The organism is Rhodothermales bacterium, from assembly GCA_039944855.1.
Taxonomy (GTDB): domain Bacteria; phylum Bacteroidota; class Rhodothermia; order Rhodothermales; family JANQRZ01; genus JBBSMX01.
In genome coordinates, this window is record JBDUXZ010000021.1 from 1 (window position 1) to 57,671 (window position 57,671).

General features: G+C 67.1%; 34 protein-coding genes and 1 tRNA gene (1 of these 35 running past the window's edge). 15 read left to right on the forward strand and 20 right to left on the reverse strand.

Translation table 11 applies throughout. The annotated features are described in order from the left end of the window. The first annotated feature begins 1,046 nt into the window (after positions 1 to 1,046). The 6 genes from ABJF88_11125 to ABJF88_11150 all read left to right on the forward strand — a co-directional run bounded on the left by ABJF88_11125 (position 1,047) and on the right by ABJF88_11150 (position 5,147). Positions 1,047 to 1,538 (forward strand): hypothetical protein, encoded by a 492-nt coding sequence (locus ABJF88_11125; GenBank protein MEP0547475.1) that lies wholly within the window; start codon positions 1,047 to 1,049, stop codon positions 1,536 to 1,538. Next, positions 1,535 to 1,993, forward strand: coding sequence for a hypothetical protein (locus ABJF88_11130; GenBank protein MEP0547476.1), 459 nt, complete (start codon positions 1,535 to 1,537; stop codon positions 1,991 to 1,993). The genes ABJF88_11125 and ABJF88_11130 overlap by 4 nt, the downstream gene beginning before the upstream one ends. A 38-nt stretch (positions 1,994 to 2,031) precedes the next feature. Further along, positions 2,032 to 2,313, forward strand: a complete 282-nt coding sequence (locus tag ABJF88_11135) for an RNase H1/viroplasmin domain-containing protein (protein ID MEP0547477.1) — start codon at positions 2,032 to 2,034, stop codon at positions 2,311 to 2,313. Between the two features lie 71 nt (positions 2,314 to 2,384). After that, positions 2,385 to 3,749, forward strand: coding sequence for a hypothetical protein (locus ABJF88_11140; GenBank protein MEP0547478.1), 1,365 nt, complete (start codon positions 2,385 to 2,387; stop codon positions 3,747 to 3,749). Between the two features lie 33 nt (positions 3,750 to 3,782). Next, positions 3,783 to 4,625, forward strand: coding sequence for a DUF5131 family protein (locus ABJF88_11145; GenBank protein ID MEP0547479.1), 843 nt, complete (start codon positions 3,783 to 3,785; stop codon positions 4,623 to 4,625). 87 nt (positions 4,626 to 4,712) lie between these two features. Further along, positions 4,713 to 5,147: a hypothetical protein gene (locus ABJF88_11150; GenBank protein ID MEP0547480.1), complete on the forward strand. Its 435-nt coding sequence runs from the start codon at positions 4,713 to 4,715 to the stop codon at positions 5,145 to 5,147. A gap of 106 nt (positions 5,148 to 5,253) precedes the next feature. Here the strand turns inward: ABJF88_11150 and ABJF88_11155 are convergent, their stop codons facing one another. The 7 genes from ABJF88_11155 to ABJF88_11185 form a co-directional block, all read right to left on the reverse strand. Beyond that, complete coding sequence (locus ABJF88_11155; protein MEP0547481.1) at positions 5,254 to 7,071, reverse strand: protein kinase; 1,818 nt, start codon at positions 7,069 to 7,071, stop codon at positions 5,254 to 5,256. A 66-nt stretch (positions 7,072 to 7,137) separates the two neighbouring features. Then, positions 7,138 to 8,322: an adenylate/guanylate cyclase domain-containing protein gene (locus ABJF88_11160; protein ID MEP0547482.1), complete on the reverse strand. Its 1,185-nt coding sequence runs from the start codon at positions 8,320 to 8,322 to the stop codon at positions 7,138 to 7,140. A gap of 126 nt (positions 8,323 to 8,448) precedes the next feature. Beyond that, positions 8,449 to 9,564 (reverse strand): hypothetical protein, encoded by a 1,116-nt coding sequence (locus ABJF88_11165; protein MEP0547483.1) that lies wholly within the window; start codon positions 9,562 to 9,564, stop codon positions 8,449 to 8,451. A gap of 56 nt (positions 9,565 to 9,620) precedes the next feature. Beyond that, positions 9,621 to 15,215 (reverse strand): Ig-like domain-containing protein, encoded by a 5,595-nt coding sequence (locus ABJF88_11170; protein MEP0547484.1) that lies wholly within the window; start codon positions 15,213 to 15,215, stop codon positions 9,621 to 9,623. Between the two features lie 267 nt (positions 15,216 to 15,482). Then, positions 15,483 to 16,769 (reverse strand): CsgG/HfaB family protein, encoded by a 1,287-nt coding sequence (locus ABJF88_11175; protein ID MEP0547485.1) that lies wholly within the window; start codon positions 16,767 to 16,769, stop codon positions 15,483 to 15,485. Positions 16,770 to 16,785: 16 nt separating this feature from the next. After that, entirely contained in the window at positions 16,786 to 17,814 is a 1,029-nt protein-coding gene (locus tag ABJF88_11180; protein MEP0547486.1) for a hypothetical protein, read from the reverse strand. A gap of 1 nt (position 17,815) precedes the next feature. After that, positions 17,816 to 18,364 carry a cyclic nucleotide-binding domain-containing protein gene (locus ABJF88_11185; protein MEP0547487.1) on the reverse strand — a complete coding sequence of 183 codons (549 nt, stop codon included), beginning with the start codon at positions 18,362 to 18,364 and terminating at the stop codon, positions 17,816 to 17,818. Positions 18,365 to 18,564: 200 nt separating this feature from the next. Between ABJF88_11185 and ABJF88_11190 the strand changes: the two genes are divergently transcribed. The 6 genes from ABJF88_11190 (at position 18,565) to ABJF88_11215 (ending at position 25,337) form a co-directional block, all read left to right on the forward strand. Continuing rightward, the gene (locus ABJF88_11190; GenBank protein ID MEP0547488.1) at positions 18,565 to 19,416 is read left to right on the forward strand and encodes an alpha/beta fold hydrolase; all 852 of its coding nucleotides are present in this window, start codon (positions 18,565 to 18,567) and stop codon (positions 19,414 to 19,416) included. Between the two features lie 15 nt (positions 19,417 to 19,431). Further along, the gene (locus tag ABJF88_11195) at positions 19,432 to 20,595 is read left to right on the forward strand and encodes a helix-turn-helix transcriptional regulator (GenBank protein ID MEP0547489.1); all 1,164 of its coding nucleotides are present in this window, start codon (positions 19,432 to 19,434) and stop codon (positions 20,593 to 20,595) included. A 24-nt stretch (positions 20,596 to 20,619) separates the two neighbouring features. Beyond that, positions 20,620 to 21,729 (forward strand): helix-turn-helix transcriptional regulator, encoded by a 1,110-nt coding sequence (locus tag ABJF88_11200; protein MEP0547490.1) that lies wholly within the window; start codon positions 20,620 to 20,622, stop codon positions 21,727 to 21,729. A 1,180-nt stretch (positions 21,730 to 22,909) separates the two neighbouring features. Next, a complete protein-coding gene (locus ABJF88_11205; protein ID MEP0547491.1) occupies positions 22,910 to 23,656 on the forward strand; it encodes a DUF6166 domain-containing protein in 747 nt (248 codons plus the stop codon). 141 nt (positions 23,657 to 23,797) lie between these two features. Continuing rightward, the gene (locus ABJF88_11210) at positions 23,798 to 24,460 is read left to right on the forward strand and encodes a JAB domain-containing protein (GenBank protein MEP0547492.1); all 663 of its coding nucleotides are present in this window, start codon (positions 23,798 to 23,800) and stop codon (positions 24,458 to 24,460) included. 154 nt (positions 24,461 to 24,614) lie between these two features. Further along, the gene (locus ABJF88_11215; GenBank protein ID MEP0547493.1) at positions 24,615 to 25,337 is read left to right on the forward strand and encodes a SprT-like domain-containing protein; all 723 of its coding nucleotides are present in this window, start codon (positions 24,615 to 24,617) and stop codon (positions 25,335 to 25,337) included. 329 nt (positions 25,338 to 25,666) lie between these two features. Here the strand turns inward: ABJF88_11215 and ABJF88_11220 are convergent, their stop codons facing one another. The 11 genes from ABJF88_11220 to ABJF88_11270 all read right to left on the reverse strand — a co-directional run bounded on the left by ABJF88_11220 (position 25,667) and on the right by ABJF88_11270 (position 52,246). Beyond that, on the reverse strand, positions 25,667 to 26,746 hold the full coding sequence (locus tag ABJF88_11220) for a hypothetical protein (protein ID MEP0547494.1): 1,080 nt from the start codon (positions 26,744 to 26,746) through the stop codon (positions 25,667 to 25,669). After that, positions 26,746 to 29,883: an AAA family ATPase gene (locus ABJF88_11225; protein MEP0547495.1), complete on the reverse strand. Its 3,138-nt coding sequence runs from the start codon at positions 29,881 to 29,883 to the stop codon at positions 26,746 to 26,748. The genes ABJF88_11220 and ABJF88_11225 overlap by 1 nt, the downstream gene beginning before the upstream one ends. A 48-nt stretch (positions 29,884 to 29,931) precedes the next feature. Beyond that, positions 29,932 to 31,128: an STAS-like domain-containing protein gene (locus ABJF88_11230; GenBank protein MEP0547496.1), complete on the reverse strand. Its 1,197-nt coding sequence runs from the start codon at positions 31,126 to 31,128 to the stop codon at positions 29,932 to 29,934. 16 nt (positions 31,129 to 31,144) lie between these two features. Then, positions 31,145 to 33,838: an AAA domain-containing protein gene (locus tag ABJF88_11235; GenBank protein MEP0547497.1), complete on the reverse strand. Its 2,694-nt coding sequence runs from the start codon at positions 33,836 to 33,838 to the stop codon at positions 31,145 to 31,147. Beyond that, a complete protein-coding gene (locus ABJF88_11240) occupies positions 33,835 to 35,127 on the reverse strand; it encodes a hypothetical protein (protein ID MEP0547498.1) in 1,293 nt (430 codons plus the stop codon). The genes ABJF88_11235 and ABJF88_11240 overlap by 4 nt, the downstream gene beginning before the upstream one ends. Positions 35,128 to 35,133: 6 nt before the next feature. Continuing rightward, complete coding sequence (locus tag ABJF88_11245) at positions 35,134 to 35,709, reverse strand: hypothetical protein (GenBank protein ID MEP0547499.1); 576 nt, start codon at positions 35,707 to 35,709, stop codon at positions 35,134 to 35,136. 126 nt (positions 35,710 to 35,835) lie between these two features. Then, positions 35,836 to 37,797 (reverse strand): ATP-binding protein, encoded by a 1,962-nt coding sequence (locus tag ABJF88_11250; GenBank protein ID MEP0547500.1) that lies wholly within the window; start codon positions 37,795 to 37,797, stop codon positions 35,836 to 35,838. A 38-nt stretch (positions 37,798 to 37,835) separates the two neighbouring features. Then, the gene (locus ABJF88_11255) at positions 37,836 to 41,930 is read right to left on the reverse strand and encodes an N-6 DNA methylase (GenBank protein ID MEP0547501.1); all 4,095 of its coding nucleotides are present in this window, start codon (positions 41,928 to 41,930) and stop codon (positions 37,836 to 37,838) included. A 60-nt stretch (positions 41,931 to 41,990) separates the two neighbouring features. Next, entirely contained in the window at positions 41,991 to 44,186 is a 2,196-nt protein-coding gene (locus tag ABJF88_11260; GenBank protein ID MEP0547502.1) for a hypothetical protein, read from the reverse strand. 69 nt (positions 44,187 to 44,255) lie between these two features. After that, positions 44,256 to 47,075, reverse strand: coding sequence for a helicase-related protein (locus ABJF88_11265; protein ID MEP0547503.1), 2,820 nt, complete (start codon positions 47,073 to 47,075; stop codon positions 44,256 to 44,258). An 11-nt stretch (positions 47,076 to 47,086) separates the two neighbouring features. Next, positions 47,087 to 52,246: a DEAD/DEAH box helicase gene (locus ABJF88_11270; GenBank protein MEP0547504.1), complete on the reverse strand. Its 5,160-nt coding sequence runs from the start codon at positions 52,244 to 52,246 to the stop codon at positions 47,087 to 47,089. A gap of 295 nt (positions 52,247 to 52,541) precedes the next feature. Here ABJF88_11270 and ABJF88_11275 point away from each other — a divergent pair, with 295 nt between their 5' ends. Further along, complete coding sequence (locus ABJF88_11275) at positions 52,542 to 53,549, forward strand: HNH endonuclease (GenBank protein MEP0547505.1); 1,008 nt, start codon at positions 52,542 to 52,544, stop codon at positions 53,547 to 53,549. 308 nt (positions 53,550 to 53,857) lie between these two features. Here the strand turns inward: ABJF88_11275 and ABJF88_11280 are convergent. Continuing rightward, positions 53,858 to 53,930: transfer RNA gene (locus ABJF88_11280), tRNA-Ala, on the reverse strand. Between the two features lie 77 nt (positions 53,931 to 54,007). Continuing rightward, the gene (locus ABJF88_11285; GenBank protein MEP0547506.1) at positions 54,008 to 55,012 is read right to left on the reverse strand and encodes a deoxyhypusine synthase family protein; all 1,005 of its coding nucleotides are present in this window, start codon (positions 55,010 to 55,012) and stop codon (positions 54,008 to 54,010) included. A gap of 327 nt (positions 55,013 to 55,339) precedes the next feature. On the opposite strand from ABJF88_11285, the gene speA reads away from it, so the two are divergent. After that, entirely contained in the window at positions 55,340 to 57,337 is a 1,998-nt protein-coding gene (speA, locus tag ABJF88_11290; GenBank protein ID MEP0547507.1) for a biosynthetic arginine decarboxylase, read from the forward strand. Positions 57,338 to 57,376: 39 nt separating this feature from the next. Further along, positions 57,377 to 57,671, forward strand: the 5' end (the start) of a protein-coding gene (locus ABJF88_11295; GenBank protein ID MEP0547508.1) for a carbon-nitrogen hydrolase. 608 nt of this gene lie beyond the right edge of the window; only the first 295 of its 903 coding nucleotides appear in the window; the start codon lies at positions 57,377 to 57,379; its stop codon lies off the right edge, out of view.

Sequence of the window (57,671 nt, forward strand, 5' to 3'; positions counted from 1 at the left end):
CCCACTGGGCGTCCGTCAGGTCGGAGCCGTAGCGTTGCGAGCGCATGGGTCCGGGCGTCTGGTGAGCGAATCAGGGCTCTTCCAGACGCCGACGGGCGCCCATAGGCTTCCACTGAGCCGTTCCCCAAACAGTCTCTTAGAGGAGGTCGGAGTCCTTGTCCCCGGCACTCAGGGCGCGACGGGTCGCGCACTAGAGGACCGTGTCATCCGCCTCCTCGACTTGGTTGCAGAGGGAAATCCTGAACTTCATGCCGAGGTGGAGAACGCTAAGAACGTAGTTCTTGGGCACATTAGGGGGGATTCGTAAATAGGGGTCACATCCGAGCAGCGGCTGACTGCAACCGCTCGCTCGCCCCTACTACCGCCCTGGTCGAAGCCCAAACTTGGGGTCCACATCGGACCTCCTACGGGTAGCCGCGCCAGAGCAAAAACCCGTCCCTGTATGGAGTGCCGGCCTGCTCCCTCCGATCTGAGCACCGAAGCCCTCGCTTCCGACGTGGCACGCTTGGTTATTGACGAATTCGAGAAACGCTTGGGTTGTGTTCCAGTGCAGCCCCTGCTGGACCTCGACGGCGCCGCGACCCGGCTCAACGTATCGCCGCGGACCGTAGAGAGCCTCGTCGCTCTCGGCGAGATCCCAGTCGTTCGGATCGGCACCGGCCGCGGAGTCCGTCGCTTCGAGCTGACAGCGCTTGATGCGTTCATCCGCCGGAGCACGCGGGCTCTGTAGCCTCACCCAGGTCGCGGTCACGAAATGAGTATGCCCTCGTCTTGGACACGGGCTTAAATGGGCCCACCCCCTACGCGCCGCTTTCCTCTTAAAGCCAAACGACTCCGCATTGAGCATCTGGCCACCCACATCCCCACCTAGATCGTCCGCAGTTGCGCGACAGCCCACGTGGCCGCAGCGATCCAGTAATGCAGACTGTCTTCCGAGTGACGGCCCCCCAAGGCCCCACCGCCCGCTGCTAGACGCTGAGATGCCAGCTTAGTCCCTGTAACAACGAGGAATCCACCCCACTAACTGCAACACCCCAGCTATAGCTATGCACAAACCTCATCCCTGCAACGACATCGACACCGTTTCGCTCAACACGCCGGTGTTGCCCGTCTTGGACGCGCTCTACGACCCCGACCGCTACACGCTGGTGTCCAAGAACGGAGAGTCCGCCTACTACACCGCGAAGCACGGCGGCATGAAGGTGCTCGTCACGCCGCACTACGCCCGCGTGACGGGGAGCATCGCCAAGTACGTCGCTGGCTCGAACCTCCACGGTTTCGACCCCGCCGCTGTCGGGCCGGCGCTCTCAGAGATCGAGGAGGCGCTCGGCTTCCCGGAGGGTGAGCTCCTCCTCGCCAAAGTGACGCGGCTCGACGTCGGTGCCAACCTCGTCCTCGACCGCCCCGTCTCCGAGTACCTCGACGCTATGTGCACGGCGGGGCGCCTCCACCCGGTGAGGTACCGGCCCGAAACCCTCTACTTCCAGAACACCATGCGGGAGCTCGCGCTCTACGACAAGATCGCGGAGGCCCGATGAGCGTCCCCGACCAACTCGCGGGCGGCTCCATCCTCCGTGCAGAGCTCCGCATCAAGAAGAAGCTCACGCAGCAGGTAGGCCAGCCTGTCGTCGGTGGACACCTCGGCGACCCCGCCTTCTATCGGCGCCTCGGTGACCTCTGGCTCAAGCACGTCGAGCAGGTCGAGTTCGACCGCCTCCTCCGCATCACCCACCCAGCAACGATCCCCGAGCTCCGCGACAGCCTGGCCCTCCAACTGATGGAGTCGTACGGAGGGGCAGAGGCCCTGGTCCGCGCGATCAACGTCGCGCGGGAGGCCGGTCACATCGACCGCGTGCAGGCGTCCCGTCAGCGAGCGTGGGTCCAGAAGCTCGCCACGCATCCGCGTCTCACAGCGGAGGTCGATGTCGCCACGGAGTTCCGCGCCGCCATAGCCGCCGTGCACCAGGCCACGCAGGCCTACCGGTCAAACTAGCTAATCATCCCCCAACCCCTTTAAAACCCACTCTACCCATGGCAAAGACCCCCAAGTGGTACGTCGTGTTCGTCGGTCGGCGGACGGGCATCTTCACCTCGTGGTACGGCCCAGGAGGTGCGCAGGCGCAGATCCACCGCTTCTCCGGCGCCGCCCACGAGTCTTACGAGTCGGCGGCCGCCGCTCGCGAGGCGTGGCAGCGCTGGAAGCATGGGGAGCCCGCCGACTGCGTCCGCGTCGTCCGCGACGGCCAGGAGGTCGAGTTCCCGCTCGAAGGCCCGCTCTATCAGTTTCTCCGCGCCAACGGCTTCCTGCCGTAGCCCTGATCCCAGGGCCTTTCCCAACAATTGTTGGAGCGCACTCCGCGCTACACACCCTAAACGCATCACCTGTGAACGGCACCTATCCCATCTCCTCATCCACGCTCCCGGAGGGCGAGCGGTCGCAGCTCATCGAGGCGGCGCACGACGCCATACGCCGCGGCAACCAGGCCCAGGTCGAGTTCGGATACTGCCTCCGTAGTCTCAAGCTTGGCCCGCCCCCCCTCAGCGAGTCCGAGTTCCGCCGCCTGATGCGCATAGAGTTCGACCGCAGCGGCGAGCGCGGCAACCAGCTCATCGACCTCGCCGAGCTCCACGCCGCCTTCACCGAGGCTGGCGTGGAGCCGCTCGTCGCCGAGGGGCACGCCCGCGCCGTGAAGTCGCTCGAGTCGCTCGAGCTCCAGGTGCGCGTCGTCATGCGGGGGCGCGAGCTCGCCGCCGCCGAGGGCAAGAGGCTCTTCGCCCGCCACCTCGACGCCGCCGTCGCCGAGGTGCTCGCGGGGGTTGAGGTCGACCTGGACGACGCCCCGGGGAACACGGAGGAAGCGCGCGAGCCCGTGCACGCCCGGGGCGGCCTCCACGTCGTCTTACCCAAGGACGCTGCCCCGGGCGACGCCGTGCCATACCTCCCGGGCCGTGTCGTCGCGCCGTGGGAGGGCGGGGCGGCGCTCCCGGAGCCGAGCCGCCGCGGCCTCGCCCGCGTCGACCTCGACGAGGCCGCCGAGCTCGTCTGGCCCGTCGTCGGACCGGACCCGTGGACCACGGCGGTGGACTGGGAGGCCCCGGCTGGGCCGTTCGCCGCCACGCTCTTCCCCGACCGGCTCGGCGCGCCCTCGGAGGCGCCGTCTCCCGACGGCGGCGGCCGCGCCCGCACCGTGCTCGTCGCGCCGGGCGTCGACCTCCTCCACCCCGCGCTCCCCGAGGACGTTGCACAGAAGGTGATCGGCGTGGCGGGCGCGGACCGGCATCGCCTCTACGTCTTCCTCACCGCCCACCCCGATCGCGTCGCCCTGTTCGCGTGGCCCGACAACGCCGCCGTCTGCCTCGAAGCCTGCGACGCCGCGTCGGCCAAGGCCGCTGCGCTCGCCGCGACCCCGGCGAGTGGCGCCCACGACGGAGCGCCGTCCGGCTCGGCGCCCCACTTCGTGCTCCTCCTCCGGGACTGCGCCGAGCCCGTCGCACCGGAGGCGCTCCGCCCCTTTGCGTGGGTGCTCCTCCGCGGGAAGCGGACGAAGCAGGCCGCCTACGACAGCGTGCTCCGCGCCTTGGCGGCCAACCGCCTCCACGTCGGCCGCGAGGTCCGCGCCAACCTCAAGGGGAACCCGCTCGTCGCGCCCGTCCTGGCCGAGCCGCGCCCTGAGCGCCGCGCCGTCGCCGTCGTCGCCGTGGGCGACCGCGCGAAGGGCCCGCTCCGCCCCCCGGCTCGCCAGCAGTAACGCGAACCGACCACCACCAACCAACGAACAACGATGTCAAACCTCTCCGCCATCGAGTGGACGGACAAGACGCTCAACCCCATCCGTGGCTGCAGCCGCGTCAGCCCCGGGTGTCTGAACTGCTACATGTTCGACGCGGTCGAGACCCGCCTCCGCCACAACCCCTCCGGCGCCTACGCCAACGGCACCGCCGTAACGCTCCACCTCGACGTCCTCGACCACCTCGGACGCGACCGCGAACCGAGCCGGTACTTCATCTGCTCGATGTCGGACTGGCTGCACGAGGACGTCCCCGACGAGGCCGTCGTCGCCCTCGTCGACGCGCTCCGCCGCCACGACCACCACTGGTACTTCCTCCTCACGAAGCGCGCCGAGCGCCTGGCGGAGCTCGGACCCTATCTCGCTTGGCCCGACCACGTCATAGCCTGCGTCTCGGTCGAGAGCGAGGAGCAGGTCCACCGGATCGACCTCCTCCGCGCGTGCGGGGCGAAGCGGATCGGGGTCTCGGCCGAGCCCCTCATCGGGCGGCTCCCCCTCGGCACCGAGGCCGCGCGCGCCCGCTACATCCGCGGCCTCGACTACGTGATCGTGGGCGGCGAGACGGCGCCCGAGGGCAAGGTCCGCCCGATGGCGAAGGCGTGGGCGACGGGGGTCCGCGACGCGTGCCTCGCCGAGGGCGTCCCGTTCCACTTCAAGCAGTGGGGTGACGTCGACGAGCACGGTGACTACGTCGGGCACAAGAAGGCAGGCCGCCTCCTCGGTGGCCGGACGCACGACGACCTCGCGCGGGGGTGCGCCGAGCACCTCGAGCGCGCCCGGCTCCTCGCCGCAGCCGGGTCCACACGGCGGTCTGCCTCCCGCTCCGCACGCCCCTAGGCAGGCGTCGCAGACGTCCGCCGCATGGGCGCTCATCCTACAACCATCCCCTAGCGATACACCCTCATCCCCCAAATCAACACTCCCATGACTGACCCCAATACGCCCCGAAGCATGTTCGTCGCCGAGAACGGCAACGTGACCCACGTCGGTTGGCTCGCCAACCTCTATACGGACGTGGAGGACTACGACGACGCATCCGGACGCGTGGACTACGTCATCCGCGTCGACTTCGTGGAGGAGCGGGCCCGGCGTCCGGTCTTGACGGGCACGGCCACCGTCGAGGAGCTCGCCGACCTCACGATCGACCTCCTCTCCGCGATCGTACTGTACCTACGTCGGCTCGAGTGGGGGCGCCCGGCGCCCAACCTCCACGCCGTCGACGTCCGCGATGACTGGGCGAAGGCGCTCCGCCCCCTGGGCCTCGACGAGCACAGCCCCGAGGTCCGCGAGTTGATGGACGAGATGGCTCCGGAGCGAGCCCGGGCCCAGGAGGAACTGCGGGAGTGGATCGACGAGTAAGGCCCCGCTCGGGATGACAATGTGGAGAGCGTTTCGACAGAGCAATGGCGTTTAAGCCGAGGCACGACAGGCGACAGGCGGTAGCTGATTGGGTTATCTAGAGGAACTACTCGGCTCGGACGATCCTGAAGACGACGCTTTCTGACACCTGCTCGAAGGACGCCGCGACATCGATGACCTGCACTGGGTCCAGCACGTTATAGCCTTCGCGTTGGACGCTGATACGATGCCGGCCCGGCCCCAGTGTGATCACCGTAGGTGTAAACGCGTCGACTGGTCGGCCGTTGACGACGACCGTGGCGAATGGAGCGGGGCCTCCACCGCCTTCGAGCATAGTGCCTACACTGATAGTTGCCTCGAAGTAGCAGGTGAGCTCTCTCGATTCGCCGGCCACGAGCCGTACGTCGGTGCGCTCGGTGCCGTAGGTAGGATGGGTGAAGCTCACCTCGTACTTTCCCGGGGGTAGGGTGAATCGCCCGGACTCCAATCGCCGCTCTCCACGAACCGCGACGGTCCCCACCGGTACCGCTTTGGCTACGAGTATAGCCGCAGGGGGCGCCTCAGCATTCGTCTGGGAAGACGCGGTCTGCTCGCTGGACGTGGTGCTGGAGGGCGCTATCGCCTGGTCGCGGTCCGGCGAGCTGCTCTCGACCTTCAGCCCTGCGTCGCTCCTGTCCGGAGAGGCCGCCGAAGCGGCACCTTGGGGGTTTGGGTCGCGATGGGAATCCTCGAGACCTGCCGGCTCATGGGCTGTGGTGCCGATGGCGCTCGGCTCCTTGAATACGGTCCCGATCGTGTCTCCTTGCAGCGGCCCGTCGTCCTGGGAGCCGAGTGGCCCTTCCGAGCGGGAAGGCTCGGCAGCACGAAGGACGAGGCCTCCGACGAGAACGACGGCAACGAGGACGGCCGCGACCGATCCGTATCGTTTCAACCGTGAAGGAGCCGCCGCACCGGGAGCAGCGAGAGGGGAGAGCCGGTGCCCCACCGATCGCGGGCCGATGTTGCTCCCCTCTTGCTTCCCATGTGGAACCCGGAGGGGGGCAGCACGCAGCGGGGCTTCCTCTGCATCCTTCGGAATGCCTCTTGCGTTCACCGGAGGCTCTGATCGGCGCGCTTCAGGAGTCTTCTCGAGGTCGGCCAGCATTCCCTCAACGTCGTCATAGCGGTCCTCGGGGCTCTTCGCCAAACAACGCCCTATGACCCGCGCCATGTCAGGTGACGCCACGCCCTCGATCGCGCCGAGTTCAGGTTCGCCGTAGAGGATGTCGAAGAGGAGGGCCCCTTCGTAGGGGCCATCGAACGGACGCCGCCCCGAGATCATCTCGAAGAGCACGATGCCGAGCGACCACAGATCGCTCCGGGCGGTCGCCTCCCCCCGCACTTGCTCCGGGGCCATGTAGGCCGTCGTGCCGAGGGTAGCCCCCGTCTTCGTCAGCGTGCTCCCCGGCATCTTAGCGATCCCGAAATCTACGAGCTTGACCTGTCCCTCCCGCGTCACGATGACGTTCGAGGGCTTTACGTCGCGGTGCGTCACGTCCCTGGCATGAGCTGCAGCCAGCCCGCAACCGATCTGGAGCGCGATACCGACGGCTTCCTCCGGTGTGAACACCCCTTCTGAGAGCATGGCGCGGAGCGAGTGCCCGTCGTAGCAGCCCATGGCGATGAAGACGCGGCCGTCCTCGGTCTCCCCGATCTCGTATATCGTACAGATGTTGGGGTGGTCGAGCCGGGAAGCGGCGCGTGCTTCCGCTAGCAGGCGCTCCCGGGCATGCGGGTCCTCGCTGAGGCGGGTCGGGAGGAATTTGAGAGCGGCGTCGCGCTCGAGCTTGGTGTCGCGCGCCTTAAACACGATGCCCATGCCGCCCTCGCCGAGCGGTTCGAGGAGGCGGTACTGATTGATGACGGTGCCCGGCGCGAGGATCATCGGGGGAGCATGAGAACGGCTAGCAGGGAAGGCTGCGGGTGGGCCGAGCGACAGGTGTCGGGAGAGTCAGGCGAGTTCGACGAGGTGGAGGGGCTCCGTACGTCCGCGGATCTCGACGTCGCCGTGCTCGTGCAGATGGATGCGGGGGTCGCCCGGGTGCAGAGCACTCTTGACCCACACTTCGCCAGAGACGAGGAGGCGGGAGCCGTACGTCTTGTTGAGCTGCTCGATTCGGGCGGCCGTATTGACGACGTCGCCGGTCACCTGGTACTCCTTGTGGACGTGGGACCCGATGGTGCCGGCGACGACCTCGCCGGCGTGGAGTCCAATCCCGAGGCGGGTGGGGGGGAGCTCTCCAGAGTCGATGCGCTCGTCGAGCTGGGCGAGGATGTCGAGGGAGGCTTCGATAGCGCTCCGGCAGTCGTTCCCGTGAGAGACAGGAGCACCAAAGATCGCCATGAACCCGTCGCCGAGGAAGTTGTGGAGGATCCCCTTTGCCTCCGACACCGCCTCGATCATAAACCCGAAGAGGGCGTTGAGGTAGTCGACGACCTCTTCGGGCTCGGCGTGTTCGGAGTACGTGGTGAACCCACGGAGGTCGAGGAACATGATGCACGCGTATACCCGGCGGCTCGGGGGCTCAGTGTCGTGGCGTAGGAGCTCCTCAACAACGGCAGGCGCGGTGTGGCGACCGAACACGTTCCTGATCCGGTCTCGCTCCTCCTGGGCCCGCTGCCGCGCCTCGTCTGCCCGCGCTGCTTCAACGATCTGGGCCGACTGACCGGCAATGATCGTGAGGAGCCGGGCATCCTCGTCCGAAAAGCGATCCCCGTTCGTTTTGTTGTAGAGCGTGATGACGCCTTGGAGCCGGCCGTGTGCTTCGAGCGGCACACAGAGTACGGACTCCACAGCTCCATCCCAGTCGAACTCATGAAAGACGGCGTGCTTCCGCACGTCATCGATGACGAGGGGTCTTCGGTTCGCGTACATCCAAGCTAGGAGGGCCTCGTCAGGCCGGAATGTGGCCGTCGAGGCACCGCTGGCGGCTGTGCGAACGAGGGTGACGGCGGGTGCGTCGGCGGCGTCGTCGAGGAGCGTGATGACGCCCTGTTCCGCTCCGAGGGCTCCGAGCGACCGGCGGACGAGGGTGCGAACGATGGTGTCTACATCGCGCGCTCGGCCGATCGCGAGGGCGAGTTCGTTGAGGAGCGTGAGCTCGGTGATGTGCCTGCTGGGCCGCTCCTTCCGCATCGCGCGCTCCGGGCTGTTAGGGGTCGGATGATCACGAGCTATAGGATAGGAGTTGAGCCGCAGTGAATCCAGTGGCATACGCCGCCGAGTGGGAGGGCCCGGTGCGTAGCTCGCCATGCGGAGGCATCATAGCGACCACCCCACGCCGCCGCCGACGGCGAACCCCGATACGTCGCCGACGCTCAGCCGAGCGCGGCCGACGAGCGAGAGGTGGGGCGAGAGACGGACCTCGGGACCGATGCCGAGGTCGGCGATCGTTTTGGCCTCATCGAAGAACTCGCTCGCGTCGTAGTACCGAGCCTGGATCAAGGCCGAGGCGCGGAGGCGGTCCGTGATGCGGAGGCGGGCGTGGAGGAGGGCGCGGGCCTGGGCGGGAATCGTCGTGTCGGCACCGAAGGCCGTTCCCGCCACTACGGGACGTTCGCTCTCGCCTTTGCTGCGGAGCCGGCCGAGGAGGTGGAACTCGTGGAGGCGCCACTCGGTCCGGGCTTGCGCCGTGACGGCCACGACATCGCCTGATTCGTAGGCGATGTCGCCCCACGCGTCGGTGCCGAGGGCGACGTACGTGACGTCGAACGAGAGCCGCGTCGCTGAGCCCAAGAGGTAATCGAGCCCTCCGGTGAAGGTGACTTCGTCGCCGGGGTCGTAGTCGTCGGCGATATCGTTGCGGGGCTGGAAGGGGCCGCGGTACTGGTAGCTCACGCCGGCCCCGAGTGCGGCGCGCTCGCCGATGGGGAGGGCGTACGTGAGGCCGGGCGAGGCGCTGAACCCCTGGCCGAGGGTGGGGAGGCTGAACCCGTAGAACCCCTGGCCTAGGAGGAACGCCGTCTCGGCCTCTTCGACCGAAAACGCCCGCTGCCCGCTGGGAACGTTCACGCCGAGCGTGACGACAGCACTCCCCGCTCCAAGGGCACGGTAGTAGCTCAGCCCGAGTTGGGTATCCGCTAGGCCGTCGATTCCAGCGAGTGAGTCGCCCTCGGTCGAGACGTACTGTGTGTGGATGGTGAGGCCGAGGTTGCGCGCGAGGGGGAGTGTGACCACGAGGGGGAGCGTGAGCTGACTGAGCTTCCCGTGGTCGTTGTCGTACTGCTCGTAGGCGGCCGTGGCCCGCACCTGGACCGGCATACGCTGGCTGCCGATGTAGAGCGGGCCGTCCGAGGCGGGGAGGGGGGACTGTGCGAACGTGGGGGCTACCAGCGCGCCCGCCAGCGCGAGGAGTCCCAGTGCCGTTGCCGTCTTCATATCGCTATTCCTCGATGGTGTTATTGGTTGCTCCTTCGTGCACGGTGTCCCCGGGGTTATCGGACGAGGACGCAGCGGTGGGAGGCGACCTCTGCGCCGGCGCGAAGCCGCACGACGTAGATCCCGCTCGCCACCGGCGCCCCACCTGCACCGTTGCCCGACCATCGGACGGCGTACCGGCCGGCATCCTGTTCGGCGTCGGCGAGCACGGCGACGCGGCGGCCGAGCACGTCGAACACTTCGAGCACGACCCGGGACCGCTCCGCGAGCCCGTACGGGATGGTGGTCGTTTGGGTGAAGGGGTTGGGGTAGGCCGGTTCGAGCGCGAACGCGACGGGTTCGAGCGCGATGCCGTCGCGAGCTCCGTCGGCGTAGTCCGCCGTCCCGACGATGACGCGGAGGCGGCGCACCGGGGTTGCGGCGTCAAGCGTGAGGTCGAACGCGGCCTCACCTACGGCTCCGCTGACGGGGTCTCCGGCGGAGGGCTGGTCGAGGGGCACGGGCGCGCCGCGGTCGAGGTCGAGCACCCAGAGCCCGTAGCCGGGGGGGCGTTCCGTCTCAGCGTCGAGGTGGACGCGGACGGGGAGCGCTGCGCGTAAGAGGGCCTCTGTGGCTGCGACCTCGAGGTCCCACGCGTTGCCGGCCCCGGTATCGGGTTTGTAGCTGTGGGCGAGGCGGGCGTGGTCGCCGGTGAAGCTGAGGCGGAGGTGCTCGCCCGGCGGGGGCGGCTCGCCGCGGTCGAGGCGGTCGCGCCCGTCGCGGGACTCGGCGGCGAAGCCGAGGACGTTCTGCGTGTCGCGGATCCGCTCCTCGGGGCTGTATGCGCGGAGGTGGAGGCGGTATTCGGCGGAGGTTTGCAGCGCGCTCACAGCGTCCTCAACGGCCCGTTCTTGCCCTTGCGAGGCGAGCGTATTCGTGCCGGCGGCGCCCGCAGCGGGCCGGCCGGGGTCTGCCTCGACGGGGGGGACAGCGAGCTCGACCGGGTTGCCGGTCCGGTTCTCGACGAAGTAGCCCGCCCACGGCTCGAGGGTGGTCTGGTTGAAGACGTACTCTGAGCCGTCCCAACGGACGGGCGGGTCCACGGACTCGCTTCCCGCGACGGCCGCCCAAGCCACTGGGAAGGCGAACGGGTTGCCGATCTGGTTCCACCCCGGCGCCAGCGTGACCGTTCGAGGAGCACCGGCGGAAACGGACGTGCCGCTTTCGACCACGAGCGCAACCTCTTCGACAGCGCCGAGCCAAACGGACGTGCCCGGTGCGAGCTGTACCGCCGGGTCTGGGAGTTCCCTGTACGTCGATGTTGCGGGGTCCCACCGGAAGGCCCGCCACGCCTCCGGCCCGTACCCCCCGAACTCGTCACCGAAGAGGGCCACGGGGTCCGTATCCGTGTCGAGCGGAACCGACAGCATGAAGTGATCTCCTCCCCCCGCTGTCGTGCCCGCCACCTGGCTTTGCACGCCGACCTGGACGTGGAGCGGGTTTTCCTCTGGCGTCTCAGGCGGGAAGGTCGCCGTCCGTACACCGTCGGAGAGTACTACGTAATAATCGAACCCCCGAACCGTGACGACATCGGGCGGCACCGTGCCCGAGAAGGCGTCACCGTTGGAAGCGAGGGGGACCGTCCCGAACGTGCTCGCTCCACCACTGCGGTAGAAGAGCTCAGCGGTGTTCGGGCTGAAGCCCTCTACCGTGACCGTGATGGGCGTCGCTTGGCCTCCCGACGGCTGGCCGCCGACGCTAGCGTCCACGACGATCGCGGTGACGGTCACGACGACGGAGGCGGCGGCCTCAGCACCGAACACGTCGCGCACGGTGTAGTCGAACGCATCGGTGCCGGTGAACTCCATGTCTGGCGTGTAGAGGGCCTGCCCGCCTTGGATGGTGACAGTCCCACCTGACGGGTCGGTGACTGCGGCTAGCGTCAGGTCGTCCTCGTCCGGATCGGAGTCGTTGGCGAGCACGTCGATGAGAATGGGCACGCCCGGATTCGTCTCGGCGACGTCGTCAAGCGGGATGGGCTGCTGGTTCTCGCTCGGCGCGACCGTGATCGTGACGGTCGCAGTCCCCATCTCTCCGTTGCCGTCACTCGCCGTGTAGGCGAGGGTATCCTCTCCCGTGAAACCGAGCTCGGGAACGTAGCGGACCTGGTCGCCTTCGATGAATGCCTCTCCGTTGGGAGGGTCTGTCACGCTCACGAGCGAGAGCACGTCACCATCCACATCGGTGTCGTTCGCCAGAACGGCGATCAGAACGGCCATCTCCTCGACCGTCGTCTCTCCGTCGTCCACGATCACAGGTGGATCGTTGACGGAGTTCACGGTGATCGAGACCGTGCCATCCCGCTCGTTACCCCTCCCGTCGCTCACGGTGTAACTGAACCCATCCGTGCCGTTGAAGTCGGGGGCGGGCGTGTAACGAACTTGGTCGTCCTCAATCGCGGCCGTTCCGTCAGAGGGAACGGTTACGCCGATGAGGATAAGCGGGTCGCCGTCTACGTCGTCGTCGTTGGCGAGTACGTCTAAGAGGATGGTCCCGTCTTCGTCAACTTCTCCTGTATCGTTGTTCACGTCAGGAGGGGCGTTGCCGACCTCAACGACGGTGAGGGTGAGGGCTCCGTTGGCATCATCGTACGAGGGCTCCAGGGCTAGGCCGCCGCCGAGTTCGAGCCCTGTGTACGTCTCGAACTCACCTGCACGGTCGCTATAGGTGAGCACATCGAAGGTCTGCCCTACCTCCGGGACGTAGCCACCAGAGAGCCCCACAATGAGTTCGCCGCCGAGGGTGATATCGCCGACTACGACGAGGCGGTCATACCCCGTGCCTGGTTCTGGCCCACCCATGTCAAGCTCGAGGCGCGCCGGAGCCGCAAAGGAAAGAGCTCCTGTGGGTCGCTCTGCAGTGAGAACGCCGGCAGTTTCGCTGACTCCCGGATTGAATGCCCCCCTGTTCTCTAGCTGTGCGACACCGAAGGTGAATCGGCCGTCTCCCCCGAGCGTCCCACTGTTCCTCGCGCTTCTCTCGAAGGCGAATACAGCTTCCGATCCTACGTTCAACTGGCCCGAGTTATCAACGATGATGGTGGAGCGGAGCGTGCCGCCATCGAGCGTGAGCGCACCGCCGGCGGCCACCCGCAGCGTGTCGAGGCTGCTGTTGTCGCCGAGGACGAACTCGCCGTCGGGCGGGCCCGAGGCCGTGAGCGGCCCGGCGACCTCAAGTATGGGGGCGGCCCCTCCGAACTCGATGGCCGACGTACCCGAAGGGAACGCGAGCGTGTTGTTGCCGAGGAGGCGGAGTGTGCCCCCGAGGACGAGGCCGTCGCCGAAGCCCAGGCCTTCGGCGAGCTCGATCGAGGCGCCCCCCGCTGCAGTCACTGTCGAGGAGGAGGAGCCACCGATCTCCCCCTGTCCCGCCCACGTTAGCAACCCGTTCACCGTCACCGTCGCGCCGGCTTCAACGCCAAGCCGCCCCCCAGCTACGGGGTCCGCTCGGCCCACGCGGAGGTCGCCCCCGAACGTGAGTGGGGCCAGCGCACTGACGGACCCGGTCGAGAGGTCGAGGTCGGGCTCCCACGTCCCCCCGCTCATCTGCACGCCAGCCACACCCTCGATGCGCACCTCGCCTGCACCCGTCACTGCTCCAGTCACCTCACGGTCCCCGCTGCTGGGAAAGACCACGGCGGCCCCGGCAGCCACAGTAATTGCACCCACTCTCAACCGCACACTCTCGAGGCGGATCTCGCCGGCCATCGCGGCGATGTCGCTGCCCCCGTCGAAGACGGTGCCGAGGCGGAGCGTGCCGCCGTCGAGCGTGAGCGCGCCCACCACCCGCAACGTGTCGTTCACGGTCGTGCCGCCGCCGACCTCTCCGAGGACGAACTCGCCGTCGGGCGGGCCCGAGGCTGTGAGCGACCCGTCCACCTCGAGCGTGGCACCGCCGACGAACTCGATGGCCGACGTACCCGAAGGGAATGCGAGCGTAGTCGCGTCGCCGGGGAGGCGGAGCGTCGTTCCCCCGAGGCTAAGGCGTTGCCCAACTGGGAGTCCCGCGACGGGCTCGACGGAGGCGCCCCCTGCTGCTACAATGGTGGAGCCGGGAGCTCCGCTGATCCGCCCCTGCCCGGCCCACGTTAGCAGCCCGTTCACCGTCACCGTCACCGTCACCGTCACGCCCACGCCAGCGGTGAGCCGCCCCCCAGCCACGGGGTCCGCTCGGCCCACGCGGAGGTCGCCCTCGAACGTGAGTGGGGTGCTAGCGTTGAGGGATCCGGTCGAGAGGTCGAGGTCGGGTCCCCATGTCCCCCCGCTCATCTGTATCTGTTCATTCCCTTCTAGGCGCACCTCGCCCGGGCCCGTCACGGCCCCCGTGACCTCGTACACCCTGTTATTGCCGAAGACGACGGCTGCCCCGGCCGCGGCCGAGACCGCGCCCACGCTCGAAGAGCGCTCAAGGATGACCTCGCCTGCCGCCGCTGTGACGTCGGCCTCCCCGACGTCGGCATCTAGCACTACCCCCACGCGGAGCGTTCCGCCGCCGTCGAGGGTGAGCGCGCCGCTGGTCCCCACCCGCAGCGTATCCTCGGCCACAACTCCCTCTAGGATGAACTCGCCGTCGGCCGGGCCCGCAGCCACGAACGAGCCGTCAACGTCGAGCGTGGCGTCGGTGCCGAACCGGATGCGCGAACTCCCTGACGGGAACGCCACCGTGCCGAGCGCGCCGAGGCGGAGCGTCGCGGTGACGAGTGTGAGGCCCTGCGTCTCGGGCAGCCCCGCAGCGGGCTCCACGGCTACCCCGCCCGCCGCCGTCACCGTCGTGACTGCGGAGCCGGATCCTTGAATGTAGCCTTGCCCGGCCCATGTCAAGAGCCCATTGATGGTCACGTCGGCGCCGGGCGAGGTTACGATGAGCTGCCCGCCGGCCACCGGCGACGCCCGGCCCACCTGGAGGTCGCCCTCGAACATGAGTGGGGCGCTCGCATTGAGCCGACTGTTAACGAGGGTGAGGTTGGGCTCCCACGTTCCCCCGCTCATGTCCACCTGCCCCTCGACGAAAACCTCGCCCGGCCCCGTCACGTCACCGCTGACCTCGTAGGCTCCGCCTTCGCCGAAGACTACGGCGGCCCCGGCCGCCGCCGAGACCGCGCCCACGCTCGTTGAGGTTTCGAGGACGAGCTCGCCAGCTGTTGCCGCGATGTCAACGTCCCCAGCCTCGCCGTCGAGGATCACCCCGACGCGGAGGGCACCGCCGTCGAGGGTGAGCGCGCCGCCCACCCGCAGCGTGTCTGTGCCGGCAACAACCCCCTCGAGGATGAACTCGCCGTCGCTCGGACCTGAGGCGGTGAGCGGCCCGTCGACCTCGAGCGTGGCGTCGGTGCCGAACCGGATGCGCGAACTCCCTGACGGGAACGCCACCGTGCCGAGCGCGCCGAGGCGGAGCGTGATGTTGACGAGTGTGAGGCCCTGCGTCTCGGGCAGCCCCGCGGCGGGCTCGACCGACACCCCGCCCGCTGCGGTCACCGTTGTGACTGCGGAGCCGGAGCCACCGATGTATCCCAGCCCCGCCCACGTCAAGAGCCCATTCACCGTCACGTCGGCGTCGGGCGAACTGATGTTGAGCTGGCCGCCAGCCACCGGCGCCGCCCGGCCCAGCCGCACATCTCCAACTGTAAGGTCTGTCTCTACGTTTACCGATCCGTCTATGATAATCGCCTCATCAGTAGGTCCAGGCACGCCAGCAGGATTCCAGTTGCCTGGCGTCGTCCACAAATTGTCGCCGGGGTCGCTCCCCGTCCACGTATAGGTTGTCTGGGCTCGTACAGGAAGCCCTACTGCGACGATGGCGAAAAGGATGGGGGCAAGACGCTTCAGCTTAAACATTGGATCTCAGGGCTTTTCGCTCTCACATCACTTCGCGGACGCCTCTCAGTTGCCGCTGGGCGGCGGTGGCGGCGGTTCACCTACAGTCACGGTGATGGATTCCACGACGAGGGTCCGCGTGTCCCATTCGCTGACGAGATGCGCCCCGAGATCGTCGGTGAGCTGCGAAAGCCGGGTGCCCACGAGCTTGCTCCCGTCGCCCCTCGTGCTCCGCCCCGCGTCGAGTGCGTTCGTCACGGGGCCGGCGACCGAGGCCACCGTCCGGGCTTGCTGAGCGTTCTCGGCAGCCCGCGTGAACCCCGGGTCGAGGGTAGCGGCTCTCCCAAAGAGCTCCGCCGCCCCTGCGAAGTTGCCGGCGTCCTCCTCCATCAACCCTCGGCTGTAGCTAAGGAAGGCCTGGAGGTTTCGCGTGGGGATGCGCTCGACGCGCTCTCGCTCGGCGTCGGTCAGCTCGATGCCGAGTCCGTCGATGATCCCGAACACGATCTCTTTCTCGTGGCGGAAGAGGTCGGCGAGGTCAGCCTCGCGGGAGTTGAGGTCGGGGAGGGCGTCTCGTTCCCACACCCACAGGCCCACGTCGCTCTGTATTGCCTCGTCCTCGACCGTCACCGTCCCCCCGACGACGCGTCCGCTACGGAGGATGCGGCCGAGCCGGGGTGCCGTCGCCGCGTCGAACGCCCCGCCCTGGGCGAGGTCGAGTTCGTCGAGGAGTACGTGGAGGCGGATGCGCTCGACCACCCGGATGCGCTCGACGGCCGCGAGGTCTTCGGTCACCATCTCGCTCAGCCCGCGCCCGATCGGGCGGTACTGCTCGTCGCTACCTCGGTAGGTGAACGGGAAGACGGCGACGGCCTCGGTGGTGGTCACGCCCGCGAGGGAGTCCTCGGCGGCGAGGAGGGCAGAGAGCTCGTCTCGGACCATGAGCCGGAGGAGCCACGCGTGTCGTCCCGCCATGAGCCGGCGGTAGGGCGACGTCCGAGCGATGCCCTCGTACCGGGCGTAGAGGCCGAGGGCCTCGTCGCGCCGCCCCAGCCCCTCACTCACGACGCCGCGGTAGTAGAGGGCTTTGGGGTGCTGCGGCTGGAGGGCGAGCGCGCGGTCGAGCGGTTCGTGGGCTTCGAGGAGGTGACCGGCCTGGGCGCGGGCCTCGCCGAGCGCCACGAGGGCGTCGACGTCCTGGGGGGACTGAGCGACGCGGGCTTCGAGGGCGGGCAGGCGGTCGCGGTAGTCGTCCGGCGTGAGCGCGCGGTCCGTCACGCAGGCGCCGAGCGATACGAGCAAGCCGAGGAGAGCGGCACGGAGCACGGAGGGTCGGAGGAGACGGGGAGGCATCGGCGTCGGGTGCTCGTCAGCGGGAGCTTGCGAGGAGGGGGCGGAGGCTCTCGGCGCGCTGCCGGGCCTGCGTGTAGTCCGGATCGTATTCAGCCGCCTGCTCGAACCGGGCGTGGGCCTCGTCGAAACGGTCTCGTTCGAGGAGGACGAGCCCCTCGGAGTAGGCGAGCATGGCGTCGAGGGAGCGGGTGGCGCGGCGGCCCTGGACGTCGGAGCGTTCGAGCGTCACGTTGACAGCCTGGGCCACCTGGAGGCTAAGGCGCTCGATGAGCTCGAAGAAGTCGTCGGGCTTCCCGAAGAGGTGCTCCGAGAGGATCACCTCGCTCGTCTCTACCTTCACGAGGCGGGCCCCTATGCGCATCGTGTTTTCGTGGACGGTGTACGAGCCGAAGAGCACGACGTGGACGCCGAGGACCTTCCCCGTACGCACGGCCGTCGCCTCATCGACGACGGTCGTGTCGCGCTGGAGCTGGAGCTCGTCGAGCAGCCACTGCACGCGCTCCCGCTCGACGACCTTGAGGTCGGTCGCTCCGCCGAGGTAGTGGCCCATCATCGAGGCGAACCCCTCCTCGAGCGGCTCGTAGGTGGCGCGCTCGTGGAGGGAGCTGTTCGAGAAGTCCATGATGGCGAGCGTCTTCATGCCCGGGTCGGGCCGCTCGACGTCATAGCCCTGCCTGTCGCGGCGGGCCTCGTAGTAGAGCCGGACGAGGTGGGGGTTCTCGATCTCCGGGTCGAGCTCGACGAGCGGCGGTTCCAGGCTCAAGAGCGCGTCGAGGGCGCGGCGAGCGTCGTCGTAGGCACGCTTGGCCGTGCAGGCTCGGGCGAGGTACCGTAGCGCCTCACGGCGCGTGGCGGGATCGGACCCGGCTCCGGTGTTCACCTCGTGTAAGAGTTCGATCGCCCGGTCGTACTGGGCGGCGTCGTAGACCGCGACGGCTTCGCGAAGGGCGTCCTGCTGCGCCACGGCTGGGGCGGCACCGACCGCCGTGAAGAGGAGGGCGGCGAGGACGCCGCCGAGGGTCGTTATCGTCCGGTCAACGCGCATGTCACGACCTGGAGGGTGGTGGATCGGGGCGCTCGCTCGGGTCGCGCCCATTGGATTGGACGAGGGCGTCGAGGGCGTTGCCGGTATGAATCTGGCGGACGCCCATGATGCGGGCCAGTGCGATGAGGAGCTTCACGCCGAGGCGGGGGTGCCTGTCGATGAGGGCGTCGAACGCGGGCTGGAAGAGGATGATGAGCTCGCTCTCGGTCTTGGCCCGCGCCGTCGCCATCCGTGTCACCTCGTTGAGGAGGGCGATCTCGCCGAAGAACGTTCCTACTCCGAGCTGAGCTACGGAGCGGCCTGATTCGCAGCGGAGGATCTCGACCTCTCCGCTCGCGACCACGTACATCCCGAGCCCCGGCTCGCCCTCCTGGAACACGCGCTCGCCTGCGTGGAAGCGACGGCCTACGACGGCGCGACGGAGCGCCTGCTCCTCGCGGTCGTTGAGCTCGGAGAAGAGGGCTAACTCGCGGAGGTCGTCGGGGAGCTCGCACTCCAGTCCCAGCCGGTACAGGCTCGCTTGGACCAGCATCGTGAGGGGCTTGATCATCGCTCTACTCAGGTAATCATATGGGCCCCCGCACAAGATGTAAGGGGCGGGTATGTCTAGATAGGCGATGAACAGCGGGCGTACATAACCAGAAACTGGCCATTTACGCTTGGCTTTTCTTGAGGGCGCTATTATGTTTACAGGCGGTTAGTGCCCTGTAGGCTCAGCCGGGCATGCTAATGCGTCTAACCCTCCGTGGTATGCCTCACGCCACCGACTCCGTCGACCTCTTCGTCAGCGTACATGGCGAGGGCCCGCCCCTCGTCGTTATGCACGGGGGGCTCGGGCTCGACCACACCTACCTCCGCCCCTGGCTGGACAGGCTCGGCGAAGTCGTGACCCTCGTGTACTACGACCACCGAGGGCACGGGCGCTCCCCGGCCCCTGATGACTGGGACGCGGTGACCCATGCGACGTGGGTGGCCGATGCCGACGCGCTCCGAGAATGTCTCGGGTACAAGCAATGGTTTGTGTTCGGACACTCCTACGGTGGGTTCCTCGCCCTCGAATACGCTCTCGCCTATCCTGACCGCATCGCGGGCGTCGTTCTGTGTTGCACGTCCGCGGCATTCGACCATGGCGAGGCGGCTTTCGCACGTGCTGAGCGGCGGGCAACGCCCGAGCAACTCGCCGTTCTAGCAGGCGCTTTCTCAGCGCCGCTACCGAACGACGGGGCCATGAGGGAGGGGTTCAGCGCGGTGCTCCCCGTCTACCTCTGCGACCCAGACCCTAGCACGTGTGAGGCGCTCAAGGCCGGCGTCCGCTTCAGCGCAGACGGGTTCAATCGCGCTTTCTTCGGGTGCCTCTCCGACTACGACGTGCGCGGCCGGCTTAGCGAGATCGATGCGCCGGTGCTCGTCCTCTCGGGTCGGCACGACTGGCTCTTCGCACCTGAGGACGGCGGGGACGTGCTCGCCGCCGGTCTGCCCCACACTGAGCACGTCGTGTTCGAACACAGTGGTCACTATCCTTTCGTTGAGGAGCCCGAGCCGTTCGTTCACGCCGTCACGACGTGGCTTGAGTCGCATGAGCGTGCATTCCCTTCCGCATGAGACGCGCGGTACGTCGTGGACGTTACGCCCCTACATGACCACCGGCTAACAGCCGCGCTCGAGACGCTCCTGTCTCCGCTCGCGTATCCGGACGTAGACGGGTGGCGGAAGGCGGTTTGTAATGCGCTGAAGGATCTTCTCGACGCCGACATCGCTCTCGTCAAGCTGCCGGCGGACGTGCTCAACGGGGCTGCACCCGCTTACAGCGATGACGTAGACATGGAGCACCTCAACCGCTACGGCGAGGCCCTCGGCCCGCTCGACGCCCGGTTCGATGCGTGGACCCGGGCCGCTGCGCTCGGTGTCTGCGACCGGCGCGGGCTGTGGGGGGACGCGCTCGCCGCGTACTACGACTCCGCGTACTTCCACGAGTTCATACGCCCGATCCAGTTCTACGGGTCGGCCCTGCTCACCTTCGACGCACACAGGGCGTGCCGAGCCTCCCTGCGCCCCCGATCTCGACCCGATGCTCCTGTGCGGTATGACGACGCGCTGCAGTTCGTCGTCGCCCGCAGCGACCGCCGCGCCGAATTCGACGGCTGTGGAGAAGCCGTCTTCCAGTTCGGCGAGGGCCATCTTCGGACGCTCGCGCTACTCCGTCCCGCGGCTCGGGCCGGCGTCGAGTTCCTCCGCCACTTCTCGCAGTACCGTTCGGCGCTGGTGGATGCCGTAGACGCAACGGGCGTGGCGCTCCTCCTCACCGACGAGCGCGGCCGAGAACAGCACCGAACGCCATCGCTCATCGACCTGTTGGGCTCAGCTCAGGCCCCCTTCAGCGGCTCCGTACTGCTGGGCGCCGCACGTAGATGCGCACGATCGGCGGTGACACCGACTGGCACTCCGTGTGCCTGTCGCTTGGGACCATACCGACTCGCTTGCACGCTCCTCGACGGAGTAGGTCGGGCCCACGGTGGAAAGGGAGGCGAGCGTTTGATCGCCGTCACGATCTCCCACGACCGTAGCCTCCCCACGCCGGGCGACATCGTGAAGCGGCACGGCCTGACGCGGCAGCAGGCGCGTGTGGCGCTGCTACTGGCCGAGCGGCGGACGAACGAGGAGGTGGCCGAGGCGCTGTGCATCAGCCCGCACACGGCCCACCGCCACACCACCGCCGTCCTCGCCGGGCTCGGGCTGAGCTCCCGGCGCGACGTCCGCCGCATGTTGCTCGATGCTGAGTGATCCACGGAATTCATAGGAGGGACCATGCTCACGCTCACCGATCGCGACGCTGCGCATCTGAGCACCGCCTTGAGCGCGCTGCTCGCCCCGCTCGACTACGCCCATGACCGTGCGTGGCGGCGTGCGGTTAACCGCTCGCTCAAGCCGCTCTTCCGCGCCGATCAGGTCTCATTCATGGTGCCTGCCAACGGGAAGCCGGACTTCTTTTCCGAGGACTACGATGAGGTGACCGCTCAGACGTACCCCGAGGAGATCGCTCCGGTCGCATCTCGGTACGCCTTCTGGTCACGGTGCCGACGTTTCCCCGTGGGGAACCGCTCCATGTTGTGGGGCCGCCACGTCGATGCCTATTTCAAGAGCGCGTACTGGCACGAGTTCGCCAAGCCGCGCCGGGCCTACGACGCGCTCCTCGTCACGGCTTCTCTCGGGCCGGCGGCCTTTAGGGGTTACGAGAACGCCGCGCAGTTCATGTTCCACCACGCATCGCCCCACGCCTCCTCGTTTGGAGACCGCGGCCTCGGCCTCGGACGGCTCCTCCTCCCGGCACTGAAGACAGGCGCGACGGCGTACTTGCACCTGGCCGCGGTCCGCGAGGCGTTTGCCCGGCTCGTGGACGAACTCGACTCCGCACTCCTCCTGTTCGGAAGGGACGGCGAACTGCTGCATCGAAATCGGCGTCTCAACGTCGTGCTCGAACGAGATCGCCAGGGGGTCCTCGTCGAAGCAGCAGCGGCTGCGCTCGTGGCCCGTTGCGCCTGCACACCGTTTGGCAGAGGCTCCGACGCCCTCGGAGAGGCGGCCTGCGTGAGGTCGGTGCGGACGGGCACCTGCACATACACGTTGCGGGCCATCCGAGTGGATGCCGAAGTCACCGGTCATCGCAGCGCGGTGGTCGTCCTGGTAGAGGGAAGAGCTGGGCGCCTGCCAACGCGCGAGGCGATCCAAGAGCGGCACGGCCTGACACGGCAGCAGGCGCGCGTGGCGCTGCTACTGGCCGAGCGGCGGACGAACGAGGAGGTGGCCGAGGCGCTGTGCATCAGCCCCCACACGGCCCACCGCCACACCACCGCCGTCCTCGCCGGGCTCGGGCTGAGCTCCCGGCGCGACGTCCGCGACCACCTTCTTTGTTATTGACCCGCTTTGTCATTGACTCGACCAAGTAGACCCGGCGGATGGCTCAACGTCCTGGACTCAGGCGGAGCTAGTGGCTCAGGCGCGAATAGCCGTCGGCGATCGGCCCCGTAGTCCCCGATCGGGCCCGGATTCGGTACCGTCGACGCCTCCCCACCCCCCTCTCGCACGCCGCTCCCGTAAGCGCTTGCTCCCGTAGGCGTCGCGCCTCGGACCCGGCACGGAACCGTCCTCCACGCCCTCCCACGCGCGATCGGAACGTAGAATAGTCGACCTCACTCGAAAGTCGTGAGTCCCCCGCCACTATAGTCGTGACGAACCTCACCTGTCCTTCCACCGAGTCCGAGACGCCGGCTCCGTCTGCCGCTCTCCAGGGGTCCGCGGGCGGTCTGCCGGCCGCCCATTAACGGCCTGATAGGGCGGCCCGAAATCCGGTTCATCGTCCGGAGACGGTCGAAGTCCCTCCACGGACGAGGCCGTTCGGGTTTCGATGCCCGGGGGGTCTCTCAGGGGGAGGGCGAACGTCGCCCGCCCCCCACCGCCTGCGTGCTCGTTCGCCGCGTCCCCCAATCCGGGGCGGTCCCGGTACGGGCTGGCCCGAGGCGGCCGGTCCCACTCCTCACCCATCAAACCCGAGGGATACCCATGCCCACACGCTCACGATCTCCACCCCAGAGCGATGCCTGCACCGCAGGCTAACCTCCGCCTACACCTAGCGAACGAAGCCCGCTCCCTCACCGGGGGCGGGCTTCGTCCTTTCAACCCGGTGCTGCTTCTACAGCGCCGGGCCTCACACGAAGACCACAGGATCATCATGCACAACGCAGTCAATCTACTCCACGGACTCCGCCCCGCCCATCCCCGCCCCGCACCCGGTTTCGCACCCCGTTACCTCGCCTGCGGCCTTCTCGTCGAGCGACCGACGCTTGTCGAGCGACCGACGCTCGTCGCCGACGGCGGAACGGGCTACGAGCTCCCCGACGCCGACGCGTACGCCCGCCGCCTCGGCGAGGCGGCGGAGGCGTGGCTCGCCCACGCCCGCGCCCGCTCGCGGATGAGGGACGAGACCCTCGTGCGGAAGACGCTCGCGGCGCTCGCCTTCACCATGCGTTTCCGCGCCCACGACTTCGCCGTGCCCTCGAAGCTCGCGGGGACGTCGAAGCACCAGCCCGTGCTCTGGCAGATGGTGAAGGACCACGTCGGATTCGGTACCCCGCTCGACGTCGAGGAGGTGCCTACGGACAACGCCACGGACAACCGCCCCCGGCTCGTCGTCTCCTACGAGGGCGAGGAGCTCGGGGCGGTGCAACCGAAGCACGTCCCGTGGCTGCGGCCGCTCATCCCGTTCGGCGCCGGCATCTACCTCGTCCGCGTGACGGGGCAGGAGCGTGACTTCACGCTCGGGCTGAACTGTTGCTTCTCGCGGGTGGGGAACGCCGTGGCGGCCTTGAACCACGCGCTCGGCACGGACCTCGGAGACGACGGCCACGGCGGCGACGGGGCTTCTCAGACGCCCACAGGAGCCGCTCTCGTCGAGGCCCAACCCCGCCCGGATCACGGTGGGGACGGCGCGGCAGGGGGACTCCGGCTCGTCTCTCCAGGTCTGTGTGTGGCTAAGTCTCAGGCCGCCAGTCTTGCCCATCCCGACGACGTCGTGCTCTTCCGCGCGCTCGACGGGACGGCACAGGCCACGGTGAAGCACGTCGTCCGCCACAGCCCGAGCGGCATCGAATGGGGCTACGACGGCTCCGGACCGGCCGACCTCGCCCGGAGCGTGCTCCTCGCCCACACCGACGAGGCCACGGCGGACCGCGTCTACCAGGACTTCAAAGCAGAGGTCGTGGCGCTCGTGCCAAAGGCCGGTGGCGTGATCCGCGCCGCTGACGTTCGGGCATGGCTCGCCGCACACGGCGGGGACGCCCAGCGGTAGCCCGAGAGGGATAGCGCTCCACCCCGAGCCCCAGCGGCTCGACTCACATACTGACAACCACCGACCGAGAGGCCGGCGCTCCCCTGAGGACTTCCTCGGCGGGGGCGCCGGCCTTTCGGCGTTAATACCGGACTACACACGATGAAAACCAACTCGAAGAACCACACCCTCGACCTCTTCTTCAACACGAATGCCGCTACTCCAGCGGCTGATACGAGCGCGACCACGGGTCCCAACGGGAACCCCTCGACGGACTCGGCCACGCAACCGCCTACGGGTGACGGCCTGCCCGAGGCGGCCCTGCCCGCGCTCGCCGACATCGTCGTCCACCGGACGGAGCCGTTCAAGGTGCCGGGGCTGAAGTCGCTCGTGCTCCCCGTGCCCGTTTTCCGCGTTCAACTCGTCCGCGAGCGGGACCACCTCACGCGGATGGTGCAGAGCCCGGCCGACGCGGCGCGGCTGTGCTCGGAGATGCTCGACGGCTACGACCGGGAGATCTTCCTCGTCCTCGCCTTGAGCACGGCGAACCGCGTCATCGGCGCCCACGTCGCCCACGTCGGGACGGTGGACGCGTCGATTGCAAGCCCGAGGGAGGTGTTCAAGTTCGCGCTGCTCGTGAACGCCCGGAGCGTGATCGTGGCCCACAACCACCCCAGTGGAAACCTGGAACCGTCGAAGGCTGACGTCGCGGTGTCGAAGCAGCTTCAGAAGGCGGGGGAGGCCCTCGGCGTGAGGTTGCTGGACTCGCTCGTCGTCGGCTTCGATGGGCGGTACACGTCGCTCTCTGAGCGGGGGCTCATCTGACGATGTCGCTCTGCCATATCTGGGTGGGGGGTGGACTACGTGGCTCGATGTGTAAGCGCCACACGAGGACGTCCAGAGCGACGCACCGATGTCGCCGCCGGGCACGATCTTGCCACCTCCCACCCCACTGCCACATCCGTCTGGCCCACCGACCATGCACGAACTAGAGGCCATCGCAGCCAACACGCGAGTGCTGATGGAGGAGCTCGGCCGCGAGCACCTCGGCCGCCCGCTCCAGGACCTCGGCTGGTCGTTCCGCTTCGACGGCGCCCGCCGCCGCCTCGGCCTCTGCCTCTGGGAGAAGGGCGGCCGCCCTGTGAAGACGATCTCGCTCTCGCGGCACCTCGCCGCGCGCGAGGGGTGGGCGCTCATGGAGGACGTCGCCCGCCACGAGGTCGCCCACGCCCTCGACTTCGAGACGCGGGGCCGCTCGGCCCACGACCGGGCGTGGAAGGCGTGGGCGCGCCGGTGCGGGGCCGACCCCACGCGGTGCTACGAGGGGGCGCTCGCCGACGACCCGGACTCACCCTACGTCGGCCGCTGCCCGGCCGCCGGCTGCGGCCACGTCCGCCCGTTCTACCGCGCCGTCACGGCGTCGTACTTCTGCCCCCGCTGCGAAGAGGCTCCCGAGAGGACCCGCTCGTACCTCCGCGTGACCGAGCGCTGGTCGGGCCGCGTCCTGCACGAGGGGGGAGGGGACCCGCGCCGGCCCACCCACTCGAAGCGCCCGCCGAAGTACGTCGGCCGGTGCCCCCGGTGCGGGGCCGCGCGAGGGTTCGCCCGCCGCCCTAAGCGCCGCTACGCCTGCGCGGCCTGCTGCCGAGCGTACGCAAGCGGCCGCTTCGACCCGCGCTTCGAGTTGGGGATCGAGCAGTGACGGTGTCGGCACGGCGACCTCGCCGCGGAGCGCCCCGTGATGGTCGACTCGTCCGTTGCGGCGCATGCACACAGCGGCGTCTGTGGCTCTGCCTCCTTCACAACCTGCAGTGAATGGGGCAAGAGGCGCGTCTGCACGCGCGGATCTTTGCCTCCTCCAGTGTCGCATTGCACGCCGCAACGGTCGTCGCGCGCATGAGTCATCACTGAGGGCGCTGTTCGTCCCAACCGTGCTTGAGTGTGTCTAGGCGTCTGCTGCGCTCGGCAGACGCCTAGACGGGTCGTTCGGCTACGACCTCGAGACGGTCGGCAATAACCCCTCGATAGCCACTAAAATGGGGCTTCGAGGGGGTTAGCGCTCGACGGTGAAAGCTCACTCCACGAAGCCAGATCAAGCAAAGTCGATTCAATCTCCGGCCAGGGCCTGGTGAGGTCCAACGTCAGCAGGCGGACTCGGTGCGGGCCCACTCGGTACGTGTGGTCGAATGTGCCCTCAACGACGGGATACAAGAGGACCCCATCGGCTCCGCCGTCCGCTCCGCCGTTCGATTCCAGCGTGCGGAGATAGGCGGTGATCTGGTACAAGTTCGACGCGTCAAACGTCCCATCCTCATGCCATCGACTGAGAGCGGCCCGGTAGTACTTTGCGTCTATCACACAGGTCCAATCCGCACCGCGCAACGTCACATCGGTGCGCATTCCGGGGAGCTGCCCCGGACCCAAGGTCGAGATCGGCTCGGCGATCCAAGCCATCGATTCGGGGCGCGCAGTCAGGTCGGGCCGCTCGCGTTGGTAGAACCGGAGGAGGAACGCCTCGAAGAGCCGGGCCATCTGCGTGTCATCGCGCGCGAAGTCGCGGAAGTGGTATCCCTGTCCATCATCTCGTGGGAATAGATTCTCGTGGGCCAGCGCACACGCGCTCAGCAGGAAGCGGTAGAAGGCGTTGCCGGCATGGAGGCGAACCCGCTTGAACGAGGCGCGCGTGAGGTGGATCTCCCCCACGCCTCCCAGTTCCCGGTATACCCCCCGGAGGTCACGGCGATGCTGATCGCTTAAGGCGTCGACGCGCATCAGGCGGCCGATCGTCGTCCGGAGGATTCGGTTCGTAAGCACGTCGGGCGTGAGCTCGTCGAACGTGCACACGGCCCTCGCCTGAGGCAAGAGCATTCGGCGGACCGACGGCGCGAACGCGACGCGGCCCCGGAGCCGGGACGTGGTTTCGAAGTGCTCCACGTAGCCCCGATCCAGTCCGCGCCGAAGTACGTGCCGGGTGCCTTTGACTAGGATCCGCGCAAGGAGATCGGCGGTCGTACGGTGTTCCAAGCCTCCCACGGCCACAACACGCCCTTCCTCTAAGCGGTCCCACGCGTAGAGCAGCAGATAGTAGAGGTTGAGGACGGGGATGTCCATCAGGCTAGAAGGGCTGCGACGGCTGCCTCGGCCTCGGAGGGACGGTCGAACCAGTACTCACGGAGCAGCGGACCCACTTCGGTTCGTATCACGCGCTCGTACCAGGCCGTGCTGACGTCGTCACCAGCGGAGGGGCAGAAGTAACTGTGCCCGACGCAGAAGCCAGCTCCAAGATCGCCATCCGAAGCGATCTTAGCGTTGAGGGCACGGATGCGATTGGCGATGAGCGAGATGAGCGAGGCGTCCGCTCCCCGCTCCTGGAGGAACTGCTGGAACGGCTCGCGGCCCATGGCTGGCGCCAGCGTGACGAAGGCGAACCTCCGGCGGAGTGCGTAGTCGACCACGGCGAGCGAGCGGTCCGCCGTGTTCATCATCCCGAGGAGGTGGACGTTGTCGGGCACGTAGAATTGCTGCTTCGGCCCTTTCGAGTAGGTCAGGGGAATCGCGAACTCCCGGCCGCGCTTGTCGGGCTCGATCAGCATCATGAGCTCGCCGAAGATCTTCGAGAGGTTGCCCCGATTGACCTCGTCGATGATGAACACGTGGGGCTCCTCAGGCCGCTCTTTGGCCGCCTGGACGAACTCGTAGAACAGGCCGTCTTTGAGTTCGAAGCCACCGGTGTCACCTGGGCGATACCCCTGGACGAAATCCTCGTACGCGTACGACTGGTGGAACTGGACGAAGCGCACCCGCTCGGGGTCACGCACCCCCATGAGCGCCCACGCCAGCCGGCGCGCTAGGAACGTCTTGCCCACACCGGGCGGCCCCTGGAGAATCAGGTTCTTGCGACGCCGCAACAGCTCCACCCATGCTTCCACCTCTGCTGGATCCGCAAACGCTTCGCTCGCTAAGTCAGCAACGGTGTAGGGCTCTGACGTGGGAGACTCTTCTGTGTCCACGACCTCCGCCTCACCTCCTACGTCGAGCAGAGCTACAATCTCTGCATACGCGTCGGGCGAGAGGGAGAACAGGCTACCCTGGTTGTTCTGGATGGGCTCAGCCTCTTCCAGAGCCGGCATCGCCCTAAGGTCCGTCCATGTCGGCCCGTCTGTTACAGCCGCCGTCTTCTCAAACTCAATCGCCTCTCGCCCATCAGCGGTCGCGTGGAGCCCACGCGTCACGCTGCACAGACCGACGATGCGCTTGGCGGGTGTCGACTCATATCCTATCACGAGGTCGCCTGGCTCAACCGATTGGAAGTGTGCGTACTTCTGCCGGTTGTTTCCCGCTTCGTTCTGCGCAGTGTAGAGCTGGGTGTGCCCAACGTCAGCGTCTGCGAGGCTCCACACGGCCGGGCTGAAGTTGAGCCACCAGTGCCGCACGGTGTGCTGGGGCTGCTCGCCGCCCTTGATGCCTACGAGCTCCTTGAGCTCGGCCACCATGTCGGGGTACTTCGAAATGCCGGTCAGCGTCTTCGTTGGAAGTTGGCGTTCCCCAGTACCCCACTCGCCCTTGAGGGTCCAATCTACCCGCCGAACGTGGCAGTATTCCCCCCGCGCGGGCTCGTACTCGTAGTCCGACGTCACGGTCCCAGCGCCGACGATGGCAGATCGCCCTCGTTTCGCGAAGACGAGATCCCCCTTCCGGATCACATGGGCGAACTCCCAACACGCACGGGCATCGTTGGTGGGGGTGGGCCCTGCTGGATCTTTCTCGTGTAACCGAGCCGCCATTTCGGTGGTGCTCGAATAGGAGTGGAGATCGCCAAGGGAGGGCCACCCGATGGCAACTTCGCCCGCTTCGAAGTTCGCCTTCCAGTGCTTGGCCCCGGGCCCCGGTGAGATCAGCCAGACAGAGCGGGTCTTGTCCTCGACCTCTACGTCTTCCGATTCACGGTACGTCTCGTATACCCAGGAAAGGAACTGATCCACTTCGAGGCGGATCGGCCAATCGGTCCGTTGCCCCACGACGTCTCGGTAGAGGGGTATGAGGGTAGCAACAGCTTCACTGAAGGCAACAAACCGTGCACCGAACGATTGGCCCGCGCTCTCATCGTGCGAGATGCCAAGGAAGTCGAGCGCCCACCGGCTCCGTTCATTGAACAGGGAGTATTCATCGGCGAAATACTGCCCCGCCATCTCGCCTAGCGCACTCTCTCCGAGGTACTTCAGACGGACCTCCTCGTCCGTCCGCAGCCGGTCGAGCCGGACGGCCAACGGACCCTCGCCTCGCGCGAAGTACTCGAACGCGCGGCGGTAGTGCTCGATCTCGTGGTTCGGCCGGCCAAACGCGTTCCCTCGCGCGAGGGCCATGCTCTGCATCGAGTGGAGGTGCCGCCCGACTTCCTGGGTGTCTTCCCACTCAAGTGAAGAGAGGTGGTCGGGCTCGAAGAACCGCCTGAAGAAGTCGTGGTACGTCCCGAGTTCGTTCCACTGATCGAACCAAGCGTTAGCGATCGTCGCAAACTCGTGCAGGTGCGCTCTGACATCCTCTTCTAGTTTGCCTACTAGCGAAGAAGCTTCCTGCTCCTCCTGTGCCTCTTCGTCAGGGTCATAGCCCCCGCCTGTAATCCAGATCAGGCTCTGGACGTCGATCATCGTGCGCACGCCATAGTCTTCCATCGCGTCGCGGAGCTCGTGGGCGAGGGCCCGGACGTGGCCGTAGTCTTCGCCGTTGAGCGTACCGAGCTCGACCGGGGATCCCACGACCTTCAGGAACGACCGCACCTTCTCAGGCTTGATGAAGACCTCCGATTCTGGGTACACGAAGTAGAGGAAGTACGTTGCGAGCGGCCAGTTACGGTGCAGGCCGTGCGCGGGGAGGAACTCGGCGAATGCGCTCACTCGCTCCACCACGTCGCCGTCTCCGTATAAGAGCTCGACAAGAGCTCCACAGGTAGCGGCGCGGACGGCGGGATCGTGGAGCGGTGCGAGGTCGCCCTGCCGGGCCGCTGCCTTGTAGAGAAGGTTGGTAGCCTTCCCGACCTCGATGAACCGGCTCGCCACTTCGTCGGCCTGACCTTCGGCTAGCAGGCGCCTGAGGGAGCCTTCCGCTAAGCGCTCCTTCGCCAGTTGGGACGCGGCCTTCTTGTAGCGTAATTCCTTGGCGACGAACAGATCGTCGTCGACGCCTTCCCACTCCGGAAAGTGCGTGCGGACCTGGGCAACGATAAGCGCGACGGCGTCGGGGATAGTCATGGGGCTGTGGAGTCCATATCAGTCGGGAAGGGAGCGCTCGGTGCGGGATCAGTTGGTGGGACCCGTACGGCCAAGCCGTTGGGTCGTGACGACGTTGGCCATGTCGAGAAGCCGCGGGGAGAGATTCACCAGGCGGACCCGCTCCCGGAAGGCGTCGTCGCCGAGCTCGTCGGCCAAGCGCCCGATGAGCTCGTCGAGAAATGAGCTCGACGCCCGGTTCACCCCCTCGAAGTCGAGCACGAGAGGCCCTTCTAAGTCGGGCAACAGGTTCAGCGCCTTCGTCCGCAGCCGGCGAGCCGGTGCTCGCGTCCCCGTATTGCTCACCTCCTGCCGCACGAGCAGACCGTCCTCCGCCTGTTCTGCTGCAGCCTCGAGGTAGCTCCACCCTGGCTCGCCGATGAAGGTGTCCGCAAGATCTACGGGACGGCGGAGATCGAGACGGAACGAAGCTCCAGTCCCGGGCACCGCCGACGGGAGCACCTCGAACCCCCTGTCCTGCCCGTTCTCCATGCGGAGCACGGCGTCGCCCGTCCAGAGGTCGAAGCCACCCCGGTTGCGCTCGGTGATCTGTCGCGCACCAGCGAGGCCATTGCCTTGTCCCACCGCTGGATCCCGCGTGACGCCGCGCTGTACAGCCTTCTTCAAGGCCTGCCCCGCCGTCTGCTCCCATGGTTCGAGGACGGGCGACAGCGACGCTTGCAGCCCGCGGCCTACATCCACGATCCCCACATCGAGCACGTGCGTCCGTGGGTCGAGACGGGCGCAAACGGCCCCGGGAACGGGGGCTTCGGCGTGGAGCTCGATGTTGTCGATCGTCTCGTTGATGGCCCACTCCAGGGCTGGAACGAACGAACGAGCGTCGGATACCTCCTGCACGACGAGATCGAGGATCGCATTCGTTGCCTCGAACACGTCCGTGCCGTCGGCGATGAAGCGGACAGGTACGAAGAGCGAGCCGTTGGAGCGGACCCCACCCGAGGGGCTCTCGCGCCCCAGCGACTCCATCACGCCTAGCCGGTCGAGAAGAGCTACCTGTTGGCGGTCGCCGTCGAGCGTGACGAGCACGCCGCGCTCGCGGGCCCATCGCCCCCACGTCGCGAGGAGCGCGGCCCCAGCGGTCGGGAGTCCACCGCTGTCGACGCGGATCGTCACGCTCCGTACCTCGGGTGAGAAGACGCCAGCCTCAACCATCGATCGGACGACGTCGGCGGCGTGGGCGGCAGACGGAAAACGGACGAGGGCCATAAAGATGCGGTTTGATTCAGGTGGTAGCGGCGTGGGAGACGAGCGCGCCCAAGGGACCGCCAGCGGCTCGGCAGGCTTCAGCATCACCAACTACGTGGAGACCGGCCCGCGCACGGGTGACGGCGACGTTGAGCAGGGCCTCGGTGGTAGCGGCCCAGCGCCGCGTTCCGTCACGCATTCCCTCCGAAACCACCGGCGAGAACACGATCACGTCGCGCTCGTCGCCTTGAAACGTGTGAGCGGTGCCCGTGCCGACGCGCTCGCGGAAGCTGTCGTACCACGGTGCCTCTCGAATCCGGCGCTTGATCCGATCGGACTGCGCACGGAACGGAGTGACGACACCGACGGTGGCCTCGGCCCCCAGCGTTTCGAGGAGCAGCCGGACGTGTTCGAGCACAGCGTCGAGCTCGGGCTCGTTGTAGGCGCTCCGCGCGGCCTGAGGTACGCGCCCCCGTACGTCATGCCAGAAAACGCCCTGCTGGGCAGTAGGAACGATTTGGGCGAGCCTGCCGAGGTCTGTCCGGACCTTGAGCTGTCCTCCGTAGAACTGCCGGTTGGAGAACGCGATGATCGAGGGGTGGCTGCGGTAGTGCTCGTCGAGAAACAGGGGCTCGCCGCGTCCTGCGTCACGGTTCGCGCGCGCCGTCGCGTCGAAGAGCGAGTGGCGGACGTACGACCAGGCAGGGAGCAGGGCGGAGGAAGAGGCGAGCCCAGCCTCTTGCTTCACGTCGATGCCGGGGATGTGGCGGAGCTGGTTGGGGTCTCCGATGACAGCCGCACGGCGCGCGCGGTACAGCAGGGGCACCGCGGAGGCGAGATCGCACTGACTCGCCTCGTCGATCACGACGAGGTCGAAGAGCGACGGCCGGAGCGGGAGAGCATTCTTGACCGATAGTGCAGTCGTGATCCAGATGGGGAAGCAGGCAGCGAGCCGCTCCTGTGCAGCGCTGAACACGTCAAGCGACCGTGCGAAGGCGGCCCCCTTCCCGCTCACGCCCTCTCGCGCTCGCTGATAGGCACGGAGGGCCGCCCGGGCTTCGTCAGCGTTGTCGTAGAGGCGGCGGGCCCAGACGGCGCGGCAGAGTCGGGTGGTGGCGTCCGCCAGTTCCGTCTTCAGCGCCGCTCGCTCCTCCTCGGGCGTGTCAGCGCGAGAAAGCGCACCGCGGAGGGCCTCCTTTGCCTTCTGAGCTTCGGCTCGCGCCCCGAGCCATCCATGGTACGCAATGGACAGGCGGAGGGCTCGGATGATGGGCGCGTACCCATCCTCCTGCATCACGTCGAGCGATACGTTTTCGCGTACCTCCGCCGGCGCGGCGGCGAGTGCCGCGTCGAGCCCATCGGTGAGCTCGCGGCGGACGGCCGAGCCCCGGAACAGCCGCCGGAGCCAACGGACCAAGCCGAGCGGGGTCTCGCCGCCATATGCGCGAGCCTCTTCGAGGAGGTCGCGGAGCGTACGCAGGTCCAGCGGAGGTCTCGCATCGGCCGGTGTGGCCGACCGCCAAAGCTCCGGCACCGGCTCAGCGGCACTGCGCTCCGCCACCGTCGCCTCCCGGACGTCACTTTCGAGGCGGTCAAGACGGGCCAGCTTGGCTTTCACGCCCTGCACGGCGGCCCGCGCCTCCTCGTCATCGCCTGGTGGGCCGGTCTCTTCGAGCCGCGCGAGGCGTTCGAGAAGCTCGGGGGCGAGAGCGTCCATCGCTTCCTTGTTACCGAGGCGCAGGCTGAAATCATAGGGCTCGCCGAGCGCCTCGCGGAGCCTCTCCCGGACGACATCGATGGCCTGGTTGTTCTTGCTCGCAAAGAGGACCGGGCGTGCCTCGAGGATGGCCGTCGCGAGAAGGTCGATGACGACCTGCGATTTCCCTGTTCCGGGGGGGCCGGTGATGACCGTCAGCGGCTGGCGTAGGGCGGCCTCCGCCGCCTGCTCTTGGGATGGGTTGAGTGGGCGGATCTCGGCCGGGTCAATACCCTCTCCGGGTGTAGCCGCTTCTCCCATTAGGACGCCGAGGGCCGTCCCCCGCGTCCCTGCCTGGACCGAATCGTACCGTTTGAGGGCAGAGAGCTCCTGCCGGAGATTGTACGTGAACGGCCCCCGGGCGTCACGTAGGAATACCGGCGTCCGGACCCATCGGACGCCTGTATCGCTCGGGAACGGCTCCAACTGAGGGCTCGCTGCATCCTCGAACGGGGAGTCGTCGAAGTAGGCGAGGGCAGCCTTCAGCCGCGCGGCAAACGTCGCGAACTCGTCGCCCTCCAACTCAGCCTGGATGTGATCGCGTTCCTCGTCGGTGTAGCCAGTGAGGAGGTAGCGGTTAAGGAGAAGGTCGCCGGTACGATGGACACGGTAGACTGGCGCGCCTCCCCTATCGCCGAGATCTTCGACCGAGACGGGAAGCACGAAGAGCGGCGCGAGTCGGCCGCGGCCGTCGAAGCGGAGCGGGTACCCGTAGTAGCCGGTGTCGGGGCCTGACGGGCCCGCGGCCCCCTTGGCGAGGTACGCGCGCTCGGATGCCGTCGTAGGAGCGAGGCGCTCTGCGTCAGCTCCAGGATGCAGCAGGGGTTCCGTGCCCGACCACGGGGCAACGAAGCTCTTGCCTCGATCCTGCGTGCGGAGCTGGAGCGCACGGCGGTCCTCCGCCTCGATGCAATCGAGGTAGAAGGCAGCCAGGCGGCCTGAGAACGCGCCGATGTCTTTCCGATCGGTGCTCATGAAGGCTTGGCTTCGAAGGCAGACCTGAGGTGGCGGAGTTCGTCGGCGCTTGTCCGGTCGATGATCTCTGCTTCGTACAACTCACGGATGAACTCCTCGTCGTCGAAGTCCTCCCATGTCATGTCGTAGAAGTGGACAGCCAGTTCGATCCGTTCCAGCACCTCAGCCGGGTCCGGGAAAGAGATCTTGGAAACGATGTGCCGTGCCCTCCTCTCGGCCATCTTGGCGAGGTCGTCGGGCCGATCTCGAAACAGACCGAAGTCTGCTGGCGGATTGTCCTGCAGAAGTCGCGTTGCTTCTTTCACGAGGACGCGCTCGGCTTCGTCAATGGAGTGCATTACGTCACTGGCCATCTCGGATACGAGCGATGGAATCTGCTTCCGCAAGCGTTCTACCTCGTCGAGGATGGCCTGCTTGTCCTTCGTTGCGAAGACCCGCTTCTTGCGGGAGGCGAGGTACGTAGTCCACTTCTCCCGAAGCGCGTCCACCTCGCGCTTGAACGCCCGGAACGACTCAAGCACGTCACTATCGAAGACCCTCATCCGCGTTCGGAGCAAGTCGCCGAGCTGCTCGCTCACCCCCAACGGAATGTCTGTGGGCAGCGAGACGGTCCGTTCACCGAACGCCCCACCCTTCAGCGTGATCTCCACAAACTGCAGCCGGTTGGTGTAGACGTTGAGTCGGCGCGTCAGGTCGGGGTCACGTGGTGGATTCCGCTCCAGCGCTTCCTTGGCGTCCACTAAGCGCTGCTCGTCGACGGGAGCGACGCCTGACACAGGCGCGTCCACCTCGGCCGCGTTGCGGAGCGCCTGGGGGTTCGAGAGCGCCGTATCAAGGCGTGCCTCGGCCTCTTGTTCTTCCGCCTCGGAGCGAGGAGGAAAGAAGGCGCGGACAAGTCGGGCGGTGCTCAAGGGGTCGAGGCGGACAGCGTCGAGGCCCTCTCCGTCGGCCACGAACATCCGGCTTCGTGCGAAGTGGAGGTAGCCCTCACCGTCGGCGACGACAAGGCCGATGGCATTACCAAGCAATTGACGGACTTCCGCTCCCGCGCCGCGCAGCAGATCGACCGTGCGGAGCGAGCCCATACCGAAGCGCTCCGTCTCCTCAGAGGGATCCAAGACGACGCGCACGTCGGCACCTCGGTGGGCCGCCTCTGCAAGGGCATGCGCGCGGGGCTCGTCGAGTCCAGGGGCCACAATGCGGATCTCGTCAGCACTATCGATGAGGTCGATAAGTGTCCGGTGGTCCGCGGCGAAGACGAGGGAGCGTTCGGATTTCGGATCTTGCATCGACGATTACCTAGAGCGGAGGAGGGGGAGGGCGCGGGTGAGGAGGAAGGCGGCCACAGGCGGTCGAGGGTCGTTCGCGTCGAAGACGACACACGGCCATGACCGATACTTGTGCGTCTCGCCGTAGACATCCTCACGGATGCCGCAGGCCCGCGCTCCCAGCCTGGCGAACTCGATTTCCACATTACAACCGGCCAAGTCGCTTAGCTCTTTCACAGCGACCGAAGCTAGTTTGGGGCGTACCTCCGGGCCAGGCGGTACGTCCACCCCTCGGAGCACAGCGTAGGAGCGGCCTCGGTGCGCGTGGGCTTTCTCAGGGATGGACTGAACATCGAGCCGGAGGCGACCACAGTTGAGCCGCGAGAACGGGACGCCTCCGCCTTCAGCGAAGTGGGGCCGCACGTCGCGCTCGCCGTTCTCCCAGTGGGCGTAGTGGATCTCGATCGTGGCTCCTCGCCTTGTCCTAGCCTCGAACGAGTACAGCCGGCCCTCGCAGGCGACGCGGTTCGTTGTCTTGCCCTCAGGCGCTCGTACGGGTAGCTCATGCGGGACGACTTGGAACGGGCCGACTTGGAAGGGCACCCACTTATGATCGGCAAAGGGAGCGGTCATGCTCCCACCCCCCGCTGTAGGTGGGCGACGGCGGGGCTGGCGGGGGAAGGAGGGGTCGGATGCTGCGGAGTGGAAGGCCCCTCGATCCGTCTGAGATTATTCATAGCTCTCCTCGTCTCGGGTCCGATAGGCTTGGCGAGGATCGCTTTTGGTGGGGTATTTCTGTTCGAGGCGGCCTTCGGAGACTAGCTCCGGGATGTAGTGCGTGCGCAGGGTTCGGGGGTCCCGATTGAGCAGGTCGGCCAGCTCCTGGAGCGTCAGGTAGCGTCCTGTGCAGAGCTCCAAGATCGTCCGGCGTACGAGCTTTCGAGGAGCAGTCTTGCGTGTGCTGACGGGCTTTGCGATGGCTCGGAGACGTTCATCTTGCTCGACGTCCTGCTCCTCTTGGGTAGAGCCCCCTTCGGAATGTGTAGAGCTCTCGGCCGGATGTGTAGAGCTCCCTTCGGAGTCTATAGAAGGAGGCTCCGAGGGCGTGGTGTAGACGAGGGCGCCCGTAGAGTGTGTAGAGTTCCAATCGAACAGAGAGAGCGACTCCTCTCTTGGCTTGGGTTCAATCTCATCTCCATCCTGGGCCAGTGAGTAGTAGGTGCCCCGGCCCGTTCCATCGGAGAGGAGCAACCCCCGGTCAACCAGCTCCCGCAGCCAGCGCGTGAGGTCACGGGGGTGCTCGTCGGAGAGCTCGCGGAGCCGGTGGTTGGTGACCTTACCCTCGATGAGCGCCGTGGCTAGCGCGAGGCGCTGAATTTCCGGGAGGTGATCAAACACGCCGGCGTAGAGCTCTTGTAGCTGCGCAATGGCCTCTTGAGGGATCAGGCTCATCATGGAGAGTTCGAGCACGGTGAACTCCGGATCGAACGATTCGCGGAGCAGCGGCTTCCGCCAGTGTTTCTCTCGCCAAGCACGGAGGATCTTGGGGAAGCCCGACCCCGCCTGCTCGGCCGCGCCGATCATCTGGAACATCTTCTGCAGGTTCCGATTGCGGCAGTCGCTGTTCCCTCCATCGAAGACCTGCTCCAGCGGGATGCGGAGCCCGCCGGGGTTGCGAAAGATGAAGCGGTCCGGCTTTTTGATGACCAGGATGCCCGTGCTGCCTGCGTAGTCCGCATGGATGAGCGTGTTGACGAGGGCCTCACGTAGCGCCTCGTGCACGTGGCTCTCGTCGACGCGCTTGTGACCGTGCTCGAGGCGGAAGGGCACCCGTAGGCCCGACGTCAGGCGCGGGTAGACCCGGCGGTAGAAGCCGTACAGGTTGCCCGACCACGTGCCGTCCGTCGTGACGCGGTCGGTCCAGCGTGTATCGGGGTCGGCGTCGCTCCCTTCCCGTTCTTGGTAGTCCACGAGGTAGTGCGGGACGGCCTCCAAAATGGAGGCCAGCTTGCCGAACATCAGCAATCCGGCAAGGGTCAGCCCCTCCTCGCCGGTCTGGCGGTCGCGGCGCCAGCCGCCGAGGGACTGAAGCAGCATCTGGTCGTCCTGAGCGAGCCAGGGGTGGCCGGGGCGGGTGCTCTTAAAGTCGTTCCGGAAGGCGGCCAGGCTGTCCGCGTCGATGTCCTCTAACGTGTAGCCCTCAAGCAGCCGGGCGTCGCGGTCGTCGGCCTCGGCCTCGGCGATCATGCGGCGCACCGTAGCGTCGTCACAGCGGTAGTCGCCCTCGTGACCGCGCCGGTACGTGCCGGTGAACGGGTTATCGCCGGTGTGGACGGGCCGGCGCTTGCGGGGCGCCCGCGGGACGTGCACGAGCAGGAGCTGGCGCCCCTCGATCTCGACGACGCGCACGTCGTCGTTCTCAAGAAGGTTGACGTTGACGAGCTGGGTGTTGTTGACGCCGTTCCAGAAGTCTCGTCGGACCCGCTCCATGTCCCCGAGCCCGACGAAGTCGAGAGTCCCGTCATCACGCTCGGCGGCTCCCAGCAGGATGTACCCGCCCTGCGTGTTGGCGAAGGCGGAGTATGTAGGCCAGATGCTCCCGGGCACGGCGCCGTCACCGTCGCGCCCTTGCGCGGCCTTCGCCTCGAAGTCGTAGGCTTCCCGATAGCTCAGGAGTTCCTCTGGGGTCATGCGCGGACTCGTGGGTACGGGGGATGCAGGATGAGAACCTACGCCTCCACCTCCCGTGGTGGGTGGGCGACGGCGGGGCTGGCGGGCGGCGGGTCGAGGATGGTCTCGTAGGCCGCGCCGGCCTCGGCGGCTTGCTGGAGCCGGTCGTAGACGGCGAGGATCATGTCCTTCGTGCGGTAGCTCCCGTGCGCCTTCTCGTCCTTCCGCTTGACGATGGGGAACGTGTCCATAACGTAGGCGACGGCGGCGCGCGGAGTGGGGAACGACTGGCGGAGCGCCTCGGGCTCCTCGGCCCAGGCCTCCGGCGTGCCGAGGTAGAGATGGAAGAAGGCGGCGTCCAGCTCGGCGCGGAGCTTCTCCCGGCGGGCCTCGTCCCAGACGAACGGCGGGCCGTCGTAGCCGACGTCGCGGGCGAAGGGTTGGAGGTCCCAGGCGGTGTAGGTCAGCTCGAGGACGCGGGGGCGGATCCAATCGGCAAGCATCTGCTCCGGCAACCAGGGGCAGGGGTGGAGATAGGTTTCAGGCGGGAGGACAGGGAGCTGTTTGAGGATGAAATGAGAGAAGTTGGTCCCCCCGAGACTCTGGCGCGTGGCATAATCGAACACAAAGCTATTCAGGCAACTGAGCAGTAGGGTGCTCTCTGTCCATTCACATTCAGGCTCGATAAGCTGACATGCATGATTCGCCGCGACGAGAGGCAGTACGGTAAAGACAGCTGTTCTTCGATTGGTTGTCGTATTAACAATGTTTCTAAAGGTGATTAGGCCCGCCGGTGCCTTATCTAGCTTGGATATGACCTCCTTCCGCTCCACCCAGTATCTCGGCAGAGGGACAACATTCGGATTCTTAAGCTCACCACTTAAACTGACCGCCTGAGCCTTAACTCGGAAGCGGCTGTCCGCGGAAACTTGGTCAAAGGTGTTGTACCGATGATTGTACTGGTGAAATAGCTTCGGCTCGTAAAGGGGGAGGTACCGATCCTCGGCTTCGCCCACAAAGCGGTTACCCTCCATCCGATAGCCCTCGGACTCTAGCACTTCGCGAGCGCGGAATAGGTCAGAGTCGTTCGCCATATGGAACATTGTGCTGAACCGGATGCGCCAAGGATTTTCCTCGGGCGAACCCTCTACGATAAAGACAGGCACGCGACGGTAGAGCGCCTTGGTCAACTCCGCGTCGCGTCGCCATCTAAACAGAGGTGCTGTCTTAGTATTGGGGTTCAGCAAGACAATATCTTCGGCAGATAAGTCACTAATCCTGTCCGCATCCCTTGCCGCGCCGACGGAGTCCAAGTCGAACCCGAACTCGAAGGTAGAGCGCGCAACCGAGGAGTTTCTGCCTCGGATTGTCAGTAGGCAAAACGGGTCGGGGCTCTTCGTCCCACGGAAGAAAGCCGAGATGCGAGTGAAGCTTAGTATGCTCTCAATCCGCTGATTCTGCACCAGCTCGTCGAAGAATGCCTTAGTCGTGTCGGACGTCACCAGAACTGTAGGTGTGACGATACCTGCCCTTCCAGCCTCGGAGACAAGTTGCATGAAGCGCTCAGCGAAGACGGCATAGGTGTTAACATCGCCGCGCCCGCAGAGCGGGTATACACCGCTGTCGCGGAGCAGTGTGCTCTCGCCCTCAGCCTGCCGCTGCGCCTCGCGGAACGCCTCGAACAACGCGGGGTCCTCCGTCTCTAGCTGCTTGATGAGCGTCGTCCGTGCGGCCTTGTTGCGCGCCCCAGCGATATCCGGCCGGACGCCCGCAAAGAACTCCTTCTCCTGCAGCTTGACCCGCTCCCACGGTGGGTTACCGAGGACGCAGTCGAAGCCGCCGCGCCAGCCTGCCGTCTCGTCGGTCGGCGTCTCGTCCGGACCGGGCACGCGGAAAACGTCGGGGAAGGCGAGGTGCCAGTGGAGGAACCGGTACCGCTCGGCTAGCCGTTGGACCTCGCGCCGCATCCAGTCGGGTGTTGCGTGCGGGTTGCGCTCGATCTTGCGGTAGACCTCCTCGTGGATCGGGTAGGCGAGGTCGTCGCTCGGCCACTTGGGCCACACGAATGCCGCGCACCACGCGTCAGCCAGCAGCCGGGCATGCTCGTACGCCTGCGAGTGGACGGCGGCGGCGTACCGCTTGGCCTTGTCCTGCACGGCCTCCACCGAGTCGTTCGGCAGCGCGTCCAGCTCGGCGATGACCTGCGGCATGTTGCCCAGCCGCTCCCACGGCATCGCCTCGGCCGCGAACAGGTCGTGCTGGCGCTTCTTCCTAAAGGTCCGGTTCTGCGCCTTGTACTCGTTCGCGTACGCCTTCACATCGCCCGTGATGGGCTTGAACGCCTCGTCCGGGATGCCCTCGCGGAGCGCGGCGGGCGTGGCCCCGAGGAGCCCGTTGCCCACCTGGAGGTGGTGGTCGAGGAACGAGAGCGGCTTGCCCGGCTCCAGCGACTCCAGCCACAGGTTCACCTTGCACAGCTCCAGCGCCATCGGGTTGAGGTCCACGCCGTAGACGCACCGCGCGATGACGTCGCGGAGGGCGTGCTGCCGCTGCTCGGGCGTGGGCTCGCCGCCGTCGGCCTTCGCCGCCCGCACCCGCGCCAGCCGCCCGGCGATGCGGTGCGCCGCCGCGATGAGGAAGTGCCCGCTGCCCACGGCCGGATCGCACACCTTCAGCGCCAGCAGCGACGCTTCGGGGTCGTCGGCCTTCTCGGCCCGGTCAAGCACGGGGTCGAGCGCGGTGTCGAGGAGGGCCTGGATGAGCCCCTCCGGCGTGTAGTACGAGCCCGTCGTCTTCCGCTCACTCCCGGCCACCGCTTCCAGCACAAACGCGTGGGCGTCGAGGTTCAGCTGCGGCTGGAGTTCGAGCAGGCTCTCGTAGATGCCGCCCAACTCCTCCGGCCCGAGGTGCTTGTAGTCTACGCTCCGTCGCACGCGGTCCTGCTCCACGAGCGAGAGCGCCCGCACAGCCTCCAGGAACGGCTCGTTCGCCAGCTTGGATTGTGCGAGCGTTCCAATGGCATCGTCGCTCCAGAGAAAGGAGCCCAGCGCCGGCAGCGCGAGGCGGGGCTCGCCCGTCTCGCCGAGGGCGCGCATGATGAGCTTGAGCTGCTCCCAGCGGTCGCCGTGGCGGGCGCTTCCCCGCCGCTTCTCCGCCAGGGCGCGGAGTGCCGCCGTCGAGTAGTACTTCGCGTACCGCTCTTTGGCTGCGTCGTCCCCCTTCGGGTCGAGCAGGGCCTCGCGGTCCTCGGCGGTGAACAGGAAGATGAGGCGGTAGACAAGCCGGAGCAGCTGGCGGTAGTAGTCCTGCGGGTCGAGGTCGCCACTGCGGAGCGCCTCCCGCAGCGCCTCGTTCTCGCGGTGGGCGATGAACCCGGCGCCGAGGTGCTCGATGGCCTGCTGTACCCCGTCACGCAGGGCGTCCAACGCCCGCGTGCCCTGTTCGTGGGCCTGCACGCTCCACCGCTCCAGCCAGCAGGCCTCCGGCGTCGCGCCCTCGGTCCGGCTCGCGTGCGCCGTCAGCCAGAGGACCGCGAAGTCCGCATACGCCTCGCCCTCGAACATCGCCTCCAGGTCGAACTCCACGTACGCTTGCCGCGTGAGGCTCGCGTTGTCGCGGAGCAGCCGGAGCTTGAGCCCGTTCGTGAGAATCGCCCACAAGTGCTCGTCGGAGCGGTTGAGCAGCTCCTGCGTCATCGCGTGCGGCGCATACGTCGCCGCCCCCGCCACGCCCGCCGACTTCCGGTCGAGGTCGACCTTGTACGAGAGCAGATGGACCGGCAGGTGCCTGTACCCGTGGGAGACGGGGTAGCGCTTCCCCTCGATCTCGTACGTCTCCGTCTTCAGCCGCCCGTACCCCAGCTCCTCGAAGAGCGGGAGCAGCCAACCCTCTCGCGTCTCCGTCGTCCCGCGGGCGTCCTCCAGAGCGTCGAGGCGGAGCCGCTCGTCGCGGAAGGCGGCCCACAACCCCTGCAGCCGGTTCCAGCTCCGGCTGGCCGCCTCGCCCAGCTTCTCGTTCTTGGCCAGCCCATAGTCCTGCGGCCGGAGCCCCCCGAGGTCCGCGTCCTGGTCGGCCACGCGCTGGAGGAGGTCCATCGGCAGGATAGCCCCCTCGGTCTTGACGGATTGGAAGGGTGTGCGGGTGCGGGTAGACATGGGGGGTTAGATTAAGAGGGACGCAGTTGACGCGGCGGGACGGCTGGGTGCTCTATCTATTTAATCCCAGTAGTCATCGTCGTCTTCGCGGGCCGCTTCGTCATCTGCGCGTTCGCGCTCGAACAAGACGTGAGCGCCCTCGGCGGCTTGCGCGAGAGCGACTGGACGGCCGGCGACAGCGAGGGGTGAGCCTACAAAGTGGATGTCCGCAGCGTATCCGCGCCCAGTGAGGTAGAGGGATGGGAGCGCAGCGCTCGTCGTGGCCGATCCGTAGCCTTCGGTGGTATAAACGGCCGCCGCGCGGTAGGCGATGCGGTCCCCGTCAGCTAACAGGCTAGCGCGCACGGAATCGTAGGCGGCGTTTTCGAAAGCCCGCACGCTGATCTCGGCGAAGAGGCCCGAGGCGACGTGGAGCAGTACCCGTCCGTCCGGCATGCGAATGTGAGAGGGGGCGGCGAGCGCGCGTCGCAGGCTCCACCAAGCCGCGGCTACCTGCCGGTCGGCCTCCTCCCAAACCTCGGGCGTGACGACGGCTTCCCGAACTTGGTCCTTTTCCGGCCGCCTGCCTGACAGCAGGAAGCTCCCCTCATCCTCGTATTTGCTGAAGCTCGACTTGATCGGCGGATCAGGGTCGGTGGGCAGCGGATACCGAAAGGTTGGGTAGTCTTCCGGGCGGCTATTACCTAGTCGACGGGTCTCCCATTCGGCAGGAGGAGAAACCAGCACGATGGATTGCCTCCGCTCCCGGATGACCCGCCCGAGCGGGGCCTCGGCATTCAGGTTGTAGGCGAATTGAGCGGAGTCGTACGGCAGGTCGGGAGGATCGTGGGCGTCGTCTCGGGACGTTACCATTCGGGACGTTCCCATGTTTTGCAGGGCCTCCCTGGGGCACACGAGCAGCGGCTTTGTGTATCGGTCGTGGTGTCGATTCCAGTACTGGTCCCAGTGGAGGGCGGCGGCTGGACATGGCGCGGAGAGGAGCGCTCTCACCGCGGCCTCCCAGTCCTCGGCCGGTATGGGTGCCGAACGTGGAAGCTCGTCGCAGGCCCGTAGACGGGACAACTCGAACCGCAGCATGTCGCGAGGCTCGCCTTCCGGGGCGAGCCGTTCGATCAAACGCTGGCCGAGCGGGTCTTCAGCATAGTGGTCTACCGTCCAGCCTCGGAGCGCCTGGTGGAGGCGGCGAGCGTGCGCGTGGGGCGTCTGCGAGGGAAGGTTGACCTGCTTCAAGTCGGCCGCCTCCGGCAGCCGGCGGAGCAGTTCGGGCAGGTTGATGCCGTACGATTGCTCCGGCTCGAACGTGTGCTCGCCCCACCGGCAGGACTCGGCGACGGAGATGCGGGCGTACTCGTTGGGATCGACCGCGATGCGGTCCAGGAGGAGCGCGAGGCTCTTGGGCGTGAGCTGGAGGTAGGTACGCTCTTCGAGCTGACGCCGCTTTGGCCGGTCAGCGAGCCATTGCTGCTGGTCGGCGAGCCATTGGCTCTCTTCCTCGGTGGCTGCGGCCGTGAGTCCATACCGGGAGGCCAGGGCCAGGCGCTCGATGGCCGTTAGCGCGAGGGCGGGCACACGACGCGCCGACACGGTGGCAAGTAGTAGGCCGCGTTCCTCGCCTGGGGACCCCGACGATCTGTCTCTCTCTCGTTCGATTTCCACAATCCGGTCAAGGGTGAGTGAGCCACGGTGACCCACGCGATGGCTCTGCACTCGTTGGCTCTTATAGTCGTATACGCCTGTCGCGTACGCAGCCTTCGAAAGTTCAAAGCCCCAGGAGGCAAGCGCTCTGGTACTCTCTTCTTCTTGGCGCCACGCGGCGAGCACCTGACGCAGCACGTCTTCGAGAGCAACCCCGTCGATGGGCGTCTCCGTCTGTCCGTACTCGAGAAACAGGTGGGTCTCTAAGTCGGGTGTGATGACTGAGGCGTCATCATTGGGGTCGAGCGTTGCGAAGAAGGGTGTGTTGATGGCGTTCTGATTGGCCACCAGCATAATCCTGCGAGGATCGAAGGCGTTCAGCCGCTCAAGGGCGGCTTCCTCGTCTTCGACGACTTCTAGGCTGATCGCGGTCTCAAGGCTGCGAGGGAAGACATCGAAGGAGGGCTGTGTGAGCAAAACGATCGTCTCCTCGAACTGCTGGGCGTTCAGGAGGCCGGGGCCTTCATCGGAGAAGTGCTCCTGGAGATGGCGGACAACCCGCTCCTGGATGAGCGCATTAGTCCACGACGTGAGATCGACGACGAGTTGACTGGGAAGCATGGCGGCAGGACCTCAGGCTGAACTGATTGGCAGTGCATGCGCAACACCGGCAGGGAAAGGTGGTCGCTTTCAGGCGGCTGGAAGGAGGATGAACACCCCAAGTACGTCTGGCTCGTCCTGGTGCTGGACCGTATAGCGACCCGTCGCTTTGGCCGCATCGCGGACGCGCCGGTGGGCATCGAGAAGGTCGTCTCCCCTTCGCTTCGCCTCGGCCTCGATCTTTGGTCGGAGCGCGTCGAACTCGTCGGTCACCCGCTGGAGGAAGTGCCGTGCCTGGTCGGGGCCAATGTTGGCGTCGGGCGTGGCGGAGAGGCTCGCCGCCGCCAGCCCTTCGGGCAGCCACGTCGGATCCGACGGCGCCCCTTGGAAGCCGAGCACGCCGACGTCTTCCGCGAGCATGGCGCGCTCCTCGCCCTCACGCGTGACGACGAGGTGGAATCGGAAGCGCACCAGCAGCACGGTCGTTCGCGTTGTGACAGCCTGGGTCCGGACGACGCCCGATCGCCGGGCCACGCCCTCGCCGTCGAGCGCAGCGTCGAGCACGTGACTCGCGAGGCCCTCCACGAACGGGTGCGTCCGTACGAGACGAACTTCGCCGTCATCCACAGGCCCTTCGAACCGGACTCGCAGCTCTTGGCGCCCCCCGACCGCATCCTGAAGGCTCCGCGGGGTCTCCGTCAGATCGAGTCGGACGACCTCGCCACCGTGGTCTTGAGCCACGACTCCACCGTGCGTTCGGATCGCGTCGGTCACGAACCGTCGGACGTCGAGCGGGCCGCCGATCGCCGACCGGATCGCCTCCAGCTCGCGGACCACGTCGTCCGTCTTGATCCGCTCCTGGGCGAACATCGTCCGGGAGCGCGTCTCTTTCGTCGCGCTTTCTTCCCACTCCGTATGAACGTCCTCAAACTGCTCTTTCGTGAGGTCGTCAAAGAGGCCCATCTGCTGGCTCGACACCCGGGCCCCGCGGAGCACCAGGCCCTCGAACACGGCTTCGACGAGCGCGTCCGAGCCCGTGGGGACCGGCACAGAGATGCCGAGCTGGCTCCGGATCGTCTTGTGCTTACGGAGCAGCACGTCGAGGACGAGCCCGTCAATCTGGTTGTCCTTCCCGAACAGCGTCACCACGCGCACCTCCTTCCGGGGCTGCCCGTAGCGGTCCACGCGCCCCTCGCGCTGCTCGTGCCGCGTCGGGTTCCACGCGAGGTCGTAGTGCAGCACGGCGTCGAACGCTTCCTGCAGGTTGATCCCCTCAGAGAGGCAGTCGGTGGCTACGAGCACGCGCTTATCCGCCTGGGCCAGCTCGGCCACGCGGGCCTCACGCTCGGTCGGGGCCAGCAGGCCCGTCACCGCGGCGACTTCCACGCCTCGTAGCGCGGTGCGCAGCGCTTCGGCCACGTACTCCGCCGTCTGGATGAAGCGGCAGAACACGATAGGCTGGTGCCCATCCTTCAGCAGTCGCTTTACGAGGCTGATGCCCTTGGTGAGCTTCGCGTCTGCCGTGCCGCCGAGTGCCTCCGCCCGGCGGGCCAGTGCCCGCAGCCGCGCTTGGTCGGTCGAGCGCGTGTCGTCCTCAAGCGTCACGAGTGCGCCGTGCACGAGGTCGGCCCCCTCCGCGTCGTCGTCCACTGCCATGTCCATCACGCGATGCCGGCCAATCGCATCGGCCTCTGCTACGGTCTTAGCCTCTGCCGACGCGGCCCGGTTCGTGAGGGTCGCGGCGGCGGCGGCCGGACTGGAGGCCAGCGCCCGCAGCAGGCTGAGCGCGCTCCACCAGCGCACCCGCTGATCCCGGCTCCCCGATTCCGCCGACCCGACGCTCTCGCGGGTGTAGTCCAGTACGTCGTTGAAAAGCGTGGCGTACTCCGGGGTAAGCGTGTAGGCCCCCTCGCTCTCCTCGACCTCGATCCGCGTGGGGAACGGCGTGTCCTCGTCGGCGAAGTGCTTGATGTCTGCCCGGCGGCGTTGTACGAACTGCCCCGCGAGCTTCCGCCGGACGGGCTCCTGTGAGGGGCCGGTCAGGTCGGCCGGAAGATTTACGTAGCTCGTGTCCAACAGCGTCAGCAAGGACCGAAACGCCTCTTCCTTCCCACTGTGGGGCGTTGCCGTTACGAGGATGAGGTGGCGATGCGCGCCTTCCGCGAGCTTTTTGACCAGTTCGTGTCGCTGGTGCTGGGCGCCGCGGCCGTCCGCCTGGGCGCACGTGTGGGCCTCGTCCACGATGACGAGATCGGGGCACGAACGGACGAACTCGTCCCGCCGCCGGTCGCTCTTGACGTAGTCCATCGAGACAACGGTGTAGGGAAACACCTCAAAGATGGACTGCCGTGCGCTCGCGAACTTCTCCAGCCGCCGCGCCGTGCTCGGCAGCACCAGCTCTGCCTCAATGTGGAACTTCTCGGCCAGCTCGCGCTGCCACTGCTCGGCCAACTGGGGCGGGCAGAGCACGGTCAGTCCCCCTGCGTCACCGCGGGCAAGCAGTTCCTTTGCGATGAGCCCGGACTCGACCGTCTTTCCGATCCCTACGTCGTCGGCGATCAGGAGTCGCACGGGGTCCATCTTCAGGGCCATCAGGAGCGGCACAAGCTGGTACGACCGGGGCTCCACGCCCAGGCTCGCGAACGACCGGAACGGGCCGGCGCTGGCGCGGAAGCCCAACCGCACGGCGTCGTAGAGCATCCGCGCCGATCGGAAATCCCCGGCCCGAGCTGGGTCCGGCAGCGCGAACGTAGCGGAGCGGGCGTCCTCGAGGAGCGTGTCGAGCCCCGTGATCTCGTCGTCGGTCCCGCCGAGCGGGCGGAGCACGAGGAGCTCGTCTTGGCTTTCGGGGAGAACGACCCACTCGCGGCCGCGAGCGTGGACGAGGGAGCCTATGGCGAAGTCGGTCATCAGAGAAGCATTCAGGAGAGGGAGCCGAACACCGAGGGGTAGCGCCCCACGATGTCGCGCCAGTCGTCCTCGTGGTGGAAGCGGATGACCCAGTACCCGGCGTCTTCCAGTGCCGACGTCATCGCCTCGTCGCGACGCTGGCGGTCGGGGTAATCGTGGGGGGGACCGTCGACATACACGAGAGCATGGTGGTCCCGGTAGACGAAATCGGGGCGCGTGCCGTGCTCAGCCAGAAGAGGCTGCGCCTCCGACGGCAGCCGGAGCCCATGCCGCTCGAGGAACTCTAGCCACCGGCGCTCAAGACCGGAATCCGCCAGCCGGTCGAGCACGTCCCGGTGCTCCGCACGAGGTGCCACGGTAGGTGAGGCCTCGACGCGTGCCTTGGCAAGCTCTAGGAGTACGTCGCGAATCGCCAGCCGATCAAGAAGCGCGTGGTCTCGCTGGTTGCGGTAGCTCATGAGGCAGTCGTAGCAGGCCGCCTCGCAGCGCTCCTCCGCGCCCGGCGCCTGCCCGAGGTCGTCGCCGGTATCGGGGTCGAAATGGCACAGCCGGAGCGCCTCCCGTGCCACGAGCGCGAGGTCGTCCGGCGCGTCGAGCAGGCGGCGGAGCACGCCGGCCCCGCCTTCGGCCGCCTCGTAGATGAGGAGCTGGCGGCGGTCCCCAGCATTGGGTAGAGGCTCCGCGGCGAGCTCATCGTCCTCGAGCTGATAGTGCACCTGGAGGGCTTGCTTGAGCGCAGCCTGGAGCGAGGCCATCTGGTCCGGTTCCAGCGCTCGCCGCGGCGTTACGAGGAGGGCGTTGCGGCGGTCCTCGACGTACGGGATCACGCGTTGTGTCCGCTTCGACATGGCGTCGCCCGGGTCCTCGGCAGCCTGCTCGTTCGTGGCCCAGTACCCCCGCTCGGTGTCGAGCACGAACCCCATTTGGTGCTTGTCCTTCCGCCGCGCCCAGCCCGTGTTGATCCGCCAGAGCGTCGCGGCGTTACCATACGCTACCTCGGCGATGTCGTGGCCGTCTGCGCGAACGGACCCCATGCGCGCCGTAGGGCGCCCGTCCTGCTCCCCGAACCGGACACCGGTAACGATCTCGTATCCGAGCCGCATCCGCTCCTCCTCGTCGGAGGTGATGCGCTCGCGTCGCTTCGTGGAGACGTTCTCGAGCCGGAACAGCTGGGTCAGCGCAACCGACAGCTCCTCCCCACACCGCTCGCACACGTCGTAAGCGTCGACGTCGCCGGCGAGGGGGTGGAGGTAGCCACACTGCTCGCACCGCTTGGCCCGATGGGTGAGCACGCCGTCGTCTTGGCCGGGCGTCTCGGCAGCCACCGGGAGGATCACCTTGTTGATGACGTACTGCGACCCCTCGTGGTAGACGATAGCCCGAGGTCCGAACTCGCTGATGGCGAGGAACCGCGGTCGCGAGAGGAACTCGTCGTGCTGGCGTTTCCGCCGGGCGGGGATGTAGGCCGACAGGGGGAGGCGCGGGAAGTTGTAGCCGGGGAGGAACCCCTCGCTGGCGAAGTAGCGGTAGCTGTAGAAATCGCTCTGCCCCACGCTGTCGACCTGCGTCAGCAGCTCGAGCTGCTGCTCGGCCTCGCGCCGGAGCCGTTTGGCTTCGTTCTTATCACGGAGCCCGCGGGAGGCGTCCTTCACAATGGCCGTCTGCGCAGTGAACTGCGCGAGCGCCGAGCGGTAGAGGGAGCGCCACCGGTCGCACGCCTTGTCGAACTGCCGCGGCGCCTGGCGGAGCACGTCGTCGACCCAACTGGAACTATACCAGTCTGCATCGCCTAGCGCCTCTTGGACGGCACCGAGGATGTGACGGACCCGTTGCCCCGCCCGTTCGCGCGGCCCGTCGCCCTCGATCTGAGCACGCACGCGCTCGTGGAGCTCTAGGGAGGGCGTCTCGCCTTCCACGTCGAGCACGTCGAGGAGCGACTTACCAAGACTCAGGCGCGTCTCGGCCAACCACACAGCGTGGACGTGGGAGCGCACGAGGTCCTCATTGGCGAGGTCAAGCCGGGGAGGCGAGACGGCCCCCGCGACCATCCGCTCGGGCCGCCGGAAGAAGTATTGGTCGTGCGAGGAGCCGGTCGTGCAGTAGGTGAAGACGAGGGCAGGCTGGCCGCTTCGGCCGGCGCGGCCGCTCCGCTGGGCGTAGTTGGCCGGGGTGGGCGGGACGTTGCGGAGGTTGACGACGTTGAGGCTGCCGATGTCGACCCCCAGCTCCATCGTCGGCGAGCAGTAGAGGATGGGCAGGCGGGCGTCCTCGAAGCGCTCCTCGCGCTCCTCGCGCTCGGCGTAGGGCACCTGCGCGGTATGTTCACGGGCCTCCATCCCATGCAGTCCCTGAGCGACATGTCGGTAGAAGTCGACGAAGAAGGCGTTCGTCTGACCGCCCTCCTCGGGCAGTGCCGGCACGCGGATGGGGTCGTGGAACGATCGCTCTCCGCTCCCGGCCCGCCACACGAGTGCTGCAGCGGGGACCTGGTACCCAGGCACCTCGTCGTCTCCGTCCGGCTCCAGCACGCGCTCCACGAGCCCCGCCGTCCGCAGCGCCTCGAACAGCTGGCGGATGATCTCCTCCCGATCTTTCAGCGAAGGGCGCTCGTTTAGGTGCCCGAACGTAGTCGGACGGCCGAGCAGCAGCCCAAACCCGCCTCGGGCTGAGAGGAATGTGTGCCCGCGCCAGTCGCCCTTTTTACGCGATCGGGGCAGCACGGTCGTGGCCACCTCTAACTTCTCGTCCTCGTCCATGGCCCACGCGCCTGAGAGCCGCTGTGCGCTCTGCTGTTGCATCCGCTCCTGGAAGCGGGCATCGAGGTAATCGACCTTCACGGCGAGCTCGCGCCGCATGTAGTCGAGAAGGGCACGCGCCACGTGGCACCGCGTCGCCGCGTTGGCCTCGGCGAGGGCGGGGTGCAGCCCCGACCAGATATCGTCGGCATCACACAGCTCGTCGAGCGAGCGGTAGTCGATCTCGAGCAGGCCGGCTTGCTCCAGGTTCGGAGCCGTCACGCGCCATCCGCGCCGGAGATCGCGGTAGAGCCGGTAACCCAGCACTTGTCGGAATGCGTGCTCCGTGTCCTCCTTAGCGGCGAACCGGACGGTGGGGTCGGCGGCGTAGTCATCGAAGGGGAGCCGCATCGCATCCGCTACTCGCTGCGTAAGCTCGTCGTGGCGAATACCCCGCGCGCCGGCGTCCTCCACGGCTCGGTAGAGCGCGCCGCGGAGCAGGCCCACTTCGACGAAATCGTTGAAATGCCCAGCCTGGAGAGCGGCGTCCTGTCGGTTGTCCGTGAACGAGAGGAGCTTGCGGGCTTCCGCCTTGAGCGTCTGCTCCGTGCGAAGCCGTCGTACCGCCGAGAGACTTAGGATCGTCGTCGCAGTGCTCCGCCCCTCCGAGCCGAGCGTGGTGAGCTTGGCGAAGTCGCTGCGTTGGCGGCTCCCGTACGCGACCCCGCACCGTAAGCAGAATCTGAACGGAGCGGTGAGGAACGCGGCCCGTTGGCCGATTGGGTCTTCCAACCCATCTGCCGTCACGGCGACGGAGGACGGGAGGTACTTGCGCCGGTCTTTGCGCAGTCGCGCCCCCCCAGCAGTCTCCTCTAGCCAATCGTCCGGAAGCCGCATGGCGATTGCGGCATCGTCCTCTGGCCACGGCTGCGAGGTGCTCAAGTAGAGGAAGCCGGCCTCTCCTTCGAGCTCGTCGTTGTACTGGTCCCGGAGGTCGCGCGGCACGTACTGGACCCGGCCCGTGGCGGGGTCGGCCGTGCGACGGATGGTGTAGTACTCCTGCCCGCACTCGCGGCAGAAGGCGAGCGGGAGCAGCACCTTGTCGCGATTGCCGGGTACGTATTGTTGCTTGTGGACGGTGACGTACCGATCCCCCTCGCGCTCTGGCGATGCATGAACGGTGTCGCCCCGGCTGATGAACTGGTGAAGCCGGAAAGCGAAGGGGCGGAAGCCGGACGTGGGGTCGCGCCCAGCGTTATAGCCGGCCATAAGCCCCGCCTCCAGCTCGTGCGCGCACTGCTCTACCGAGACACCCGTGAGAACGCTCAGCTCTTGGGCAGCCCCGTCGTTACCGAGCAGGCTTCGCGGCGTCACCCGCGCAAGCCGCGAAGCCTCTTCGTCCCATCTGACGCCGAACACGCTCTCGATCCACCGAGAGAGCGGGTCGGCGATGAAGTCTTCGTAGCTCGGCGGCGCCTCCTTGCGACCCTCGTTCAAGCGCGTCGTGAGGGCGTCGATGAACGCCCCATCGTCAGATGACCAAGCACGAGTAGCCCGGCGTAGGGTCTCGCCGATGACGTCCTCGGTACGAACCTCACTCCCGAACAGCCGCGTCGCAACGTCGGCGACGGCCGCCTGCTGCTCGGCGTAGCTCCCCCCACTCGCCATTGTCGCCGACGTCCCGACGCACCGGAGGCCAGCCCCCCCCATCCGGTCGCGGACGCGTCGGACCAGGAGGGCGACATCCGCTCCCTGTCGGCCTCGGTACGTGTGGAGCTCGTCTAGCACGAGGAAGCGCAGCCCCTCTGCGGCTTTGATCAGGTTCCGCTCCTGGGGGCGGGTCATCAGGAGTTCCAGCATCACGTAGTTCGTGAGCAGGATGTCCGGCGGGTTCGCGACGATCGCCTTCTTTTGCGCATCGTTTTCCTGCCCCGTGTAACGTGCGAAGGTCGCCGGCGCGTTGCCAGTGGTCGGGTCGCCCAGAAACTTCTCGAGCTCGCCGTACTGGCTGTTCGCCAGCGCGTTCATGGGGTATACGACGATCGCCTTAATCCCTTGTCCGCTACCCGCGCGAAGGACGTGGTCCACAATGGGGACGATGTAGGAGAGGCTCTTCCCCGAGCCCGTCCCCGTAGTCAGGACGTAGTTGCGGCCCGCCTGAGCGACGCGGATGGCGTCGGCCTGGTGGCGGTACAACCGCAAGGATCGCCTGCCTCCGGTGTCTTGGTCGAGGCGGAAGATGTCAGCGCATGTCGGGTGAAGTACTCCCTCGTTGACTAGGTCATCCACGCGCTCGGCAGGTTCGAACGATGGATTGAGCTGGATCAGCGGGTCAGGCCAGAGCAGCCCGGACCGTAGCTCGTCCTCGACACGCTCTGCGATGCGCTCGTCCTCGATGCGAATGAAGCTGCGGATGTAGGAGGCGTAATCCCCCACCAGCGCCTCGCGTAACCCGAACACGTCCATAGAGTGGCCCCTACCTCTTTCTTTGAATCCCTGAACAGAGGGCTAATTCTGCTTGCCTCAACTCAACTGTGATACTGTTAGGAAGATAACCCATAGCATAGTCTGCTAGCCAAGTATCCTCTGGAGCAGCGGTGAGTCGCTTTGACAGGCTTGAGGGGAAGCGCTGTTCTTGAGAGAGCGTAGCCGCGATCGAGAGGAACGGATGATCGGTCCCTGGATTAGCACGTGCGAGTTAGCTTGTGGCCTTCCCAGGGACTAGAAGCGTATGCGCGTCTATATCGCCATCACCGATGCCAACTGGTTCAGCCACCTCTTCCAGCTGGCCCTGCGCCCCGAGGGGCTCGACGAGGCCAATTTCTGGAAGCCATCGGGGCGCACGGGCTTCCGGGCCTTGTCATTCGGCGAGCCTCTCCTGTTCAAGCTCCGCGTCGCTGACGGTGACGCCATCGCCGGCTTCGGTCTCTTCGCCGCCTTCCGCCACCTCAGCGTCCGCGAGGCGTGGCGAGCATTCGGCGAGGCCAACGGCGCAGCGTCCCTCGAGGAGATGGCCGCTCGCGTCGCTCAATACGTTGCTGGCGTGGAACTCGGATACGGAGCACTCCAGCACCGTGTCGGTTGCCTTCTTCTCGCCGCGCCCGTTCTCTTCCCCCGAGAGATGTGGATCCGAAAGCCCGACGACTGGGCTCCGTCGATCCAAGTGGGCAAGGGATACGACTCGACGCGAGGGGAAGGCCGCCGGATCTGGCAGGCATGCCTCGAGCGCACAGCCACGCTCGGCCAAGCCCTCGACCTGGGCGATCCGATGGACATTCCCACCGGCACGAGCCGTGAACTTGGAGCGCAGCGGACGCTCTTCAACGTCGACCCCGGCGAGCGCTATGGTGCCCCGAAGACCATCCGCCCCCGCCTCGGCCAGGGCACGTTCCGCTACGCCCTCGAACAGGCTTATGGCCGGTGCGCCGTCACGGGCGAACACTCGCTCCCCGCCCTCGACGCCGCCCACATCGTCCCCTACGGCGAGGGCGGCGACCACGCCCTCGAGAACGGACTCCTCCTCCGCGCCGACGTCCACCGCCTCTTCGACAGCGGCTACGTCACCGTCACCCCAGACTACGAGTTCCGCGTGAGCCGCCGCCTCCGCGACGACTACGACAATGGGAAAGTCTACTACCAACACGACGGCCAGACCATCTGGACGCCAGGCGCCCCGTACCCGAAGCCGGACCCCGAGCGGCTCGAACTCCATTCCACGAAGCGGTTCCTAGATGCGTAAGGGCAGCGCTAGTAAGGTGCATTCAGACGGCAGCCCCCGCGCATTCACGGCGCGCACGCTCGTCGAGCGAGCGGCGGGCCTCAACCGTAACACCCGCGGTGAGCGCCTCCCGTACGTCGCCGTGGAGCCCGGCCCCACGGAGCGAGGTACGCTCTGACTGTTGCAGCCACGCCAGTACGAACGAAGGCGAAGCAATGCGCACTGATTTGTCGGATATATGCCGTACCGGGTATCCAGGGGCGCACTGCATAATCAAACAAGCGGCCCAGAATCAGCGTTTCCGCTTCGTCTGGGCCGCTTTAGGGGCGTGGAGCTAAGGAGATTCGAACTCCTGACCTCTGCAGTGCGATTGCAGCGCTCTACCAACTGAGCTATAGCCCCGGTGGAGCACCCAATATACAACGCCGCGCAGGCGGTTCAAGACGGTGTCCCCGCGCGCCGGCGTCCTAATCCGCTTTTCACTCAGCGTCCGCCAGCACGCACGCGAAGAGCAGCGGCGCCACGATCGTCGCGTCGCTCTCGACGACGTACTTCGGCGTGTCGGGGCCGAGCTTGCCCCACGTGATCTTCTCGTTCGGCACGGCGCCGGAGTACGAGCCGAAGCTCGTCGTGGAGTCGGAGATCTGGCAGAAGTAAGCCCACAGCGGCGTCCGCCGGTCCATGTCCTGCTCCAGCATCGGGACGACGCAGATGGGGAAGTCACCCGCGATGCCACCGCCGATCTGGAAGAAGCCGATGCCGCCGTCGGCGCTCGTCTCGGTGTACCAGTCGGCCAGCCAGGTCATGTACTCGATCCCGGTCTTGACGGTGTGCGGGCTCTTCACGTCGCCCAGCAGGACGTGAGCGGCGAAGATGTTGCCCGACGTGGAGTCCTCCCAACCCGGGACGACGATGGGGAGGCCCTTCTCAGCCGCGGCGACGAGCCACGAGTCCTTCGGATCGATCTGGTAGTACCCCTCCAACTCGCCCGAGCGGATGATCCGGTAGAGGTACTCGTGCGGGAAGTAGCGCTCGCCGTCGGCCTCGGCCTGCGTCCACTGCCCGACGAGGGCTTTTTCGAGTCGGCGGAACGCTTCTTCCTCGGGGATGCAGGTGTCGGTGACGCGGTTCATCCCGCGCTCCAGAAGCGCCTGCTCGTCGGCCGGGCTGAGGTCGCGGTAGTGGGGGACGCGCTCGTAAAAGTCGTGGGCGACGAGGTTGAAGAGGTCCTCTTCGAGGTTCGCGCCGGTGCAGGAGATGATGTGGACCTTGTCCTGCCGGATCATCTCGGCGAGGCTGAGCCCGAGCTCGGCCGTGCTCATCGCCCCGGCGAGGGAGACCAGCATCCGCCCGCCGCCGTCGAGGTGGGCGCGGTAGCCGTCGGCGGCGTCGACGAGCGCGGCGGCGTTGAAGTGGCGGTAGTGGTGCCGGACGAAGCGGGCGACGGCGGCGTAGTCGGTGGCGGTCTGGGTGTCGACGGGCATGGGCTTCAGAGAATGGAGGAGGCGAGGAATCGAAGGGTCGAGGATCGGGGAGGCGAAGAATCGGGGAGACGAGGAATCGAAGACGGCGACACGGCGGGCGGGCTCTGCGTCTCTTCCGCTCTTCGACTCTTCCGTTCTTCGTCTCTTTGCGAGTGGGGCGGCGCGAACCGGAGGCGTCGCGCGGGGTTCCAACGGACAGCCGCTGGTGGCCGCGCGCGTATCCGAAGTTTACGCAAGACGCGCCGGCTATCGGAACTGCCCCAGCGTCGTTCCGTTTAGCGCGCCGTGTCCCGACCCCGTGCTTTCCGCCTCTAGCCCACCGTTCTATTGAGCCCTGACACCCTCGCCCCCACGCCCGACGCCGTCGCCGCCGAACTCACCGAAGCGGAAGCTTGGACCCCGGCCGACGCCGAGCGGCTCTACCACGTCCCGTCCTGGGGCGAGCGCTACTTCCACGTCAACGAGCGTGGGCACGCGGCCGTCCGCCCGTGCTACGGCAGCGACCTCTCCGTCGACATCCACGCCGTCGCCGAGGAGCTCGGGCGGCAGGGCGTCGAGTTCCCCGCCCTTATCCGGTTCCAGGACCTCCTCGCCACGCGCGTCACCGAGCTGAACGAGGCGTTCCGCTCGGCCATCTCCGAGGCGGGGTACGAGGGGCGCTACACCGGCGTCTACCCGATCAAGGTCAACCAGCTCCGCGAGGTCGTCGAGGACATCGTCGAGGCGGGGAAGCCGTACGACTTCGGGCTGGAGTGTGGGTCGAAGGCCGAGCTCGTCGCCACGCTCTCGCACCTCGAAGACGACGAGACGCTGCTGATCTGCAACGGCTATAAGGACAATGAAATGCTCCGGCTGATGCTGACCTTCCAGCGGCTCGGCAAGAACGTCATCCCCGTCGTCGAGAAGCTGGCCGAGTTCGAAGCGATCGAGCGGCTGGCGAACGAGATGGGCGTCGAGCCCCGGTTCGGCCTCCGCGTCCGCCTCGCGGCGAGCGGCTCCGGCAAGTGGGCCGAGTCCGGCGGCGACCACTCGAAGTTCGGCGTCTCGACGCCGGACCTCCTCGACATCGTGGACCGGCTGGAGGCGACGGGGCGGACCGAGGCGCTGCACCTGCTCCACTTCCACCTCGGCAGCCAGATCGCCGACATCAACAACCTCAAGGCGGCCGTCCGCGAGATCTCCCGCGTCTACGCCTACCTCCGCCACCGCGGCCTCCCCGTCCGCTACATCGACTGCGGCGGCGGGCTCGGCGTGAACTACGAGGCCGGCGCGCTCGGCTCCCACGGCGCCGTCGATTACTCGGTGCAGGAGTACGCCAACGCCATCGTCTTCGCCGTGAAGGAGATTTGCGACGCCGAGGAGGTCCCGCACCCCACGCTCGTGAGCGAGAACGGCCGCGCCCTCACCGCCCACCACTCCGTCCTCATCGTCGAGGTCTTCGGCGCGACGACGAAGCCGGAGGCCGACCCGGATTGGACGCCTGCGAAGGGCGATCACGCCATCCTCCACGAGCTCCACCGCATCCACGACCTCGTCCGCTCGAACGGCCGCGGGCTCCGCCTCGCCGAGATCCTCGAAGCCTACCACGACGCCGCCGAGCAGCGCCAGCAGGCCGACACCCTCTTCTCGTTCGGCTACCTCGACCTCGCCGAGAAGGCCCGCGCCGAGCGGCTCTACTGGAGCGTCTGCCGCGCCATCAACCAGCGCGTCCACCGCGCCGACCCCGAGTGGCTCCCGCCCGACCTCGACGCGCTCGACGACCACCTCGTCGACCAGTACCTCTGCGCGTTCTCCGTCTTCCAGTCGATCCTCGATCACTGGGCGATCGGCCAGCGCTTCCCGATCATGCCGATCCACCGGCTCGACGAGGAGCCCACGAGACGCGCCACGCTCGTCGACCTCACGTGTGACTCCGACGGGAAGGTGAGCCACTTCGTCGCGCCCGACCACGACAAGCGCTTCCTCGAAGTCCACCCGCTCGAGAAGGACGGCCGCTACTTCCTCGGCTTCTTCCTGATGGGGGCCTACCAGGACATCCTCGGCGACACGCACAACCTGTTCGGCGGCGTCACCGAGGCCCACGTCTACGCCGACGACGAGGAGCCGGAGAACTTCTACGTCGAGACCGTGATTCGGGGCACGACGGTGCAGGAGATGCTCGGGCGCGTCCAGTACTTCCCGCAGGGTCTGGAGAAGAAGATGGAACTGCTCCTCCGCAAGAAGTCGAAGGACGGCACGATCCGCCCCCGCGAGGCCACGGCCGTGCTCGACGCGTACCGCCGCGTCCTCGGCACGTATACCTACTACGACACGCAGTTCGAGTAGCGCCGCGCCACCGCCCGAACCATCAGCGCCCGCATAGCCATGCCTGATTCCACGATGAAGCTCGGCCTCGTTCAAATGGCGATGGGCGAGGACCCCGACGCCAACATGGCGAAGGCCGTTGACGGCGTACGTGAAGCCGCTTCCGGCGGGGCCGAGGTGATCTGCCTGCCCGAGCTCTTCCGCTCGCGCTACTTCTGCCAGACCGAAGACGCCGCCCTCTTCGCCCTCGCCGAGCCCATCCCCGGCCCGAGCACGGAGACCTTCGCCGAGCTCTCCGCCGAACTCGACGTGACGATCGTGGCGAGCCTGTTCGAGCGGCGGGCCGCCGGGCTCT

What these genes read in the sequence shown, in the direction of transcription:
- ABJF88_11255 (MEP0547501.1), bottom strand. Translation starts at nt 41,930, where the DNA reads ATGTCTACCCGCACCCGCACACCCTTCCAATCCGTCAAGACCGAGGGG.
- ABJF88_11135 (MEP0547477.1), top strand. Translation starts at nt 2,032, where the DNA reads ATGGCAAAGACCCCCAAGTGGTACGTCGTGTTCGTCGGTCGGCGGACG.
- ABJF88_11265 (MEP0547503.1), bottom strand. Translation starts at nt 47,075, where the DNA reads ATGACCGACTTCGCCATAGGCTCCCTCGTCCACGCTCGCGGCCGCGAG.
- ABJF88_11145 (MEP0547479.1), top strand. Translation starts at nt 3,783, where the DNA reads ATGTCAAACCTCTCCGCCATCGAGTGGACGGACAAGACGCTCAACCCC.
- ABJF88_11285 (MEP0547506.1), bottom strand. Translation starts at nt 55,012, where the DNA reads ATGCCCGTCGACACCCAGACCGCCACCGACTACGCCGCCGTCGCCCGC.
- ABJF88_11215 (MEP0547493.1), top strand. Translation starts at nt 24,615, where the DNA reads ATGCACGAACTAGAGGCCATCGCAGCCAACACGCGAGTGCTGATGGAG.
- ABJF88_11190 (MEP0547488.1), top strand. Translation starts at nt 18,565, where the DNA reads ATGCCTCACGCCACCGACTCCGTCGACCTCTTCGTCAGCGTACATGGC.
- ABJF88_11230 (MEP0547496.1), bottom strand. Translation starts at nt 31,128, where the DNA reads ATGGCCCTCGTCCGTTTTCCGTCTGCCGCCCACGCCGCCGACGTCGTC.
- ABJF88_11180 (MEP0547486.1), bottom strand. Translation starts at nt 17,814, where the DNA reads ATGCGCGTTGACCGGACGATAACGACCCTCGGCGGCGTCCTCGCCGCC.
- ABJF88_11125 (MEP0547475.1), top strand. Translation starts at nt 1,047, where the DNA reads ATGCACAAACCTCATCCCTGCAACGACATCGACACCGTTTCGCTCAAC.
- ABJF88_11155 (MEP0547481.1), bottom strand. Translation starts at nt 7,071, where the DNA reads ATGATCCTCGCGCCGGGCACCGTCATCAATCAGTACCGCCTCCTCGAA.
- ABJF88_11150 (MEP0547480.1), top strand. Translation starts at nt 4,713, where the DNA reads ATGACTGACCCCAATACGCCCCGAAGCATGTTCGTCGCCGAGAACGGC.
- ABJF88_11220 (MEP0547494.1), bottom strand. Translation starts at nt 26,746, where the DNA reads ATGGACATCCCCGTCCTCAACCTCTACTATCTGCTGCTCTACGCGTGG.
- ABJF88_11175 (MEP0547485.1), bottom strand. Translation starts at nt 16,769, where the DNA reads ATGCCTCCCCGTCTCCTCCGACCCTCCGTGCTCCGTGCCGCTCTCCTC.
- ABJF88_11160 (MEP0547482.1), bottom strand. Translation starts at nt 8,322, where the DNA reads ATGCGGAAGGAGCGGCCCAGCAGGCACATCACCGAGCTCACGCTCCTC.
- ABJF88_11200 (MEP0547490.1), top strand. Translation starts at nt 20,620, where the DNA reads ATGCTCACGCTCACCGATCGCGACGCTGCGCATCTGAGCACCGCCTTG.
- ABJF88_11185 (MEP0547487.1), bottom strand. Translation starts at nt 18,364, where the DNA reads ATGATCAAGCCCCTCACGATGCTGGTCCAAGCGAGCCTGTACCGGCTG.
- ABJF88_11260 (MEP0547502.1), bottom strand. Translation starts at nt 44,186, where the DNA reads ATGCTTCCCAGTCAACTCGTCGTCGATCTCACGTCGTGGACTAATGCG.
- ABJF88_11130 (MEP0547476.1), top strand. Translation starts at nt 1,535, where the DNA reads ATGAGCGTCCCCGACCAACTCGCGGGCGGCTCCATCCTCCGTGCAGAG.
- ABJF88_11235 (MEP0547497.1), bottom strand. Translation starts at nt 33,838, where the DNA reads ATGAGCACCGATCGGAAAGACATCGGCGCGTTCTCAGGCCGCCTGGCT.
- ABJF88_11250 (MEP0547500.1), bottom strand. Translation starts at nt 37,797, where the DNA reads ATGACCCCAGAGGAACTCCTGAGCTATCGGGAAGCCTACGACTTCGAG.
- ABJF88_11240 (MEP0547498.1), bottom strand. Translation starts at nt 35,127, where the DNA reads ATGCAAGATCCGAAATCCGAACGCTCCCTCGTCTTCGCCGCGGACCAC.
- ABJF88_11210 (MEP0547492.1), top strand. Translation starts at nt 23,798, where the DNA reads ATGAAAACCAACTCGAAGAACCACACCCTCGACCTCTTCTTCAACACG.
- ABJF88_11165 (MEP0547483.1), bottom strand. Translation starts at nt 9,564, where the DNA reads ATGAAGACGGCAACGGCACTGGGACTCCTCGCGCTGGCGGGCGCGCTG.
- ABJF88_11275 (MEP0547505.1), top strand. Translation starts at nt 52,542, where the DNA reads ATGCGCGTCTATATCGCCATCACCGATGCCAACTGGTTCAGCCACCTC.
- ABJF88_11225 (MEP0547495.1), bottom strand. Translation starts at nt 29,883, where the DNA reads ATGACTATCCCCGACGCCGTCGCGCTTATCGTTGCCCAGGTCCGCACG.
- ABJF88_11205 (MEP0547491.1), top strand. Translation starts at nt 22,910, where the DNA reads ATGGTGAAGGACCACGTCGGATTCGGTACCCCGCTCGACGTCGAGGAG.